Origin of the sequence: Hydrogenophaga laconesensis (assembly GCF_031457235.1) — a bacterium.
Taxonomy (GTDB): domain Bacteria; phylum Pseudomonadota; class Gammaproteobacteria; order Burkholderiales; family Burkholderiaceae_C; genus Hydrogenophaga; species Hydrogenophaga laconesensis.
The window spans coordinates 113,226-166,647 of record NZ_JAVDWE010000008.1; the positions used below are offsets into that span (position 1 = coordinate 113,226).

At 65.9% G+C, this 53,422-nt stretch carries 55 protein-coding genes (2 of these 55 only partly in view); 39 read left to right on the top strand and 16 right to left on the bottom strand.

The window, feature by feature from the left end; all coding sequences use genetic code 11:
• On the top strand, positions 1–217 hold the end of the coding sequence (locus tag J2X09_RS15060; protein WP_204734209.1) for a DUF1631 family protein. The gene continues 2,123 nt to the left of window position 1, outside the view; only the last 217 of its 2,340 coding nucleotides appear in the window; the start codon falls outside the window, past its left edge; the stop codon is at positions 215–217.
• 36 nt (positions 218–253) lie between these two features.
• Here the strand turns inward: J2X09_RS15060 and dprA are convergent, their stop codons facing one another.
• Both dprA and J2X09_RS15070 read right to left on the bottom strand, forming a co-directional pair.
• Positions 254–1,351 (bottom strand): DNA-processing protein DprA, encoded by a 1,098-nt coding sequence (gene dprA, locus J2X09_RS15065; protein ID WP_204734210.1) that lies wholly within the window; start codon positions 1,349–1,351, stop codon positions 254–256.
• Positions 1,352–1,359: 8 nt separating this feature from the next.
• The gene (locus J2X09_RS15070; protein WP_204734211.1) at positions 1,360–2,601 is read right to left on the bottom strand and encodes a LysM peptidoglycan-binding domain-containing protein; all 1,242 of its coding nucleotides are present in this window, start codon (positions 2,599–2,601) and stop codon (positions 1,360–1,362) included.
• A gap of 265 nt (positions 2,602–2,866) precedes the next feature.
• Here J2X09_RS15070 and def point away from each other — a divergent pair, with 265 nt between their 5' ends.
• From def to J2X09_RS15130, 12 genes are all read left to right on the top strand, one after another.
• Positions 2,867–3,388, top strand: coding sequence for a peptide deformylase (gene def, locus J2X09_RS15075; protein WP_204734212.1), 522 nt, complete (start codon positions 2,867–2,869; stop codon positions 3,386–3,388).
• The gene (locus J2X09_RS15080; protein ID WP_204734213.1) at positions 3,385–3,888 is read left to right on the top strand and encodes a hypothetical protein; all 504 of its coding nucleotides are present in this window, start codon (positions 3,385–3,387) and stop codon (positions 3,886–3,888) included. The genes def and J2X09_RS15080 overlap by 4 nt, the downstream gene beginning before the upstream one ends.
• Positions 3,889–3,927: 39 nt before the next feature.
• Positions 3,928–4,908 (top strand): methionyl-tRNA formyltransferase, encoded by a 981-nt coding sequence (gene fmt / locus J2X09_RS15085; protein ID WP_204734214.1) that lies wholly within the window; start codon positions 3,928–3,930, stop codon positions 4,906–4,908.
• The gene (locus tag J2X09_RS15090) at positions 4,908–5,651 is read left to right on the top strand and encodes an AzlC family ABC transporter permease (RefSeq protein WP_204734215.1); all 744 of its coding nucleotides are present in this window, start codon (positions 4,908–4,910) and stop codon (positions 5,649–5,651) included. Before fmt ends, J2X09_RS15090 begins: the two co-directional genes overlap by 1 nt.
• Complete coding sequence (locus J2X09_RS15095) at positions 5,644–5,979, top strand: branched-chain amino acid transport AzlD family protein (protein WP_204734216.1); 336 nt, start codon at positions 5,644–5,646, stop codon at positions 5,977–5,979. Before J2X09_RS15090 ends, J2X09_RS15095 begins: the two co-directional genes overlap by 8 nt.
• Positions 5,980–6,347: 368 nt before the next feature.
• Positions 6,348–8,159 carry a ShlB/FhaC/HecB family hemolysin secretion/activation protein gene (locus J2X09_RS15100; RefSeq protein WP_204734217.1) on the top strand — a complete coding sequence of 604 codons (1,812 nt, stop codon included), beginning with the start codon at positions 6,348–6,350 and terminating at the stop codon, positions 8,157–8,159.
• Positions 8,160–8,177: 18 nt separating this feature from the next.
• Positions 8,178–9,023, top strand: a complete 846-nt coding sequence (locus J2X09_RS15105) for a peptidylprolyl isomerase (protein WP_204734218.1) — start codon at positions 8,178–8,180, stop codon at positions 9,021–9,023.
• Between the two features lie 156 nt (positions 9,024–9,179).
• On the top strand, positions 9,180–10,373 hold the full coding sequence (locus J2X09_RS15110) for a phosphoglycerate kinase (protein WP_204734219.1): 1,194 nt from the start codon (positions 9,180–9,182) through the stop codon (positions 10,371–10,373).
• 206 nt (positions 10,374–10,579) lie between these two features.
• Positions 10,580–11,911 (top strand): ABC transporter substrate-binding protein, encoded by a 1,332-nt coding sequence (locus tag J2X09_RS15115; RefSeq protein WP_204734220.1) that lies wholly within the window; start codon positions 10,580–10,582, stop codon positions 11,909–11,911.
• 71 nt (positions 11,912–11,982) lie between these two features.
• Positions 11,983–13,713 carry an ABC transporter permease gene (locus J2X09_RS15120; RefSeq protein ID WP_374726508.1) on the top strand — a complete coding sequence of 577 codons (1,731 nt, stop codon included), beginning with the start codon at positions 11,983–11,985 and terminating at the stop codon, positions 13,711–13,713.
• Positions 13,714–13,751: 38 nt separating this feature from the next.
• Positions 13,752–14,837: an ABC transporter ATP-binding protein gene (locus J2X09_RS15125; RefSeq protein WP_204734359.1), complete on the top strand. Its 1,086-nt coding sequence runs from the start codon at positions 13,752–13,754 to the stop codon at positions 14,835–14,837.
• A gap of 13 nt (positions 14,838–14,850) precedes the next feature.
• The gene (locus tag J2X09_RS15130) at positions 14,851–15,750 is read left to right on the top strand and encodes a LysR family transcriptional regulator (RefSeq protein WP_204734222.1); all 900 of its coding nucleotides are present in this window, start codon (positions 14,851–14,853) and stop codon (positions 15,748–15,750) included.
• Between the two features lie 23 nt (positions 15,751–15,773).
• Here the strand turns inward: J2X09_RS15130 and J2X09_RS15135 are convergent, their stop codons facing one another.
• From J2X09_RS15135 to J2X09_RS15150, 4 genes are read right to left on the bottom strand one after another with little or no spacing between them, the layout of a single operon-like run.
• Positions 15,774–16,166, bottom strand: coding sequence for a YbaN family protein (locus J2X09_RS15135; protein WP_204734223.1), 393 nt, complete (start codon positions 16,164–16,166; stop codon positions 15,774–15,776).
• 32 nt (positions 16,167–16,198) lie between these two features.
• Positions 16,199–16,900: a fumarylacetoacetate hydrolase family protein gene (locus J2X09_RS15140; RefSeq protein ID WP_204734224.1), complete on the bottom strand. Its 702-nt coding sequence runs from the start codon at positions 16,898–16,900 to the stop codon at positions 16,199–16,201.
• Between the two features lie 17 nt (positions 16,901–16,917).
• Positions 16,918–17,976, bottom strand: coding sequence for a cupin domain-containing protein (locus J2X09_RS15145; RefSeq protein WP_204734225.1), 1,059 nt, complete (start codon positions 17,974–17,976; stop codon positions 16,918–16,920).
• Between the two features lie 19 nt (positions 17,977–17,995).
• Positions 17,996–19,198: a 3-hydroxybenzoate 6-monooxygenase gene (locus tag J2X09_RS15150; protein ID WP_204734226.1), complete on the bottom strand. Its 1,203-nt coding sequence runs from the start codon at positions 19,196–19,198 to the stop codon at positions 17,996–17,998.
• Positions 19,199–19,316: 118 nt separating this feature from the next.
• Between J2X09_RS15150 and J2X09_RS15155 the strand changes: the two genes are divergently transcribed.
• The 3 genes from J2X09_RS15155 (at position 19,317) to J2X09_RS15165 (ending at position 21,583) form a co-directional block, all read left to right on the top strand.
• Positions 19,317–19,793 (top strand): MarR family winged helix-turn-helix transcriptional regulator, encoded by a 477-nt coding sequence (locus J2X09_RS15155; RefSeq protein WP_204734227.1) that lies wholly within the window; start codon positions 19,317–19,319, stop codon positions 19,791–19,793.
• Between the two features lie 279 nt (positions 19,794–20,072).
• Complete coding sequence (locus J2X09_RS15160) at positions 20,073–20,300, top strand: hypothetical protein (protein ID WP_204734228.1); 228 nt, start codon at positions 20,073–20,075, stop codon at positions 20,298–20,300.
• An 884-nt stretch (positions 20,301–21,184) separates the two neighbouring features.
• Complete coding sequence (locus J2X09_RS15165) at positions 21,185–21,583, top strand: hypothetical protein (protein WP_204734229.1); 399 nt, start codon at positions 21,185–21,187, stop codon at positions 21,581–21,583.
• A gap of 10 nt (positions 21,584–21,593) precedes the next feature.
• On the opposite strand, the gene J2X09_RS15170 is transcribed toward J2X09_RS15165, so the two are convergent.
• The 3 genes from J2X09_RS15170 to arfB all read right to left on the bottom strand — a co-directional run bounded on the left by J2X09_RS15170 (position 21,594) and on the right by arfB (position 23,602).
• Entirely contained in the window at positions 21,594–22,481 is an 888-nt protein-coding gene (locus tag J2X09_RS15170; RefSeq protein WP_204734230.1) for an alpha/beta fold hydrolase, read from the bottom strand.
• Positions 22,482–22,546: 65 nt separating this feature from the next.
• Positions 22,547–23,149, bottom strand: a complete 603-nt coding sequence (locus tag J2X09_RS15175) for a TetR/AcrR family transcriptional regulator (protein ID WP_204734231.1) — start codon at positions 23,147–23,149, stop codon at positions 22,547–22,549.
• 48 nt (positions 23,150–23,197) lie between these two features.
• The gene (arfB, locus tag J2X09_RS15180; RefSeq protein WP_204734232.1) at positions 23,198–23,602 is read right to left on the bottom strand and encodes an alternative ribosome rescue aminoacyl-tRNA hydrolase ArfB; all 405 of its coding nucleotides are present in this window, start codon (positions 23,600–23,602) and stop codon (positions 23,198–23,200) included.
• A gap of 75 nt (positions 23,603–23,677) precedes the next feature.
• Between arfB and mnmA the strand changes: the two genes are divergently transcribed.
• On the top strand, positions 23,678–24,829 hold the full coding sequence (gene mnmA / locus J2X09_RS15185; RefSeq protein ID WP_204734233.1) for a tRNA 2-thiouridine(34) synthase MnmA: 1,152 nt from the start codon (positions 23,678–23,680) through the stop codon (positions 24,827–24,829).
• Here the strand turns inward: mnmA and J2X09_RS15190 are convergent.
• Together J2X09_RS15190 and J2X09_RS15195 are read right to left on the bottom strand one after the other, a co-directional pair.
• Positions 24,826–26,181: a DUF3422 family protein gene (locus tag J2X09_RS15190; protein WP_204734234.1), complete on the bottom strand. Its 1,356-nt coding sequence runs from the start codon at positions 26,179–26,181 to the stop codon at positions 24,826–24,828. The two genes, mnmA and J2X09_RS15190, sit on opposite strands and share 4 nt — an antisense overlap.
• Before the next feature lie 78 nt (positions 26,182–26,259).
• Positions 26,260–26,757 carry an NUDIX hydrolase gene (locus J2X09_RS15195; protein ID WP_204734235.1) on the bottom strand — a complete coding sequence of 166 codons (498 nt, stop codon included), beginning with the start codon at positions 26,755–26,757 and terminating at the stop codon, positions 26,260–26,262.
• Between the two features lie 100 nt (positions 26,758–26,857).
• Between J2X09_RS15195 and J2X09_RS15200 the strand changes: the two genes are divergently transcribed.
• The 6 genes from J2X09_RS15200 to J2X09_RS15225 all read left to right on the top strand — a co-directional run bounded on the left by J2X09_RS15200 (position 26,858) and on the right by J2X09_RS15225 (position 32,940).
• Positions 26,858–28,003: a Re/Si-specific NAD(P)(+) transhydrogenase subunit alpha gene (locus J2X09_RS15200; RefSeq protein ID WP_204734236.1), complete on the top strand. Its 1,146-nt coding sequence runs from the start codon at positions 26,858–26,860 to the stop codon at positions 28,001–28,003.
• On the top strand, positions 28,000–28,362 hold the full coding sequence (panD, locus tag J2X09_RS15205) for an aspartate 1-decarboxylase (RefSeq protein ID WP_204734237.1): 363 nt from the start codon (positions 28,000–28,002) through the stop codon (positions 28,360–28,362). Before J2X09_RS15200 ends, panD begins: the two co-directional genes overlap by 4 nt.
• A 15-nt stretch (positions 28,363–28,377) precedes the next feature.
• The gene (locus tag J2X09_RS15210; RefSeq protein WP_204734238.1) at positions 28,378–28,704 is read left to right on the top strand and encodes an NAD(P) transhydrogenase subunit alpha part 2; all 327 of its coding nucleotides are present in this window, start codon (positions 28,378–28,380) and stop codon (positions 28,702–28,704) included.
• Positions 28,701–30,125 carry an NAD(P)(+) transhydrogenase (Re/Si-specific) subunit beta gene (locus J2X09_RS15215; RefSeq protein WP_204734239.1) on the top strand — a complete coding sequence of 475 codons (1,425 nt, stop codon included), beginning with the start codon at positions 28,701–28,703 and terminating at the stop codon, positions 30,123–30,125. Before J2X09_RS15210 ends, J2X09_RS15215 begins: the two co-directional genes overlap by 4 nt.
• A gap of 202 nt (positions 30,126–30,327) precedes the next feature.
• Positions 30,328–32,016, top strand: coding sequence for a long-chain-fatty-acid--CoA ligase (locus J2X09_RS15220; protein ID WP_204734240.1), 1,689 nt, complete (start codon positions 30,328–30,330; stop codon positions 32,014–32,016).
• Positions 32,017–32,145: 129 nt separating this feature from the next.
• Positions 32,146–32,940 (top strand): 5'-methylthioadenosine/adenosylhomocysteine nucleosidase, encoded by a 795-nt coding sequence (locus J2X09_RS15225; protein ID WP_374726510.1) that lies wholly within the window; start codon positions 32,146–32,148, stop codon positions 32,938–32,940.
• Here J2X09_RS15225 and corA read toward each other — a convergent pair.
• Positions 32,933–33,919 (bottom strand): magnesium/cobalt transporter CorA, encoded by a 987-nt coding sequence (corA, locus tag J2X09_RS15230; protein ID WP_204734242.1) that lies wholly within the window; start codon positions 33,917–33,919, stop codon positions 32,933–32,935. The genes J2X09_RS15225 and corA overlap by 8 nt on opposite strands.
• Positions 33,920–34,128: 209 nt before the next feature.
• Positions 34,129–35,403: a patatin-like phospholipase family protein gene (locus J2X09_RS15235; RefSeq protein WP_310308688.1), complete on the bottom strand. Its 1,275-nt coding sequence runs from the start codon at positions 35,401–35,403 to the stop codon at positions 34,129–34,131.
• Between the two features lie 215 nt (positions 35,404–35,618).
• Here J2X09_RS15235 and hpf point away from each other — a divergent pair, with 215 nt between their 5' ends.
• From hpf to hprK, 3 genes are all read left to right on the top strand, one after another.
• On the top strand, positions 35,619–35,948 hold the full coding sequence (gene hpf / locus J2X09_RS15240) for a ribosome hibernation-promoting factor, HPF/YfiA family (protein WP_204734243.1): 330 nt from the start codon (positions 35,619–35,621) through the stop codon (positions 35,946–35,948).
• Between the two features lie 144 nt (positions 35,949–36,092).
• Positions 36,093–36,563: a PTS sugar transporter subunit IIA gene (locus J2X09_RS15245; RefSeq protein ID WP_204734244.1), complete on the top strand. Its 471-nt coding sequence runs from the start codon at positions 36,093–36,095 to the stop codon at positions 36,561–36,563.
• On the top strand, positions 36,560–37,510 hold the full coding sequence (gene hprK, locus J2X09_RS15250) for an HPr(Ser) kinase/phosphatase (RefSeq protein ID WP_204734245.1): 951 nt from the start codon (positions 36,560–36,562) through the stop codon (positions 37,508–37,510). The genes J2X09_RS15245 and hprK overlap by 4 nt, the downstream gene beginning before the upstream one ends.
• Before the next feature lie 4 nt (positions 37,511–37,514).
• On the opposite strand, the gene fur is transcribed toward hprK, so the two are convergent.
• Complete coding sequence (gene fur, locus J2X09_RS15255; protein WP_204734246.1) at positions 37,515–37,958, bottom strand: ferric iron uptake transcriptional regulator; 444 nt, start codon at positions 37,956–37,958, stop codon at positions 37,515–37,517.
• Between the two features lie 187 nt (positions 37,959–38,145).
• On the opposite strand from fur, the gene J2X09_RS15260 reads away from it, so the two are divergent.
• The 7 genes from J2X09_RS15260 (at position 38,146) to holA (ending at position 45,084) form a co-directional block, all read left to right on the top strand.
• Positions 38,146–38,715, top strand: a complete 570-nt coding sequence (locus tag J2X09_RS15260) for an outer membrane protein assembly factor BamE (RefSeq protein ID WP_204734247.1) — start codon at positions 38,146–38,148, stop codon at positions 38,713–38,715.
• Positions 38,712–39,530: a 4-hydroxy-tetrahydrodipicolinate reductase gene (dapB, locus tag J2X09_RS15265; RefSeq protein WP_310308693.1), complete on the top strand. Its 819-nt coding sequence runs from the start codon at positions 38,712–38,714 to the stop codon at positions 39,528–39,530. Before J2X09_RS15260 ends, dapB begins: the two co-directional genes overlap by 4 nt.
• 14 nt (positions 39,531–39,544) lie before the next feature.
• Positions 39,545–40,228, top strand: a complete 684-nt coding sequence (locus J2X09_RS15270; RefSeq protein WP_204734248.1) for a MotA/TolQ/ExbB proton channel family protein — start codon at positions 39,545–39,547, stop codon at positions 40,226–40,228.
• Positions 40,225–40,662 (top strand): ExbD/TolR family protein, encoded by a 438-nt coding sequence (locus tag J2X09_RS15275; protein ID WP_204734249.1) that lies wholly within the window; start codon positions 40,225–40,227, stop codon positions 40,660–40,662. The genes J2X09_RS15270 and J2X09_RS15275 overlap by 4 nt, the downstream gene beginning before the upstream one ends.
• A 111-nt stretch (positions 40,663–40,773) precedes the next feature.
• On the top strand, positions 40,774–43,479 hold the full coding sequence (gene leuS, locus J2X09_RS15280; RefSeq protein WP_204734250.1) for a leucine--tRNA ligase: 2,706 nt from the start codon (positions 40,774–40,776) through the stop codon (positions 43,477–43,479).
• 8 nt (positions 43,480–43,487) lie between these two features.
• Positions 43,488–44,015, top strand: a complete 528-nt coding sequence (locus J2X09_RS15285) for an LPS-assembly lipoprotein LptE (protein WP_204734251.1) — start codon at positions 43,488–43,490, stop codon at positions 44,013–44,015.
• A 16-nt stretch (positions 44,016–44,031) separates the two neighbouring features.
• Positions 44,032–45,084 (top strand): DNA polymerase III subunit delta, encoded by a 1,053-nt coding sequence (gene holA, locus J2X09_RS15290; RefSeq protein WP_204734252.1) that lies wholly within the window; start codon positions 44,032–44,034, stop codon positions 45,082–45,084.
• A 134-nt stretch (positions 45,085–45,218) separates the two neighbouring features.
• Here holA and J2X09_RS15295 read toward each other — a convergent pair whose 3' ends face one another.
• Positions 45,219–46,199 carry an AraC-like ligand-binding domain-containing protein gene (locus J2X09_RS15295; RefSeq protein WP_310308695.1) on the bottom strand — a complete coding sequence of 327 codons (981 nt, stop codon included), beginning with the start codon at positions 46,197–46,199 and terminating at the stop codon, positions 45,219–45,221.
• A gap of 168 nt (positions 46,200–46,367) precedes the next feature.
• Here J2X09_RS15295 and J2X09_RS15300 point away from each other — a divergent pair, with 168 nt between their 5' ends.
• From J2X09_RS15300 to J2X09_RS15325, 6 genes are all read left to right on the top strand, one after another.
• Complete coding sequence (locus J2X09_RS15300) at positions 46,368–47,564, top strand: amino acid ABC transporter substrate-binding protein (protein ID WP_204734253.1); 1,197 nt, start codon at positions 46,368–46,370, stop codon at positions 47,562–47,564.
• 97 nt (positions 47,565–47,661) lie between these two features.
• A complete protein-coding gene (locus J2X09_RS15305) occupies positions 47,662–48,564 on the top strand; it encodes a branched-chain amino acid ABC transporter permease (protein ID WP_204734254.1) in 903 nt (300 codons plus the stop codon).
• A gap of 1 nt (position 48,565) precedes the next feature.
• Complete coding sequence (locus J2X09_RS15310) at positions 48,566–49,594, top strand: branched-chain amino acid ABC transporter permease (RefSeq protein ID WP_204734255.1); 1,029 nt, start codon at positions 48,566–48,568, stop codon at positions 49,592–49,594.
• Entirely contained in the window at positions 49,584–50,396 is an 813-nt protein-coding gene (locus J2X09_RS15315) for an ABC transporter ATP-binding protein (RefSeq protein WP_204734256.1), read from the top strand. The genes J2X09_RS15310 and J2X09_RS15315 overlap by 11 nt, the downstream gene beginning before the upstream one ends.
• On the top strand, positions 50,393–51,208 hold the full coding sequence (locus tag J2X09_RS15320) for an ABC transporter ATP-binding protein (RefSeq protein ID WP_204734257.1): 816 nt from the start codon (positions 50,393–50,395) through the stop codon (positions 51,206–51,208). The genes J2X09_RS15315 and J2X09_RS15320 overlap by 4 nt, the downstream gene beginning before the upstream one ends.
• Before the next feature lie 30 nt (positions 51,209–51,238).
• Positions 51,239–52,693 carry an aldehyde dehydrogenase gene (locus tag J2X09_RS15325; protein WP_204734258.1) on the top strand — a complete coding sequence of 485 codons (1,455 nt, stop codon included), beginning with the start codon at positions 51,239–51,241 and terminating at the stop codon, positions 52,691–52,693.
• 76 nt (positions 52,694–52,769) lie between these two features.
• Here the strand turns inward: J2X09_RS15325 and J2X09_RS15330 are convergent, their stop codons facing one another.
• Positions 52,770–53,422, bottom strand: the 3' portion of a protein-coding gene (locus J2X09_RS15330) for an extensin-like domain-containing protein (protein ID WP_204734259.1). Its footprint extends 46 nt past the window's final position; the window shows 653 of its 699 coding nt (coding positions 47–699); the start codon falls outside the window, past its right edge; its stop codon occupies positions 52,770–52,772.

Here is a 53,422-nt window from a genome sequence, read left to right on the forward strand (position 1 = left end):
GCTCAACAGTGTGCAACTCGCCTGGCGCAGCGAACGCGGCCAGCTTTACCTGTTCGTGACCAACGGCGGGCGCTGCTTCCTGGTCCAGTCTACCCGGGTGGCCTCCTACCTGCAGGCCGGTCTGCTGGTGCCAAGCGAGGAAGAAGCGCTCACCGTGCGCGCCACGCGCGACGCCATGGCCAAGCTCGAGGCCAACCCGGAACGCCTGTTGAACTGAGCCGGTGCAGGCCGGCCACAGGCCGTGTGCAGGATCTCAGCCCTGCGCCTGGCGTTGCAACAGCCCGCCCGGCAACCGAGCCACCTCCCCTGACAACTCCAGTTCGAGCAGTCGCGCCTGCAGATGGGCCGTATCCAGGCCCGTACGGGCTTGCAAGGCGTCCAGACTCACCGGGTCATGACCCATGGCCTGCAGGAGACCGTCTTCCTGATCGGCGGCCGGCGCAGGACTCTCGTGCCGCGTTGCGGGTTCTGACAGGCGAAGGTCTTCCAGGATGTCCTGTGCCGATTCCACCAGCTTGGCGCCCTGGCGGATGAGCGCATGGCAGCCGCGCGACTGTGGCGCGTGGATGGAGCCCGGGATGGCAAACACTTCACGGCCTTGCTCGGCGGCGAGCCGCGCGGTGATCAGCGAACCCGACTGCACCGCAGCTTCGACGACCAGGGTGCCTTGCGACAGGCCGGCAATGATGCGGTTGCGCTGCGGAAAATTCTCGCGCAGCGGTGGTGTGCCCAAAGGGTACTCACTGACGATGGCGCCTTGCGCCGCGATGCGGTGAGCCAGTTCGAGATGGCGCTTGGGGTAGACCCGATCCAGACCCGTGCCGACCACGGCGATCGTGGGGGCGCCGCCCAGCAGCGCGCCGTCATGTGCCGCACCGTCGACGCCCAGCGCCAGGCCCGAGACCACACAGACATCGGCCTGCCCGAGCGCCTGCGCGAACTGGCGCGCGTTCGTCTCGCCCTGCGGTGTGGGATTGCGGCTGCCGACGATCGCCAGGCGGCGCGGGTGGCGCAGGACCTGTGCGTCACCCAGCACGTAAAGCATCACCGGCGGATCGGCCATCTGCAGCAGTTCGGGTGGGTAGAGCGGATCGCCGAGCGTGAGCACGTGGCGGTCCGTGCCGCCCTCGAGCCAGGCCAGAAGGCGATCCAGCGCGGCGTTCAGGTCCTCGGGTGGTGTTTCAAGCGCATGGGCTGCGCGGGCGCCGACGACGGCCTGCCATGCCGTGGCAGGCTGAGCGAAAACGGCCTCGGGCAGGCCGAAGGCCGCGAGCAGTTTTCGAACAGATTCCAGGCCCACGCCAGGCGTGAGCAACAGCCGCAACCAGGCGGCAAGCTCGGAACGGGGCATCGATCCGGTCAGGGATTGACGAAGCGGTCGCCGACCTTCACGCCATCGGTGATTTGCAGCACCAGCGCGTAGGACACCTTGTCGAAGGTGCGGAACACCATCATCAGGCCATTGCGCTCGCCCGGCAGGCGCAGTTGCGGACGGGTCTGGTCGGTGGTGTCGGTGACGAGGCTGCTCTCGCGCTGCAGCGCCAGCACGTGGCCGCGCTCGAGGCCATGTGCACGGCCCCGGTTGATGGCAACCACCTGGTTCTGCGCGGCGTAGCGCACGGCATTGCCGTACACCGAGACGACCTGGCCGCTCTGCGCCGTTTCGGGCGCGCGCGGAATGAAGTTGGTGAGTTCGCGCTCCGGTTCCGGCAACAGGCGGTCGCCCACACGCATCTCTTCCTTGGCCGACACGATGTCGATCGCGGCGGGCACGATCTCGCTGACCGTCTTGCCATTGGCGTCCGCGGCAGGCCGTTGGGTCTCACCGCTCACCAGCTGGGCTTTGCCCACGTACTGGGCTTCGTAGCCCAGGATCTCTGCGGTGGTGGGATCGCGCAGGGGCGTGGCGTTGCGGAAGACGCGGTAGTCGATCGACTTGCCGTCGGTGACCTGCAGCGGCTCGCTTTGCGGGCCATCGCCGTACAGCGCACGGGCGTAGGCCCGGTCGCCACGCGTGAGCAGCACGCGGTTCTCCTGCGTGGCCACGATGCGAGGTGCGCGCGAGAACGTTGCCTCGTCCACGATCATGGGTTCGGTCAGGAAAGACTCGATGGCCTGCAGCGACACGGGCGGAATCGCCGAATCGCCCAGGCTTTCGTAGCGGGTGCGTGGCGAAACGCGCACCGTGGATGTGTCGCCATTGCCGGCCGGACGGGTGCTGAGGATGGCGCGGTCACCTGACTTGACGAGGTACAGAACCTGGCCTGGGTAGATGCGGTGGGGGTTCTGGATGTCCTGCCGGTTCATGCCCCAGAGTTCAGGCCAGCGCCATGGCGTCTTGAGGAACACGCCAGAGATGGCCCACAGCGTGTCGCCGCGCTTGATCGTGTAGCTGTCCGGGGCGTTCGGTGCCAGTTCAGACAACGGCACACCGGCCTGGGCCACCTGGTCGGCGGTGGCACGCTGGCCGGGGGTGATGGGGAAGTTCTGGGCCAATGCGCCGCTGGCGATGAAGGTCGCGATCACCGCGGTGGCGCAGGCCAGCGGACGCAGCTTGCGAAAGGACGTGAATTCAGCGGTCTGGCGGAGTTGCAATGGCATGGAAGTGGCCCCTGGGCGGCGATCATCGGCATTCAGACCGCGTTGCGCAGCCGGTCGCCGACGGCGCTCGTGTCTTGACAAGTCGCTTTTGATTTTGCGCCCAAGCCTTTGATTGGACAATGTTTATGGTGGATGATTTTCGCGCGTCGTGGCAAAAGTGGCGAAAATAGCGACATCGTCTTCCGCCTGTCACCGGCATGCTGCCAGCTGTCGCCCCGGTACAGTTGGAGCTTCGCGTGGCCCCACTCCAATATCAACGATTTTCATGAACCCGCCGTCGCTTTTGACCATCCTGCGCTACCCCGATCCGCGCCTGCACACCGTGGCCAAACCGGTTCAGGTGGTGGACGACCGCACCCGCGAGTTGATCGAGCGCATGTTCGACACGATGTACGACGCCAATGGCATCGGGCTGGCCGCCACGCAGGTCGACGTGCACGAACGCCTGATCGTGATCGACGTGAGCGAGACGCGAGATGAACGCCTCGTGCTGATCAACCCGGTGATCGAATGGGCCAGCCCTGAGAAGCGCAAGGGCGAAGAGGGGTGCCTCTCGGTGCCCGGTATCTACGATGGGGTGGAACGTTCGACTGCTGTGCGCGTGCGTGCGCTGGATGGGCAGGGCGTTGAACGCACCATCGAGGCCGAAGGCATGCTGGCAGTGTGCATCCAGCACGAGATGGACCACCTGATGGGCAAGGTGTTTGTCGAGTACCTGTCGCCGCTCAAGCGGGACCGCATCAAGTCCAAACTGGTCAAGGCGCAACGCGAGGCCGTGCGCGCATGAACGTGGTCCTGCGTTGCTGGCTTCTGGCCACCGCTGTGGCGCTGGCCGGTTGCTCGTTGATGCCCGAACGCGTGGCGCCCGGCACCTCGCGCGCCGACATTGAAGCGCTGCTGGGCCGCCCGACGCTGGTCCACCGGTTGCCCGATGGCACACGCCTGCAGTACTCCGGCCAACCATCGGGCCCCTGGGTGCACAACCTCGACCTCGGCACGGATGGCCGCCTGGTTCGGTATGAGCAGGTGATGGAGGCGGGCTGGCTGCTTCAGCATGTTCAGATTGGCCGCTGGACGCGAGACGATGTGTTGCGCGGCATGGGGCGCCCTGCCATGGTGGAGCGCGTGGCACGCTTTGAGGGTGAGGTCTGGTCCTACCGCTACCTGGAGGCGACCCGCCCACGCCAGGCGCATGTGCATCTGGACGCCTCGGGCGTGGTGCGGCAACTGATGTTCTCCGATGACCAGTTGCTGGGTGATCCCGTCGACGCTGTTTCCCACCCCTGATGGTGCGTGGCGTCGCGCCATCAGATCCCTATCCCTTTCATGAACATCATCTTTGCCGGCACGCCGGAATTTGCGCGTGTGGCGCTGGAACGCATGCTGGCGGCGGGCTTCCGCGCGCCCCTCGTGCTGACGCAACCCGACCGCCCCGCGGGGCGGGGTATGAAGCTGCAGGCCTCGCCGGTGAAGCAGCTCGCGCTCGAGCAGAACATCCCGGTGGTACAGCCGCGCGGCCTGCGTCTCGATGGCAAGTACCCGGACGACGCTGCCGCCGCGCGCGAAGCCATCGAAGCAGCGCAGGCCGACGCCATGGTCGTCGCGGCCTATGGCCTGATCCTTCCGCAGTGGGTGCTCGACACACCGCGTCTCGGCTGCTTCAACATCCACGCCTCGCTGTTGCCGCGCTGGCGTGGCGCGGCGCCCATCCATCGCGCCATCGAGGCGGGCGATGTGCAAACGGGCGTCACCATCATGCAGATGGACGCGGGCCTGGACACTGGCGACATGCTGTTGTCGGAAAGCGCTCCGATCCGCGATGAAGACACCACGGGCAGCCTGCACGACCGCCTGGCCACGCTGGGCGGCCGCCTGATCGTCGAAGCGCTGGAGCTCGCCGCTTGCGGCGGTCTCCGGGCCCGGCCACAGCCCGACGAGGGCGTCACCTATGCCCACAAGATCGAGAAGGCCGAAGCCGCGATCGACTGGACCCTTCCAGCGGAGGTGCTTGCACGGCGCATTCGTGCGTTCAATCCATTTCCCGGCGCAGCCACCTCGTGGACGGGCGATGCGATCAAGGTATGGGCTGCTCATGCCATGGAGGGGGCTGTCGGAGGCTCGCCTGGCGAGGTGCTGGCGGCCGGCGCCGAAGGCATCCGTGTGGCCACCGGCGCGGGGGCGTTGGCGCTGACCGAGTTGCAGCGCGCGGGTGGCAAGCGTCTCGCGGCGGCGGATTTCCTGCGCGGCTTTGCGCTTGCGCCCGGGCAGGTGCTGGACGCCGTCGTGCCGACGAAAGAGGGGGGCTGATGTTCCATCGCCGCGAATACCGCGAGCGTCCTGAGTACTGGGACGGCGTGCGCGACCAGGTGTCGGTGGCCATGGGCATCGCTGCGTGGGGGTTGATGACGGGTGTGGCGATGGTGCAGTCGGGCCTGTCTGCGCTGGAGGCCGTGCTCATGACGCTGATCGTGTACGCCGGCAGCGCCCAGCTGGCCGCCGTGCCCATGATCGCTTCCGGCGCGCCGCTGTGGGTGATCCTGGCGGCGGCCTTCTGCGTGAACCTGCGGTTCGTGGTTTTCTCGGCGCACCTGAGGCCCTACCTCATGCACCTGCCGCGCTGGGAGCGCCTGCTCAAGGGTTATGTCACCGGAGACCTGAGCTATGTGTTCTTCGCGCGCCGCTTTCCCCATCCGGGCACCAATGCGGAAGAGCTCGCGCAACAGCAGGCCTATCTGATGGGCAACTGCGCGGTGAACTACGTGGCCTGGATGGGCGCCAGCCTGATCGGCATCGCTTTGGCCAATGCGATTCCCGTCACCTGGGGCCTGGGCTTCGCCGGCATCCTGGCGTTGCTGGGCGTGCTGTGTTCGCTGGCGTCATCCCGGTTGCGAATCGTCTCGGCGGGTGTGGCCGGCGCGGCTGCGGTGGCCGCGTGGGCCTTGCCTCTCAAGCTGAACATCCTGGTGGCCATTGCCAGTGCTGTGGCGATCTGCCTCGTGCTTGAAAAATTCCGTCCGGAAGGACCGGGGCCTGGAGCGCACCATGCTTGACCTCGATCCCTGGACGTTGCTCACCATCGTGCTGCTGGGTTGCATCACGGTGATCACGCGCGGCTTCTTCTTCATCTCCAGCAAGCCCTGGAGCCTGCCTCACTGGGCGCAGCGCGGCCTGCAATACGCCCCCATTGCGGCGCTGGCTGCGGTGATCGTTCCCGAAATCGTGATGAACCAGGGCGCGCTCATTGCCACCTGGAAGGACCCTCGGCTCTTTGCCGCAGCGGCCGGCATGGCCTGGTTCTTCTGGAAGCGTGGCGTGCTCGGCACCATCGTCTGCGGCATGGCGGTGTACCTCCCCTTGCGCCTGGGTCTGGGCTGGTGACGGACCGGCACCGCGAGCGCAGCGGTGCCGCATCTCTTTGCCATGCGCATCGCGTCCGCAAAGGGGTCGTGCGTTCTTCGCGCGAGCATCAGATTGGCTGACGTCTGACTCAATCCGTTCTGCATCCAACCCGTTTCAATCGCCTCTTGCAGGGGTCGGTGGTGGCGAGGGCGGAAGCGGAGCCGTCTGAAATCCGCCGCATCTCCCCACGTTGGGGCAGGCTTTGTGCGGCTCTTGTCGAGATTTGCTCCATGTCGCGGCGAAACCATTTCGAGTCGGTCAGTCTCGCCTTCGTTACTTGATGGCGGGTGTTCCCCTCCCTGCGTTAAGAATTTCCACCGGGTCGCTCGTTACATGGACCAACCAAGTTGCCGCAGGGCAGCTATGACCCTGCAGCTAAAGCCGCGGGGTTTTTTTGTTTTACGCATCCTGAGTGGATAGAAAAGAGTCGCGAATTGAAGTTGCATGCGGGGTATGTATCGAGCAGTTCGATGGCCCGGGTGGTGTGCGTCCTGATTTCCTGTGCCGGTTGGCTGGAGGCTGGCGCGATTGCCTCAGAGATGCAGGCTGTGTTGGTGGCACAAGGCCCGTCAATTGAAGCGGAGCAGCGACGCCAGCTCAACGAGGACATGCAGCTGCGCCTGAACAGGCGACCGCCGCCACCGGGCATCGACGGCCTTCCTACGCAGAACCCCAGCGAAGCGGTACCGGCGGGGCCGTGCGAAGCGTACGAAGGCCTGAACATCGCCAACCCGATGCGCTTGAGCCGCCAGGTGCTTCAACGCGTCGAAGAGAGGCTCGACAAGACCTGCCTGAATGACAGGGATGTCGAGGAGATCATTGCCCTGCTCAACGAACACTACATCGGCCTGGGCCTGATCACCACACGCGCCGTGCGCCTGCAGTCCCAGGATCGCAAACTCAACCTGCTCGTGGTGGCCGGATTCATCGAGGAAATCCGGAAAGCCAACACCGACGACACCTCCCTGGACATGGTGTTTCCCGGCCATGAAGGCCGCCTGCTGGACATGTGGGAGTTGGAAGAGGGTCTGGAAAAGATCAATGCGCTCGGTTCCAACAACGCCCGGGTCAGCATCCAGCCAGGCACGAAGCTGGGCGGGTCGATCGTGGTCTACCAGAACGTGCTGTCCAGGCAGCAGCGCTTCAACCTGGGGGTGGACAACCTGGGGGGGAAGAACACGGGCGTCTGGCAATGGACGCTGGGTGGCTCCTTCGACAACGTCCTGGGTATCCAGGACAGCCTGTATGTCTCCGTCAAGGGCAGCCAGCGCACGACGGTGCGTGACGCCTACTCGGCCTCCTACTCGCTGCAGTACCAGTTTCCCTATGGGTTGAACCAGTACTCCCTGAGCTGGCAGGGCGGGCAATACGAATACCCCGTGCCGCTGGCGTCCGGCCTGGTGCCGCGCTACACCGGCCGATGGGACACGCTTGCGCTGGGGTGGGAGCGTCTGCTGATGCGCAACAGCCAGTCTCGAACGGCTTTTGAGGCCCGGCTGAAGACCAGCAAATCCAGGAACCGGTTTGCAGACCAGATCCTGGAGTTGCAGAGCCCGCGTCTGTCGTCCCTGGAGCTCGAGCTCAAGACTCGCGTCCACCTTCCCGCGGGCGGCACGTTGCAGGGATCCCTGACCTGGCTCAAAGGCATTGGGGCGTTTGGCGGCGTGTGGGACATCTCCCGGATCGATCCTCAGTACCCGAGTTCGAGGTTTTCTGCCTACCGGTTGACGGCAGGCCTCGACAGTTCGTTCGGACCGGTGAATCTCAGTTCCCAACTTGAAATTCAGTCATCCGGCGATGCGTTGTATTCGGCATCGCAGTTCGCCATCGGGAGCCCCTCGTCCGTCAGAGGGTTCTCCAAGCATTCGGCCACCGGCAGCTCGGGGGTGCTCTTCAGAAACACCCTTTCATGGCCTGTGGTGGTCGGCTGGCCCGTTGGGCAGTTCCTGTGGACCCCGTATCTGGGCTGGGATATCGGGCACGTGAGCGCACGGAATTCCCTGTCAGGCCACCCCGTCAACCTGGAAGGAGTGTCATATGGAATGAAGTTCGCAGGCCGTTCATTTTCTCTTGATGTTGTCTACAGCCGGCCCGTCCGCAGAAATGCGATTCCCCAGGAAAAGGGGCAGGTTTTCGTCCGAGGCTCCATGCCTTTCTGAATACAAAAATTCCCAATCATGAAAAAACTCAAAACAACCCACCTGCTGTCCTCTATCGCCTTTGCTGCGCTTCTGGGTGGCGCTGCCGCCTCGGCACAGGCGCAAGCCGCCACCGAGGTGGTCCAACCCCTTGAAGGCGTGCAGGTGACCGCGGCCGAGATCAGCGAGGTGCTGGGCATGCGGGGCATGGCCGATTCCCAGGAAATCAGGAGCAAGGTGGCCATGGAGCTCGCGGTGCGCAAGCTTGTCAGGGACGCGGCACAGGCCGAGGGTTACGCGAACCGTCCGGACGTGCAGCAAAAAACCCGTGAGGCGGCCACGGAAATTCTGGTGGACACGTATCTCTCCGAGAAGTCCCGGCCCGCCGAGGTCTCCGACGCCCAGGCGCGTCAGGAGTACGACGCCATCGTCCAGGCGATGGCGCCGCAGGACACGCTGCTCCGACTGATCGCCGTGAGATCGTCGGAAAAGAACGACGCGGTGGCCGCCATGTTCAAGCGTGGTGCCAAGTTCGAAGACGTGGCGGCCCAGCACAGCGACCTGAGCACCAAGGCGAACGGTGGTCTGATGCCCTGGCTCAACCTGAAAGATCCGGTGACCGAGGCGGGGGCCTACGGCATTCCCGGCGAAGTCGTCAAAGTGGCTTTGGCCTTGCCCAAGGGGCAGCAGTCGAAATCGGCCACGGTGGTCGATGGGGTGAGCTACTACGTGAAAGTGGAAGACAAGCGCAAGGCCAACGTGGCGCCCTTCGAGAAGATCAAGGACGACCTGAAGCAACGGATGGAAGAGCAGTCTCAGCAGCAGAAGGTTCGCGAGGTGGTGGCCAAGCTGATCCAGCAGAAGAAGGCGGCTCCACAGAAGTGAACGGACCGCGTCGCGCACCTGGCACGTGCCGGGTGCGCCACTGAGCCCGCCCGTGACGCGCGTCACCGAACGCCTGCGCACGGGCTGACCGGCCCCCTGCGAGGGGCCGGGCTTTTCCTACAATGCGGGCTTCTTTTGACGACCAGAACGCCCAACATGTCCTTCATCCGCTTTTCCGATCTGTGTTCCAGTGGCCAGGCCAAAGGCCAACGTGTCTTCATCCGCGCGGACCTCAACGTGCCGCAGGACGAGACGGGCCGCATCACGGAAGACACCCGCATCCGTGCGAGCATCCCCGCGATCCGCATGGCGCTGGAGGCCGGCGCGGCGGTCATGGTCACCAGCCACCTGGGCCGGCCCACCGAAGGCGCCTTCAAGCCCGAAGACTCCCTGGCCCCCGTGGCCGCGCGCCTGGGCGAACTCATGGACCGGCCCGTGCGCCTGGTGAGCAACTGGGTCGACGGCGACTTCTCCGTGGCCCCCGGCGAGGTCGTGCTGCTGGAGAACTGCCGCCTGAACGTGGGCGAGAAGAAGAACAGCCCCGAACTGGCGAAGAAGCTCGGGGCCCTGTGCGACATCTTCGTGCACGACGCCTTCGGCACCGCGCACCGCGCCGAAGGCACCACCTACGGCATCGCCGAGACCGCCCCCATCGCCTCGGCCGGCCCGTTGCTGGCCGCCGAGATGGACGCGATTGCCAAAGCCCTGGCCGCCCCGAAGCGCCCGCTCGTGGCCATCGTTGCGGGCTCCAAGGTCAGCACCAAGCTGACCATCCTGCAGAGCCTGGCGAAGAACGTGGACCACCTGATCGTCGGTGGTGGCATCGCCAACACCTTCATGCTGGCCGCGGGCCTGAAGATCGGCAAGAGCCTGGCCGAGCCGGACCTGGTGGACCAGGCCAAAGCGGTGATCGAGGCGATGAAGGCGCGGGGGGCGGAGGTGCCGATCCCCACCGACGTGGTGACGGCCAAGGCGTTCGCGGCGGACGCGCCGGCCACCACGAAGCTGGCCACCGAGGTGGCCGATGACGACCTGATCCTGGACATCGGGCCGCAGACGGCGGCGAAGCTGGCCGAACAACTCATGAAGGCGGGCACGATCGTGTGGAACGGGCCGGTGGGGGTGTTCGAGTTCGCGGCGTTCGAGGGTGGCACGAAGGCCATCGCGCAGGCGATTGCGAAGAGCAGCGCGTTCAGCATCGCGGGGGGCGGGGACACGCTGGCGGCCATTGCGAAGTACGGCATCGAGCAGGAGGTGGGCTACATCTCCACCGGCGGTGGCGCCTTCCTCGAGGTGCTCGAAGGCAAGACGCTGCCGGCCTTTGAAGTGCTGGAACGCAGGGCCACATGAACCCCCACGCTCCGCCGCTGCGCGGGTCGCTGCCCCCCGAGGGGGCCGAGCCGGCCTTGGGAGCGGCCCGGCGGCCGGCTCGCTGCTGACGCTCGGGGTTTACCCGACTCATGCCGCGATTTATGCGGCTCATCAGAAACCATGATTGGTGAGCCGCGCTTTCTGTTGCTAAATTGTTTCCGTCACAAACAACGATGGAGACAGGCATGGCACGACAGACAGCGCTGAAGGTCGCGGTTCTTTCCCTGGTGGTCGCGTGTTCCGCCGCGCACGCCGGCACGGTCTCCGTGCTCACATCGTTCCCCAAGGAACTGACAGAGGCCTACAAGAAAGCCTTTGAAGCCGCCCACCCCGGCATCAAGATCGAGATCCTCAACAAGAACACCACGGCCAGCATTGCCTACATCAAGGAGCTGGCGGTGGGCCAGCGCCCCGACGTGATGTGGGCTTCGGCGCCGGATGCCTTCGAGGTGCTGGCACGGGACAAGCTGTTGCAGCCTGCCCCTGAAGTGAAGAATACCCAGGTGCCCGCCAAGGTGGGCAACTACCCCATCAACGACCCGGACGGTATGTATTACGGCCAGGCGCTGGCGGGCTACGGCCTGATGTGGAACACGCGCTACCTGCAGGCCAACAAGGTGCCCGCGCCGCGCGAGTGGGCCGACCTCACCAAGCCTGTCTACTTCGGCCACGTGTCCATTTCCTCGCCCTCGCGTTCCGGCACGACCCACCTCACCGTCGAGACCATCCTGCAGGGCGAAGGCTGGGAGAAGGGCTGGACGCAGATGCTGCAGATCGCGGGCAACTGCGCCGCCGTGACCGACCGCAGCTTCGCGGTGCCCGATGGCGTGAACAATGGCCAGTACGGCATTGGCATGGTGATCGACTTTTTCGGGCTGGCCGGCAAGTACTCGGGCTATCCGGTGGAGTTCCACTACCCGTCGGTGACGGCGGTGGTGCCGGCCAACATCGCGCTCATCAGCGGCGGCAAGAACGCCGACGAGGCGAAGAAGTTCATCGCCTACACGCTCTCGCGGGAAGGCCAGGAGCTGCTATTCGATCCGAAGATCAGCCGCCTGCCGGTGCTGCCCAATGCCTCGTTCGGCGGCAAGGCGCCAGCCAACTACCCCGATGCGCAGGAGATCGCCAAGCGCGCCAAGGTGCAGTTCAACACCGATCTCTCCAGCAACCGCTACCAGGTGGTGGTGAGTCTGTTCGACCAGATGGTGACCTTCCGCCTCAAGGAGCTGCAGGCCGCCACACGAGCCATTCACGAGGCAGACCGCCGGCTGCAGGCCAAGCCCAATGCCCATGGCAGCGAGTTGCTGCGCCAGGCCAAGAGCTTTGCCTATTCATCGCTGGTGCCCGAGACCATGGTGAAGGACGAGAAATTCCTCAACCTCTTCCGCCAGAACAAGCGCGACGTCGAGGTGGCCAAGCAGCTCACCGGGCTCGAGGAGCTGTGGAGCTCGAAAGCCAAAGCCAATTACGAGCGCGCGCGCGATCTGGCCAACCAGGCCGCCGCGCTCGCCAAGTGAAGGCCTGAACGCCCAGTGATGCCCCCACGGCGGCCTGCCGTGCGGGACCCTTCTTCTCCGGAAAGATGCCCATGTCCGCTGTCCTGACAGGTTCCGCCGCGCCCGCGCCGCGCAGGCTGCGCCCCCCCATCGTGTGGGGCCACTGGCTGCTGGCCGGCCTGGTGTTCGCCTTCCTCTTCCTGTTCCTGCTGCTGCCGATCGGCGAGGTGATCTATACCGCCTTCGTCACGGAGACCGGCTCGCCCACGCTGGGGCATTTCAGCAACTTCTTCGGCCAGAGCCTGTTGCGCGAGTCGCTGATCAACAGCCTGCTGGTGGCGCTGGCTTCGGTGTTCTTCGCGTCGGTGATCGCGATTCCGCTCGCGTACCTCACGGTGCGTTTCGAGTTTCGCGGCGCCCTGCTGATCCAGACGCTGGGGGTGCTGCCGCTGATCATGCCGCCTTTCGTCGGCGCGGTGGCGCTGCAACTCATCTTCGGCCGCAGCGGTTCGGTCAACCTGCTGCTCAACGACTGGTTCGGATTCACCATCCCCATCATGGACGGCCTGGTGGGCGTGACCTTCGTCGAAAGCATTCACTACTTCCCGTTCATCCTGCTCAACCTCGTGGCCGCCATGCGCAACATCGACGGTGCGATGGAGGAGTCGGCGCAGAACCTGGGCGCCAGGGGCTGGCGCCTGTTCTGGCGCATCATCTTTCCGCTGTCGTTGCCGGGCTACCTGGCCGGTGCGGCACTGGTGTTCGTGAAGGTGTTCGACGACCTCGGCACGCCGCTCGTGATGGGCGTGACCAACATGCTCGCGCCCCAGGCCTACCTGCGCATCACGTCGGTGGGCATCGAGGACCCGCTGGGTTACGTTATCAGCGTGATCATGATCGTGCTGTCCATCCTGGCGTTGTGGATGGCGGCGCGCGTCATGAAGGGCAAGGACTACTCGACGCTGCAGAAGGGCGGCAACTCGCTGCAACGCCGCCCGCTGCGCGGTCTGGCCTCGGTGTTCGCCTATGCGTGGGTGGTCTTCGTCCTGGTGGTCACGCTGGCACCGCACCTGGGCATTCTGCTGATGTCGTTCTCCAAGGTCTGGAGCTTCTCGGTGCTGCCAGACAGCTACACGCTGGAACACTACGCCACCATCTTCACCGACTCCAAGCTGATGGTGGCCAACACGCTGAAGTATTGCCTGATGGCGGCTGGCCTGGACGTGGTGCTGGGCACGCTCATCGCCTACCTGATCTTCCGCACGAACTTGCCAGCGCGCCGCTGGCTCGACTACACCGCCTCGATCGCGCTAGCCATTCCGGGCCTGGTGCTCGCCATTGGCTACCTGCGGATGTTCAAGGGCGTCAACATTCCGTTCACGGACACACCCGTGATCAGCACCTGGGTGCTGATCATGATCGCCTACGCCGTGCGCCGCCTGCCCTATGCGCTGCGTTCGTGCATGGCTGCGCTGCAGCAGGTGCACATCTCGCTCGAAGAAGCGGGGCAGAGCCTGGGAGCCGGCAAGGTGAGCACGGTGCGGCGCATCATGGTGCCGCTCATGATGGGGGGCATTCTCGCCGGCTTCGTCACCAGCTTCATCACCGCGGCGGTGGAGCTCTCTGCCACCATCCTGCTCACCTCGGCGCAGAGCCAGGCCCCCATGAGCTACGGCATCTACCTTTACATGCAGAGCATTGCCGGGCGCGGGCCGGGCGCGGCACTCGGCGTGGTCGCCGTGGTCGTGGTGGCCATCGGCACCTACCTCTCGCACCGGGTGGTGGAGAAGTCGCGAGCGCCCGATCGCGCCGCGCAGCCCTGAACCCGCCACGACAGACAACTCGAAAGACAGCCATGCATCTGAACAAGGTCTCCCTCGAAGCGCGCCACATCAGCCTGAGCTACGGCAGCACCGAAGTGCTCAAGGACGTCAACATCCGCATCGAGCCGGGCGAGTTCTTCGCGCTGCTCGGTCCGTCGGGCTCGGGCAAGTCCACGCTGCTGCGGCTCATCGCCGGCTTCAACCAGCACCAGCGGGGCGAACTGCTGATCGATGGCAAGGACATCACCGGCACGCCGCCGCACCTGCGCAACGTGGGCATGGTGTTCCAGAACTACGCGCTGTGGCCGCACATGACGGTGTGGGACAACGTGGCCTTCGGTCTGGTGGAACGCAAGGAGCCCAAGGAGTCGCTGCGCCGCAAGGTGGCTGCCGCGCTCGAACTGGTGGGCCTGCAGGACTACGCGCAGCGCCGGCCGAGCCAGCTGTCGGGTGGGCAGCAGCAGCGCGTGGCGCTGGCGCGCACGGTGGTGATCGAGCCCAAGCTGCTGCTGCTCGACGAGCCGCTGTCCAACCTCGACAAGAACCTGCGCGTGCAGATGCGCGAGGAGCTCAAGAACCTGCAGCGCACGCTGGGCCTGACCACCATCTTCGTGACGCACGACCAAGAAGAGGCGATGACGACCGCCGACCGCATGGCCGTGCTGGACAAGGGTGTGCTGCAACAGGTGGGCACGGCCGCCGCGCTGTTCGACTTCCCGGCCAACCGTTTCGTGGCGAGCTTCGTGGGCACGGCCAACCTGGTGCAAGGCCGGGTGACGCGCGTGAATGGCGAGACCCTGCATTTCCAGGCCGATGGGCTGGGCGAGATGGTGCTGCCGCGCAACCAGGAAAGCCCGGGCGCGGGCCCGGCGTCCCTGTCGTTCCGACCACACACCGTGCACATCCGCGTGCGCGACGAGCATGGCGACGCCTCCCGCATCTGGCTGGACGGGCGGGTCGAAAGCTCGGAGTTCCTGGGCGAAACCTCGCGCTATCGGGTGCGCGTGGGCGAAGCGCTGATCGTCGCCAACCAGGCGCACTACTCCGGGCTCTCGCTGTTTCCGCCGGGGGCCGAGGTGCGGCTGGGCATCGAGCCCACGCAGGCGCGCTTCCTCACGCACTGAGCGCCGCGCCGGCATGGAGATCTACCAGCTCCGCGCGTTCGTCACCGTTGCGCGGATCGGCCAGCTCACGCGAGCGGCCGAAGCCCTGCACGTCACGCAGCCGGCGGTCACCGGGCAGATCAAGGCGCTGGAGGAAGAGCTGGGCGTGTCGCTGTTCGACCGGCGACCCGGGCGCATCGCGCTCACGCGAGCGGGGGAGCGACTGTTGCCAGAGGCCGAGAAGGTGCTCGAAGCGGCGGGCGCGCTGATGGGGCGTGCGCGCGAAATGCAGGGCGAGGTGTCGGGCTCGCTGGTCATCGGCACGCTGGGCGATTCCGATGCCCTGCGGCTGGGTTCGCTGCTCGGTGGCTTGGTGGCGGCCTTGCCCTTGCTCGACATCAAGACCCGTTCGGGCGACGCAGAGACGCTGCGTGAGGCGGTGGCCACGTCCACGCTGCAGGCGGCGTTCTACATCGGGCCGCACATCCCGCGCGACGTGCTCGGCCTCCCGCTGCAGACCATCAGCTACCGGGTGGTGGCGCCGGTGTCGTACCGCGACCGTTTGTTGCATGCCGGCTGGCGCGAGATCGCCGACATGCCGTGGGTCGGCACGCCCCATGCCAGCCACGCGCAGACGCTGCTGCGCGACATGTTCTCGCGTCAGGGCCTGCTGCCCAACCAGGTGGTCGAGTCCGACGACGCGTCCGCGCCGTTCAGCCTGGTGCGGGCGGGCCTCGGTCTGGCGTTGCTGCGAGAAGACATGGCGGTGCCTGCGGCCGAGCGCGAGGAACTGGTGATCTGGCCGCACACACGCGTGGCGGCCCTGCTGAGTTTCATCTACCCGAGGACCGCGGAGCACGACCCGGCCATCGTGGCCGCCCTGTCGGTGCTGCGCCAGGTGTGGGGCCTGCCGCCGTCGCGGCCGCCGGCCTGACGGCGGTCAGGAAGTGGGCGCTGTCACGCCTTGCGCGTGGGAATGCGCAGCACCACCCAGGCGCCTACCAGGCCCGCCACCAGCAGCCCGCCCAATGCCCAGGGTTGGTGGCGGAACCCCCAGGCCGACAGGCTCACCATCACCAGCATGGAGCCGACGGCGATGGTCTTGGTGCGCCTGGTCAGGCTGCGGTGTGTTTCCCAGTCCCGCACCATGGGGCCCAGGAATCGGTGGTTGGTCAGCCAGGAGTGCAGTCGCGGCGAGGCCTTGGCATAGCAGGCCGCCGCGAGCAGCACGAAGGGCGTGGTGGGCAGCCCCGGCACCACCACGCCGATGAGGCCCAGCGCCAGCGACACGGTGCCGGCCAGCCAGAGCAGCCAGCGCACCGTGCGCGAGGAGGAGGGCGTGGTGGTCATGACGCTGGCATCATAGCCAGCGCCTGTTGTCCTCAGGGCCTGGGGCCCACCGTGAGGGCCACCGTGCCCACACCTTCCACACTGCCGGTGATGCGGTCGCCCGGCAGCACCGCGCCCACGCCTTCCGGCGTGCCGGTGTAGATCAGGTCGCCTGGTTGCAGGTGATAGAAGAGCGAGAGGTCGGCAATGATCTCGCGGATGTTCCAGATCAGCTTGTCCACGTCGGACTTCTGCTTCGTCTCGCCATTGACGGCGAGTTCGATGGCACCTCGCTCGATCACCACGCCGGGCATGGGCACGATCTCGCTGCACACGGACGAATGCTCCACGTCCTTGCCCAGGTCCCAGGGGCGGCCCTTGTCGCGCGCCACCAGTTGCAGGTCGCGCCGGGTCATGTCCAGACCGCAGGCATAGCCGTAGATGATGTCTTGTGCATCCTCCGGCTTCACGCGGAAACCGGCCTTGCCGACGGCCAGCACCAGTTCCATTTCGAAGTGGTAGTTGTTCGTCTCGCTCGGGTAAGGCGTGGTCGCGCCCGACAGCGCCAGGGTCTGAGGTGCCTTGGTGAAGTAGAAGGGGCGCTCGGCCGTCTTGTCCACGGGCTTGCCCATTTCCACCGCATGCGCGTGGTAGTTGCGGCCGACGAAGAACAGTCGGTTGACGGGGAAGTGCCCGGTCTTGCCGCGCACGGGAACGGAGGCGACGGCGGGCGGGGGGAACAGGTAGGTGGTCATCGGGAATCAGGGCCGTGTCAGGGCATCGAGGGTTGGTTGTCGGGGCGCACTTCGTAGACGCCGAGCTTGCGGTGCAGCGGCGACTCGTCGGCGACGAACAGGAAGGCCGGTTCGGTGGCCGAGGCGTTGGTGAGCGTGGTGGCGGTATAGCCGGGGATGCAGCAGGTGTCGGCGCCCACGAGGTCGAAACCCTGGGCGTCGGTGGCCACGCGCGCCGCGCCTTCGATCACGTGATAGACCACGGCCGGCGAACGCGCCGGCAGTTGCAGCGTCTGGCCCGGGCGCAGCATCAGCGCATGAAAGCCCAGCACGTTCTCGGCGTCTTCGCCCGATTCGGGGTTGGTGTAGGTCACCTGCACATGAGCGAGGTCGGGCTGGTCGTCTGCGAGGCCGAGCAGCGCGGCGCGCGCGTCGACCCAGGGGTAGCGCATCATGGGATAGCGCTTGCCGCTGCGTCCGAACACCGGTGTGGGCACGAGGCCTGGCCGTGCATAGGCACGATCGCCACGGCCGGGCAGGATGTCCTGGCGTCCGCCGTTGAGGTGGTAGCTTACTTCCAGGTAGTACATCAGCGGCAGATCGAGCACGTCGAGCCAGATGACGGGCTGATCACCGTCGTGGCCGTGTTCGTGCCAGCGGCCCGTCGGCGTGAGGATCAGGTCGCCGCGCGACATCGGGCATTTCTCGCCGTCCACCGTGGTCCAGGCCCCTTCACCTTCGACCACCATGCGCACCGCGTTGGGCGTGTGGCGGTGGCTGGGTGCCCATTCGCCCGGCAGCAGCAACTGCATGCCCAGGTACATGGCCGCGCTGGCCTGCATCTTCTCCAGCGTGTGGCCCGGGTTGGCCAGCACCAGCACGCGGCGCTCGGCCTTTTCGATCGGTGTGAGCTCGCCGGCCTTGAGCAGCAGGGGCTTGATGGATTGGTAGGCCCAGTGCGTGGCCTGCGTCTGGCGCGTGGGCATCTTCGGTGGCAGCACCCCGCGCAGGCTGGGCCACAGCGGCACCAGGTTGTGCGAGCGCAGCTCGGCCACGTAGTCGGCGGGCAGGTCTTCGAGTCGTCCGAGGTCGTTCATGGTGTCTCCTGGGCATTCTTCAGTGGGCGGCCAGACAGTTCTCAACGTTCCAGCCGTACAGCCATTCCATCGCATCGTAGAAGCGCTCGGGGCTGCGGCCGCGCCAGAGGTCATTGCGCACCAGGCGCTCCACGCCCTTGGCATGGTAGATGCGCCCCATCTCGCGCGAGCTCAGCACGATGCGCGCGGTGCGCGCGATGCGCGAGCGCTGGTACAGGTCGAAGGCCTTTTCGAAGTCGTTGCCATTCACGCGCAAGGCCTCGCCCAGCGTCACCGCGTCCTCGATGGCCATGCAGGCGCCCTGCGCCATGTACTGCGTGGTCGGGTGGGCGGCATCGCCCAGCAGTGTGACGCGGCCGAAGCTCCATTGGCCGATGGGCTCGCGGTCGGCGGTGGCCCAGCGTTTCCAGCTCCTGGGCAGATCGATCAACTGACGCGCCTTCGGGCAGATGCCCTGGAAGTAGCTCTGCACCTCTTCCTTGCTGCCTTCGGTCACGCCCCACTCCTCCGTGCCACGGCTGTGGAAGGTGACGACCACGTTGTACTGCTCGCCGCCGCGCAGCGGGTAGTGCACCAGGTGGCAGTTCGGACCGACCCAGATGCTCGCCGCGTTCCAGCGCAGGTCTTCCGGAAAATCGGCCTTGTCCACCACCGCGCGGTAGACCACGTGGCCCGTGACGCGCGCCTCGTCGCCGACGAACTGCTGGCGCACGACGGACTTCACACCATCGGCACCGATCAACGCCAGACCGCGGTGGGCGGTGCCTCGCTGGTCGTGCACGGTCACGCCATCGGCGTTCTGCTCGATGCGTTCGACGCGCGTGGAGGTGAGGAACTCGATCTGCCCCGCGGCCTGCACCCCCTCCAGCAACGAGCCGTGCGCATCGGCGCGATGGATCACCGCGTACGGGTTGCCGAAACGCTGCCGGAAAGCCTCACCGGTGGGGATGTGGCCCACCTGGTATTCGTCCAGCGCGTCGTGCATCACCATGAAGTCGGTGTAGACCGCGCGGCTGCGCGCCTGTTCGCCGACACCGAGCGCATCGAACGCGTGGAAGGCGTTGGGGCCGAGCTGCATGCCGGCGCCGATCTCACCAATCTCGGGCGCCTGCTCCAGCACCTTCACACGGAATCCCTGGCGCACCAGCGCCAGCGCGGCCGCCAGTCCACCAATGCCACCGCCAGCCACGAGCACGGGAAGTTCCTGGGGGGACGAGGTCATGTGTGTCTCCTGAGCATGTGATGCATGCTTACGATAAGTATACTTATTGTATGGGCGATGCTAGGATTCCGGCAACCCCCGTCCGTCATCCGGACCTCCCGGACTTCTTGCAGACCTCATGAAGCGCAGCCTGCCTTCGGCCATCGACATCGACGACCAGCCCGGTCACAACATCCGGCGCCTGCACCAGATTTCGGTGGGCATCTTCCTGCAGGAGTTGGGGGAACTGGGCATCACGCCGGTGCAGTACGCGGCGCTGCAGACGGTCTCAAACCATCCCGGCATCGACCAGCGCACGCTCGCGCGCACCATCGCACTCGATGCCTCCACCACGGGTGGCGTGGTCGACCGCATGGAGTCGCGGGGCTGGCTGGAGCGGCGCACCTCGCCGGAGGACAGGCGCTCTCGCCAACTGGTGCTCACCGACACCGGCATGGCTTTGCTGGCCGAAGCAGTGCCCGCCATGCTGCAGGCACAGGAACACATCCTGGCGCCGCTGTCCGAGCGTCAGCGCGGTGAGTTCATGAAGCTGCTTCGCCTGCTGGTCAACACCAACAACGAGCACAGCCGCGCGCCCAGCGAGGCGATGCGCTGAACTGGCGGGGTCAGCCCCGCACGTGGGCCGTCGGTCGTTGCATCTGTCTCATTCCCAATTCAGTACTTTTCAATCGCCCCTGTAGTGAGTTGGTCGAGATGTAGAGACGCGCTGTGATCGAGTCCCTAAGCTGCGCGGTTTTTCGGAACCGAGCGGAGCGAGGGGATCGCGGTGGGCAACAGGACAGGCGTTGTGATGGGTTTGGGGGATGGGCGTGATGGAGGTCGGAATACCGGAACGCCTGGTCTGAGGGGCTACCGGCGGGTGGTGGCGTGGGTGGTGTTGTTGACGCAGGTGGTGGTGCAGCCGGTGGTGTCGCTGGCGCAGGCGCAGGTGTTGACGCAGGGTCAGGCGTCCACGCAGGTGGTGCCTGTGGATGTGGGGCGGACGCAGGTGTACACGAACCCCAACGGGGTACCGATCGTGAACATCACGGGGGCCAACGCTCAGGGGGTGTCGCACAACCGGTACCTGCTCAAGAAGGTGTTCGGCATCGTGCCCAGATGAACCTCTCGGCGAGCTCAACGACGTCAGCTGCCGCAGCGGCCAGTGCGCCGGCAAGATCAAAGAACAACTCACGTCGCCGCAGGGCCACGCCATCGAAGTCAAGGGCCACGAGGGCGACATCAAGGTCGATTCCAACGGGCAGATCGTCGCTGCTGCCAAAGGCGATTCCATGGCTTTGGGTGGAGTCATATCGCAGTTAACAAGCGGCAGAGAACGCCCTCCTCATCCCCCGCGCGGGACTTATGAGAACAGGCTTCCTTGGCTTGAAGCCTCATATGTGAATTCAGGCCATTTTCGTCGTATGCTCGACCCAACTTACCGTACCCCGCACGGCGTCGGACGGTTGCCGTTCGGAGTCGAGTTACCCCCAGTGGGTGGCCATCAAGAGAGTCGATTCGACGACGCGCTGGGAATTAATAGAACAAACTGGATTGCCTTGGAACACCAAATTTCGGAGGGCATTCATACCGCTCCGGGATATGTAGGCCAAGACGGACGCTACTATGCCCCCATTCCCGTTGTCGGTTCAGAAGGTCGAGCACTCGTGCTCGAGACAATTTGGATAATCGGTGAAGACCCTTGGGGAAATGGCATCATTGATCTGACTTATATTCGGCCTCCACTCACTCGATCTGAGGGGGGGTAGTGCATAAAATGCAGCGTGTGATTACGGACCCCATCCGGTAGGGGTGAGCGACGGTGCCCGGCAATTGTTTCCAGTATGAGTTAAATCCATGCCGAGCACCTCCTTCTCTACCACGGGTTTTGAAAAGTCTCTTTCAAATGGATGTCGCCCTGCGATGCATTTTCGCAGGGCTATTCATTTGCGCTGATATTTGTATTTTGATATGAAGGAGTTGGAGAGCTGAATTCGTTTCTCCTTTATGAGCTCGGCTGTTCCAAGGGTTTGCTTGGCATCCATCGGTTGCAGAAAAGCCGCCGCAGAAATACCCGTCCTGCCAGCCGCTCAAGGCCCTTCCATCGAAGCGGAACAGCGGCGCCAGCTCAGCGACGACATGCAGCTGCATCTGAACCGGCGGCCGGCATCGCCCTCTGGCATTGAAAGCCTGCCTGCAGAGAAGAAGGGCAACGCCGAGCCGGCGGGGCCGTGCGAAGCGTATGAAGGCCTGAGCATCACCAACCCGATGCGCTTGAGCCGCCAGGTGCTTCAACGCGTCGAAGAGAGGCTCGACAAGGCCTGCCTGAATGACAGGGATGTCGAGGAGATCATTGCCTTGCTCAAGGAGCACAGACGCGCACCCAGCGAAGCGGTGCTGCGTTGAGCGGGAGGGGTCAACCCCGCACGTGCGCCACGACCGCTTTCACCACCGCGTCGTCGGCCAGCAATCGTGTGTGACCCAGGCCGTTGGTTTCCATCAGCAGGGCCCCGCTGATCGCATCGCGGTAGGCCTCGGCGTCGGCAAAACGGTTGATGCGGTCTCCCCGGTCGTGCACGATCAGCGTCGGAACCGTCACACGCGGACCGACGGCGCGGGGTTCGAACTGCGGCATGAGGATGCCCTCGCGCGCTTCCACCCGTTGCTGCAATCCCGCGCGCGTGCGCTCGCTCAGACCAAACACGCTGGCGAAGAGCCTCGTGTATTCGTAGGGCGAGGCGGGCGGTGCCAGCAGCACCAGCCGGTCGACGGCCAGCCCGCGCGCGGCGGCATAGGCCAGCGCATTGGCTGCCAGCGAGTGCGCCACCACGGCAGTCATCTCGCGGCCCTGTTGTTGAAGACGAGCGGTCGCGTACTCGATGGCGCGCGCGAATTGCGCCAGATTGCTCGTCCGACCCCGGCTGCGGCCGTGCGCGGGCAACTCCATCAGCACCGGCTGCAGGCCCTGGTCTGCCAAGGCCCTGGCCATTGGCAGCATCTGCGCGGCGTGCCCACCCCATCCATGCAACAGCAGAACCGTTCGCCCCTGCGCTTGGCCAGACTGCCGGTAGAGCGTGACGCTGGCCTGCTCGAAAGGCCATGGCTGCGCTTCCCAAAGGGCCAGCGCGGGTTGCCGGCGGTGCATCCACTTGGGTGGCAGCGGAGTACCGAACAGGCGGCTGGCGCCGCGTACCGCCAGCGAAGGCCAGAGGCGTTCGGAGATGCCCAGCGCCCACCTCAAGCCACGGGCGACGGGGTTGGCCTGGTAGTAGTGCGATGCGGTTTGCAATGGCGTGGTGCTCATGGGGATGTCCTGCAGTGGTTTGAATAAAAATCGCACAATCGTGCGAAAAATGGTCAAAAAAAGAGTCAGCTCTGGTAGGTCCTGACCAGCCGTTCCCATGTGGCCTGCGTGCGGTCCGCAGCGCGGGGGTCGCGCAGAAAACGCACATCGTGCACAAGGCCGATCGCCAGGCTGTAGATTTCGCCCACAAGCTGCTCCGGGTCGGTGTCGGCCTTCAGGTGGCCGGCCTCGATGGCTTGCAGCGCGGTACGGCGCACGGCGGCGCGCCAGCGCGTGACTTCGCCCAGGAGGACATCGCGAAGTTCACCCTCCTGGTCGTCGAGTTCGAAGGCGGCCGATGTGTAGAGGCAGCCCTTGTGCATGTCCTGATCGCGCAGGCGCAGGAACCAGCGCCGCACGATGTCGCTTAACCGCGGCAAGCCCTTGGGCACCTGCATGGCGGGCACGAACACCTCGGCGACGAAGCGGCGACCGAACTCCTCGATCACGGCCTTCTGCAAGGCCTCACGCGAGCCGACGCGCGAGAACACCCCGCTCTTGGACACGCCGATCCGGTCGGCCACGGCCTGCAGGGTGATGGCCTGCAGGCTGTCGGAGGCGGCGAGGTCCAGCGCGGCGCCGACGATGGCGGCGCGTGTCATTTCGCTTTTCTGGGTTCTGGCGTCCATGGTCCGCATTTTTGCACAATCGTGCGAAAAAATGCAAGCTGCGGAAAGTCAGTCCGCCGAACGCACGCGGCCGCGCAGTTGCTTCACGGTGGACCGTGTCGCCTTGCCTTCCAGGCGCCGCTGCTTCGAAGCGAACGTCGGTTTCGTGGGTCTGCGCGATTTGGGCACGGTGGCGACGCTGTCCACGAGCGCCTGCAGACGTTCCAGCGCCTCGGCCTTGTTCTGCTCCAGGCTGCGGCTGGTCTGCGCCTTGATCACCACCACGCCTTCGGTGGTGATGCGCTGGTCGCTCAGTGCCAGCAGGCGCTCTTTCACCACGTCGGGCAGCGAAGAGGCGTGCACCGCGAAGCGCAGGTGCACCGCGTTGGAGACCTTGTTCACGTTCTGCCCGCCCGCGCCCTGGGCGCGGATGGCGGTGAACTCGACCTCGGCCGGATCGATGGTGAGGGGCATCGGCGCAGTGTGCCACGGGCCCCGTCCAGTCACCCCATGGTGCGCGGGGGATGGCCGCGCTGGGATAATCGCCCGATGGCAAGCAAACAGCGCGTGGTGGTCGGGTTGAGCGGGGGGGTGGACTCCGCGGTGAGCGCGTACCTGCTCAAGCAGCAGGGCCACGAAGTCATCGGCATCTTCATGAAGAACTGGGAAGACGACGACGACAGCGAATACTGTTCGACGCGGCAGGATTTCCTGGACGCCGCCAGTGTGGCCGATGTGCTGGGCATCGACATCGAGCACGTGAACTTCGCGGCCGAATACAAGGACCGCGTGTTCGCCGAATTCCTGCGCGAGTACCAGGCCGGCCGCACACCGAACCCCGACATCCTTTGCAACGCCGAGATCAAGTTCAAGGCCTTCCTGGACCACGCCATGCGGCTGGGTGCGGAGAAGATCGCCACCGGCCACTACGCCCGCGTGCGGGAGCGCAACGGCGTGTTTGAGCTGCTCAAGGGCTGCGACCCGTTGAAGGACCAGAGCTACTTCCTGCACCGCCTGAACCAGGCGCAGCTCTCGAAAACGCTGTTTCCGGTGGGCGAGCTGCCCAAGACCGAGGTGCGCCGCATCGCGGCAGAGATTGCCCTGCCCAATGCGAAGAAGAAGGACAGCACCGGCATCTGCTTCATCGGCGAACGGCCGTTTCGCGACTTCCTCAACCGGTACATCGCCAGGGAGCCCGGCCCCATCAAGGACCACAAAGGCCGTGTACTCGGCCAGCACGTGGGCCTGAGCTTCTACACCCTGGGGCAGCGCCAGGGCCTGGGCATTGGTGGCGTGCGTGAAAAGGGCGCGCAGAAGGGCGGCAATGAGCACGCGCCCTGGTTTGTGGCACGCAAGGACGTCGAGAAGAACACGCTGTGGGTGGTGCAGGGCCACGACCACCCCTGGCTGCTCACGCCGCGCCTGCGCGCCCAGGATGCCAGCTGGGTGTCTGGCCAAGCGCCCGCTGCTGCGCTGCTGGCGGCGAAGACGCGCTACCGGCAAGCCGACGCGGCTTGCCGCTTCACGTCGGAAGGTGAGGCTGGTTTCGCTCTGGACTTCACCGATCCGCAGTGGGCCGTGACCCCCGGCCAGAGCGCGGTGCTGTACGACGGCGACGTGTGCCTGGGTGGCGGCGTGATCACGACCGACGCAGCGTCAGTCGGTGCGCAGCCCTCTGTCGCGCAGCCTGTGTCCGCCTAAGGCTTGACGGTGGCGCCAAGCCTGGCGTGGATGCGCCGGGTGGTGCGCCACACGGCCCACAGCACCAGCGGGATCAGTGCACCCGCCGCGATCTCCGGATGGATCGGCAGGCCAGCCGCCTTGGCGCCCTTGGCCAGGTACAGCAACAGGCTGATGACGTAGTACGAAATGGCCGCGATCGACAGGCCTTCCACCGTGGTCTGCAGGTGCAGCTGCAGTTCCTGGCCGCGTGTGAGTTTCTCCAGCAGTTGCTGGTTCTGCGCTTCCGTCACGATGTCCACCCGTGTGCGCAGCAACGCGCTGGTGCGGGCCACACGCTCGGAGAGGGACGTGAGGCGCTGCGCGCTCGCCGCAACCGTGGCCATGGCCGGCGACAGGCGCCGCTGCATGAACTCGCCGATGGTCTGCGTGCCCGGAATCGGGCGCTCGCGCAACTCGGTGATCCGTTGTGCGACAAGTGCATCGTAGGCGCGCGTGGCCGCAAAGCGGTAACTGTGTTCGGCCGTGGCGCGTTCCACACGCGCGGCCAGCGAAACCAGCTGGTCCAGCAGGTCTTGTTCCGATGTCGACTTGTTCTCCAGTTGCGCGGTGATATGCGCGAGTTGGGTCTCCGCCTGGCCGAGCGTGGGGCCAAGCGCTTTCGCCACAGGCAGCCCCCGCAGTGCCATCAGTCGATAGGTTTCCAGTTCCAGCAGACGCTGCGAGATGCGTCCGGCACGCGTTTCGCTGGTGCCGGGCGGTGCGATCACCAGCACGCGCTCGAAGCCGGAAGGCTGCAAATGGAAGTCGGTCAGCGCCCATGAATGTCCGCCACCCAGTTGCGAGGCCACCACGGTGCGGCCCCCGAACCAGCGCTGCGCCGGTGCCATCAGCGCGGCTTGTGCCTGGGGTGTCTGCTCGGGCAGTTCGGCATGCAGCATCACGAGTTGCAGGGCCGCGATGGTGCGGCCCGGTATATCCCCCAGCCAGTCGGGCGGCGTCGCCAGTGCGTCGAGCAGATCGGGCTCGACGGCGCCCAGCCCCGCGTGTTCGGGCAGGGGTTGCACGATGGAGTAGCGCGTGAACTCGGTGTGGCGCTCCCACTTCAGGGTGTACGCCTCGAAGCGCAGGCGAAGAAAGTTGCCGCGCAGTTGCTCCAGCGGGAGTGCCTCTTGCCCGGGCAGCCGCCGCAGGTGCTCGCATTCCTGTTCGCGGCTCACCCCATCGTTGAGCACGGCGACAAACACCACCAGCGCGGGCAGGCGGATGCGCGCCGAAGGGCGGGCATGTACCTCGTTGTGCAGTTCGGCGCGGAGGGCGTCGTTGGCAGGCAGCACGCTGCGCGCGGTGCCGGTGTCTGGAGATGGCGTCATGGATGCAAGGCCCTGGCGATGGGCATCCACTGTATGCGAAGCCGTACGCGAGAGCTGTACCGCCGGGGGTGACAGGCGTCAGTGGGTGCCGTTGCCGACCGATGGGTCGGTGAATACCAGTGACAGCGGATGCCGCTGGCCGGCCAGGTGGTCTTCCATGCAGCGCAACACCAGCGGGCTGCGAAGGCGGGAGGCGCTGGCCCGGATCTCGTCAGGTGTCATCCACAACGTTCGAACGATGCCCGTGTCCAGTGTCCGGCCGGGCACCACTTCGCCGAGCTCACCGGTGTAGGCGAACCGCAGGTAGGTGATGTCGTTGTCGGGCTGGCCATCGCGACGCGGACGCTGGAAGCGGGAGAGATAGACGCCCACCAAGGCGGTGGGCCGGAACCTGTGGGTGGTTTCCTCCAGCGTTTCGCGCACCACGGCCTCATGCGGGCCTTCGCCGGGGTCGAGATGGCCCGCCGGGTTGTTCAGGCGCAATCCTTCCGCGGTGTGTTCTTCCACCAGCAGGAAGCGCCCCTCGCGCTCGATGACGGCGGCCACGGTGACGCTGGGTTTCCATCGGTTGTCCATGGGTCGCATTATCGGCCGGTGGGCCGCGCCCCATGGGCTGCGCAGCGTCTTTCAGGTAAGCTCGCCGAGGTTCATTCAACCTGGGAATGAGGAGACATTCATGCTGATAGGCGTACCCGCTGAGACCGCAGTGGGCGAAACCCGAGTGGCCGTGACGCCGGAGACGGCGAAGAAATACGTGGCGCAAGGCCACACGGTGCGCGTGCAGTCGGGCGCCGGTATGGCTGCCAGTGCACCCGATGCGGCCTACACCGCGGTGGGCGCCGAGATCACCGACGCGGCGGGTGCGCTGGGCGCAGACCTGGTGCTCAAGGTGCGTTCGCCGTTCGACAACGAACTCGCGCTGATGAAACCGGGTGCGACGCTGGTGGGCATGCTCAACCCCTTCGACGCGGCCGGCCTGCAACGTCTGGCGGCTGCGGGCCTCACGGCATTTGCGCTGGAGGCCGCCCCACGCACCACGCGTGCGCAGAGCATGGACGTCTTGTCCTCGCAGGCCAACATCGCCGGCTACAAGGCCGTGATGGTGGCCGCCCACCACTACCAGCGTTTCTTCCCCATGCTCATGACGGCAGCGGGCACCGTGAAGGCCGCGCGCGTCGTCATCCTCGGCGTGGGCGTGGCCGGGCTGCAGGCCATCGCCACGGCCAAGCGCCTGGGCGCGGTGATCGAGGCCTCCGATGTGCGGCCGAGCGTGAAGGAGCAGGTGGAGTCGCTGGGCGGCAAGTTCATCGACGTGCCTTACGAAACCGCCGAAGAGAAGGAAGCGGCCGAAGGCGTGGGCGGCTACGCCCGTCCGATGCCGCCGTCCTGGCTCGAACGCCAGAAGGCCGAGGTGGCCAAGCGCGTGGCGCAGGCCGATGTGGTCATCTCCACCGCACTCATTCCGGGCCGCGCCGCGCCGGTGCTCATCACGGAAGACATGGTCAAGTCCATGAAGCCCGGCAGTGTGATCGTGGACATCGCCGCCGGCAAGGGAGCTCCCAACCCCGATGGCAGCATCGGCGGCAACTGCCCGCTGACGGAGGCGGACAAGACGGTGGTCAAGCACGGTGTGACGCTGGTCGGCGAGACCAACCTCGCTGCGCTGGTGGGTGCTGACGCCTCGGCGCTGTACGCGCGCAACGTGCTCGACTTCCTCAAGCTCGTGCTGCCCAAGGACGCCACTGCGGTGCAGGTGCCGATGGACGACGACATCGTCGCCGCATGCCTCATGGCGCAAGGCGGTGAGGTCAAGCGCAAATGAGCCGTGTGATGCTGCGCGCGAAACTGCACCGCGCGACCGTGACGGAAGCCGACCTGCACTACGAAGGATCCTGCGGCATCGACGAGGACCTGCTCGATGCGGCCGACATGCGCGAGTACGAAAAGATCGAGCTCTACAACGTCAACAACGGCGAGCGTTTTTCCACCTACATCATCAAGGCCGCGCGCGGCTCGGGTGCGATTTCGCTCAATGGCGCCGCCGCCCGCAAGGCGCACGTGGGTGACCTGCTGATCATCTGCACATACTCCCCGGTGGACGACGCGGTCGTGCCGCAGTGGAAGCCGCGTGTCGTGTTGCTCGGTGAGGGCAACCGCATCAACGAGATCAAGAAAACCTGAAGCGAGGAGACCCTCATGGAAGCCGTATCCCCAACCATCCTCAACCTCATCATCTTCGTGCTGGCCATCTATGTGGGCTACCACGTGGTGTGGAACGTCACGCCTGCGCTGCACACGCCGCTGATGGCCGTGACCAACGCGATCTCGGCCATCGTGATCGTGGGCGCGATGCTCGCGGCCGCGCTGACCGAGACCAACCTGGGCAAAGTCATGGGCGTGATTGCCGTGGCCCTGGCCGCGGTCAACGTCTTCGGTGGCTTCCTGGTCACCCGGCGCATGCTGGAGATGTTCAAGAAGAAGGAGCGCAAGGCACCCGTTGCCACCGAGGGAGCGCACAAATGAGCATGAATGTCGTCACGCTGCTGTACCTGGTCGCCAGCGTCTGCTTCATCCAGGCCCTGAAGGGCCTGAGCCATCCCACCACTTCCATCCGGGGCAACATCTTCGGCATGACCGGCATGGCCATCGCCGTGCTGACCACGGCCGCGCTGATCGTCGAACTCTCCGGTGGCAAGGCGCAGGGCATGGTCTGGGTGCTGGGCGGCCTGGTGGTCGGTGGCGCCATCGGCGCCCTCATGGCCAACCGGGTCGAGATGACCAAGATGCCCGAGCTGGTCGCCTTCATGCATAGCATGATCGGCCTGGCCGCGGTCTGCATCGCGGTGGCCGTGGTGGCCGAACCCTGGGCCTTCGCCATCACCGCCAAGGGCGACCCGATCCCGGGTGGCAACCGCATCGAGCTGGCACTCGGCGCCTTCATCGGCGCGGTCACCTTCTCGGGCTCGGTCATCGCCTTCGGCAAGCTCTCGGGCAAGTACAAGTTCCGCCTGTTCCAGGGCGCGCCGGTCACGTTCCCGGGCCAGCACAAGCTCAACCTGGCGCTGGGCCTGGCCACGGCCTTCTTCATCTTCGGCTTCTGGCACTCGCAGAGCTGGATCGACATCGTGCTGGTGATCGCGCTGGGCTTCATCCTGGGCGTGCTGATCATCATCCCCATCGGCGGTGCCGACATGCCGGTGGTGGTGTCCATGCTCAACAGCTACTCGGGCTGGGCGGCGGCGGGCATCGGCTTCAGCCTGAACAACTCGATGCTGATCATCGCGGGCTCGCTGGTGGGTTCCTCGGGTGCGATCCTGAGCTACATCATGTGCAAGGCGATGAACCGCTCGTTCTTCAACGTGATCCTGGGCGGCTTCGGTGGCGACGCCGCCGCAGCTGCTGCGGGAGGCGGTGTGCAGCGCACCGCCAAGAGTGGCAGCGCCGACGACGCGGCCTTCATCCTGGGCAACGCGGAAACCGTGGTGATCGTGCCCGGCTACGGCCTGGCGGTGGCGCGCGCGCAGCACGCGGTGAAAGAGCTGGCCCACAAGCTGACCGAAAAGGGGATCAACGTGAAGTACGCGATCCACCCGGTGGCCGGCCGCATGCCCGGCCATATGAACGTGCTGCTGGCCGAGGCCGAGGTGCCGTACGACCAGGTGTTCGAGATGGAGGACATCAACGGCGAATTCGGCCAGGCGGACGTGGCCATCATCCTGGGGGCCAACGACGTGGTGAACCCGGCCGCGCTGCAGAAGGGCAGTGCGATCTATGGCATGCCGATCCTGGAGGCCTACAAAGCCAAGACCATCATCGTGAACAAGCGCTCCATGGCCGCTGGCTACGCGGGCCTGGACAACGAACTCTTCTACATGGACAAGACCATGATGGTCTTTGGCGACGCGAAGAAGGTCGTCGAGGACATGACCAAGGCCATCGAGTAACCCAAAAGCGTCTATTTTTCGATGGCGCATGCAGAGGGCCGGTGGTGACACCGGCCCTCTGGTTTTTGTAGCAGACTCGTGGCTCGCGGCGGGTTTTCAAGTAGCCTGTCAGAACTGCGTAAGGGAAAAACACGAGGCCCCGGTCCTGGCTTCCCACACACAATGCGCGGTTGTAGTTTTCCCAAGAACGAGGAGATCCCGAATGACCGAACCGACGGCCAACCGCCCCTGGCTGGGTGCCTACCCTGCCGGTGTGCCCGCGGATATCGACGTGGCGCAGTACCCCTCCCTGGTGCACCTGATGGAGGAAAGCTTCAAGAAGCATGCTGGTCGTACCGCCTACAGCTTCATGGGCAAGGACGTCAGCTTCGCGCAGACCGACAGCCTCTCGCAGGCCTTCGCGGCCTACCTGCAGGGGTTGGGTCTCGTCAAGGGTGACCGGGTGGCGATCATGATGCCGAATGTGCCCCAGTACCCGGTGGCCGTGGCAGGCATCCTGCGCGCGGGTTTCGTGGTGGTCAACGTGAATCCCTTGTACACGCCGCGCGAACTCGAGCATCAGTTGAAAGACTCGGGTGCCAAGGCCATCGTGATCATCGAGAACTTTGCGCACACGCTGCAGCAGTGCATCGCCAACACGCCCACGAAACATGTGGTGCTTGCCGCCATGGGCGATCTGCTCGGCCTGCTCAAGGGTGCGCTGGTCAACTACGTGGTGCGCAACGTCAAGAAGATGGTGCCCGCCTACAGCCTGCCGCAGGCCGTGCGTTTCAACGACGCGATCGCCAAGGGCACGCGCGGTACGCTCAAGCGGCCCGAGATCAAGCCCGACGACATGGCGGTGCTGCAGTACACCGGCGGCACCACCGGTGTGAGCAAGGGTGCGGTGCTGCAGCACCGCAATGTGATCGCCAATGTGCTGCAGTCCGAGGCCTGGAACGACCCGGTCATGAAGAAGGTGCCTGCGGGCGAGCAGCCCACCAGCGTGTGCGCGCTGCCGCTGTACCACATCTTCGCGTTCACCGTGAACATGATGCTGGCCATGCGCACGGGCGGCAAGACCATCCTCATCCCCAACCCGCGCGACCTGCCGGCTGTGCTCAAGGAGCTGAGCAAGCACACCTTCCACAGCTTCCCGGCGGTGAACACGCTTTTCAACGGCCTGGCGAACCACCCCGACTTCAACACCGTCGACTGGAGCAATCTCAAGGTCTCGGTGGGGGGCGGCATGGCGGTGCAAAGCGCCGTGGCCAAGCTCTGGCTCGAGAAGACCGGCTGCCCCATCTGCGAGGGTTATGGCCTGAGCGAGACCAGCCCGTCGGCCAGCTGCAATCCGACCACCAGCACCGAATACAGCGGCACGATCGGTGTTCCACTGCCCAACACTTGGATGAAGTGCCTGGATGACGACGGCAACGAAGTGCCCGTGGGACAGCCCGGCGAGATCGCGATCAAGGGTCCGCAGGTCATGGCCGGCTACTGGCAGCGCCCCGACGAAACCGCCAAGGTCATGACCCCCGATGGTTTCTTCAAGAGTGGCGACGTGGGCATCATGGACGAGCGCGGTTACTTCAAGATCGTCGACCGCAAGAAGGACATGGTGCTGGTCAGCGGCTTCAACGTGTATCCGAACGAAGTCGAAGATGTCGTGGCCCTGCTGCCCGGTGTGATGGAGTGCGCGGTGGTTGGTGTGCCGGACGAAAAGTCGGGCGAGGCCGTCAAGCTCGTGATCGTCAAGAAGGATGAGAGCCTCAGCGAGGCGCAGGTGCGCGAGTACTGCAAGACCAACCTCACCGGCTACAAGCAACCCAAGGTGGTGGAGTTCCGCACCGAACTGCCGAAGACGCCGGTGGGCAAGATTCTGCGGCGAGAGCTGCGCGACAAGAAGTAGCGCGCACTGCGCCACAATGCAAGGCGGCTTCGGCCGCCTTTTCTTTTGCCTGTCCCGGGGAGCCGCTTCTTGACCACCACCGCCATCGTCAGCGCCCTGCACGAAGAACTTGCTGCCGTGCTCGACCTCATGCCCGACGAACAACAGCAGCTCGTGGGCGGACGCAGCTTGTGGTGCGGACACCTGCACGGGCACGACGTGGTTGCGGTGCTCTCGGGCATTGGCAAGGTGGCTGCTGCCACCACCGCAACCGCCCTGATCGAGCGCTTCGGTGTGCGGCGCATCGTCTTCACCGGCGTGGCCGGTGGCCTCGCACCCGGTGTGCGCGTGGGCGATGTGGTGGTCGCCGGGCGTTTCCTGCAGCACGACATGGATGCCTCGCCCATCTTTCCGCGCCATGAGGTGCCGGGCTACGGTCGGTCAACCTTTGAAGCCGATGCCGATCTGACCGCGCGGCTCGGGCGAGCGAGCGAGCAGGTCGTGCAGATGCTCCCCGCGCAACTGGGCGCGGGCGTGTTGCAGGCCTTCGGCATGGACAAGCCGCGATGCCACCAGGGTCTGCTGATCAGCGGTGACCGTTTCGTCTCCACCACGGCCGAAAGCCAGGCCCTGCGCCAGGCGCTACCCGACGCGCTCGCGGTGGAGATGGAAGGCGCGGCCTTTGCCCAGGTCTGTCACGACTACGGCGTGCCCCTGGCCGTGGTGCGCACCATCTCCGACCGCGCCGACGACGACGCCCACGTCGACTTCCCGCGCTTCCTGCGCGAAGTAGCGAGCCGTTACAGTGCCGCGATCATCGAAACCCTGCTGCGAGAGAAGGGATCCGGGGCAGAATGCCGCGGATCCGGCTCCGCCGGTCTGCAGGCATTGCCCTCTTTAGGGGTTGATGGCCCGAGCATCGGGCCGGCGCGGGGGGCTATCTGAGCCAGCCGCGTTTGCGGAAGTACAGCATGGGCACGACGGCCGACAGCACCATCAGCGCGATCGCAAACGGGTAGCCGAAGTGCCAGTTCAGTTCGGGCATGAACTGGAAGTTCATCCCGTAGCTGCTGGCCACCAGCGTCGGAGGCAGCAGAGAGACGCTGGCCACCGAGAAGATCTTGATGATCTTGTTCTGGTTGATGTTGATGAAGCCGACCGTGGCGTCCATCAGGAAGTTGATCTTGTCGAACAGGAACGCGGTGTGGCCATCGAGCGAGTCCAGGTCGCGCAGGATCTGGCGCGCGTCCTCGAACTGCTCGGCGCTGAGCAGACGGCTTCGCATCATGAAACTCACCGCGCGGCGGGTGTCCATGAGGTTGCGGCGAATGCGGCCCGACATGTCCTCATGGCGGGCGATCGCTGACAGCGCTTCGCTCAGCAGATCGTCCGAGGCATTGCTGTTGAGCACCTTCTTGCTGACTTCCTCGATCTCGTCATAGATGTCCTCCAGCGTGTCGGCGCAGTACTCGGCGTCGGCGTCGAACAGCATCAGCAGCACGTCCTTGGCATCCTCGATCAGGCCTGGCATGCGCCGCGCACGCATGCGCAGCAGCCGGAACACTGGCACGTCCTCGTCGTGGATGGAGAACAGCACGCCCTGGCTCTTGAGCGTGTCGTTGTGCTCGTTGAGGATGAAGGCCACACGCACCGCGCGCGGGTCTTCATCGTCATCGATCAGGAAGTCCGAACGCACATGCAGTTCGCCGTTGTCCTCCTCGAAGAACCGAGCCGATTCCTCGATGTCCTCGTCCATCGCGTCTTCGGGAATCGAGAGACCGAAATGCTGCTTGACCCAGCGGCGTTCTTCGGGGGTCGGGTCCTCCAGGTCGACCCAGATCGGCTTGAACCGCGCCAGCTCTTCGAGCGACTCGATTTCTTCCTGGAACAGGCGGCCATTGGCCAGGGTGAATACGTTGAGCATGACGGCGCTCCCGGCGATTTTGTGCTGTCTGGCAAAGGGGCGAGGCCGCGTGACGGGCCTCGGGGGCGGTTCGGGGTGCTGCTTTCAGCCGGCCGTCCGCCTGACCCAAAGCCACCAGGGGGCGGCACTCAGACGGTTGCGGGGATGGCTGAAAGCACACAACTGGGGGGTGTGCTTTCCATGTGTCTCTCCGTGTGTGAATGGAGGAATTATGGCACCGCAGCACCGGGCTCGACCGTGCTGGATGCGGCAAAAAAGCGCGTCAGTTCCGCCTTTCGCCGCCAGGCATCGTGTTCACCCAGCTCGATGAGTGCGTTCACGAACCCGGGCTCGAACAGCAGGTAGCTGGCCAGGGCGGCGGCACTGCCTGCCGCACCGCGGCGGGTGTCGAGTGCGCCCAGGCCGGCCAGCGTGTTGCGCGTGGGTGCCGGCAACTCGCGGATGTGCTTGCTCGCGAGCTCGTCCAGCGAAAAGCTGGGCTGGATCGCCAGGACCTGTACCGGCCGGTACGGCAGCGCGGCTGCAAGCCCCGGGGGGAGCCGCGCCAGCGTCTGGCTGACCCGCTGGGTCTGCTCCACATCGGCCTGGAGCGTGTCGTGGAAAACGCTCGCCATGGCGTGGCCTGCGATCGTGCCCGCCGTGGGCTCTTCCCCGACACGCGTTGCCATGCCCGCGCGCTGGGGCTGTCCGACCCCGATCACCAGTATGCGCCGCGCGCCGAACTGGATGGCGGGAGACAGCGGCGAGAGCTGGCGCATTGAGCCGTCGCCAAAATGCTCCTTGTGCCCATCCACCCACAGTGGCACAGCAGGGAAGAGGAAGGGAATGGCGCTGGAGGCCATCAGGTGCTCGATGGTGATGGGCTGGAACTCCGAGCGACGCCCCGGGCGGTGCCAGGGCTGTATCGGGTGGTCCTGGCGGGTCTGGCAGAACGTCCAGTGTTCGCCGCTGGAATAGCTGGAGGCCGTGACGCCCAGCACGTGGATCAACCGCTGGTTGAGCGCCTTTTCCAGGCTCTGCAGATCGATTGCACGGTGCAACGTGTCCACCAGCGGCAGCGTGTCGAGCAGTGCACGGTGGCGACGCACCTGGCGTGCCAGCGTGAGGCCGGCCACGACGCGGTTCGCCCGCACCCAGCCGGGCGCTTCCAGCCGGTACACGCGCTCCGAGCGCAGGCCGCTCCAGAAGGTGGCGAGTTGGGAGAGCGCGGGCAGGCCTTGCGTGGCAATGCTGCCCAGGTAGCTGGCGTTGAGCGCGCCCGCCGAGGTGCCGAAGAGCCATTGGAACGGAAACGCCGGCACGCCTGACCCTGGCCGGGCGGCCTCGGCAAGGATGGCGCCCACCGCCTTCAGGACGCCCACCTGATAGGCGGTCCGTGCGCCTCCGCCCATGAGCACCAGCGCGCAGTCGGTGTCGGCGTATTCGGGTGGTTTGGGCAGCAGCGTGTTGTGCGTGATCAGCGTGTCGAGCGACAAGGTGGACATCCCTTCGGGCTTCGCAAAATCATGACACAAGCCCTTGCGCTTTTTTGCATTCGTGCTTTCTGCGGGGCCGTTGGTACCTTTTCCCTGATTTCCTGCGCGGGCGGGCTTGCGCGGGGTGGGATTCATGGGCATAGTGGCCTCAAGACATCCCCGTGGCCGTCGGGGGTCTTGCCACCGGCGGCTTGTGTCAACCCGGAGCAAATGGAGGCTCATCTATGAACCTGACGATCAGCGGTCACCACCTCGAGGTCACCCCCGCACTGCGCGGTTACGTCACCACCAAACTGGAACGCATCTCCCGGCATTTCGACCAGGTGGTCGACATCAAGGTGCTGCTCACGGTGGACAACCTCAAAGAGAAAGACCTGCGACAAAAGGCCGAATGCAACGTCCACGTCAAGGGGCGTGATCTGTTTGCCGAAAGTGCGCATGCAGACCTCTACGCCGCCGTGGACGAACTGGCCGACAAGCTCGACCGTCAGGTGCTTCGCTACAAGGACAAGACACAAGACCATCATCACGGTACGGTCAAACGATTGATGTGATCGATCTCACGATCCCCCGGCCGCCCGGGGCGTGAAGAATGTTGCATTGCAGCAAGCCGCTTGTTCTGTCAAGCGGCTTTTTTGTTTTCTCGCTCTAGCCAAGGGACACCAACTCGGCATAATTTGCGGTCCGAAAGGGCCCACATGAACCGACTTTCCGCCATATTGCCCGCCGTCCAGGTGCTGGTTGGCGTTGACGCCACCAGCAAGAAACGCGCATTCGAAGAGGCAGGCCTGCTGTTCGAGACCGAGCACGGACTCAACCGTGCGCTGATCACCGACAGCCTCTTTGCCCGTGAACGCCTGGGATCCACCGGGCTGGGCCACGGTGTGGCGATTCCCCATGGTCGTATCAAGGGTCTCAAGCAGCCGCTCGCTGCGGTGTTCCAGCTCGGCAGCCCCATCGGCTTTGACGCACCCGACGAACAACCCGTGCAGTTCATGATCTTCCTGCTCGTGCCTGAAGTGGCCACGCAGAAGCATCTGGAGATCCTGTCCGAGATCGCCGAAATGCTGAGTGACAGCGCCCTGCGCGAGCAGATGAAGACCTCCAGCAGCGCTGCCGATCTGCACAAGCTCATCACGTCCTGGCAGTCGGCGCACGCCGCTGCATGAAACCCACCGTCGTCAGCGCTGACGTCCTCTTCGAGGACCATCGTGACGCCCTGAAATGGCAGTGGATCGCCGGCCTGGGCGCTTCCGAACGCCGTTTTGACGAAGTGGCCATCCGCGCCGCCCGATCTGGCGCCGATCTGGTCGGGTACCTCAACTACATCCATCCCTACCGCGTGCAGGTGTTCGGCGAGCGCGAGGTCGCTTACCTCACCAGCCCCAGCGAAGAGGACAATCGGCGCCGGGTGGCACGCATCGTCACCCTTGAGCCGCCGGTTCTGGTGGTGGCCGATGGCCAGACGGCGCCCGACGCACTCACCGCCATGTGCGAGCGGGCGCAGATTCCGATGTTCTCCACCCAGGAGTCGGCGGCCTTCGTCATCGATGTGCTGCGCGCCTACCTCTCGCGCCATTTCGCCGATCGCTCGTCCATGCATGGCGTGTTCATGGACATCCTGGGCATGGGCGTGCTGATCACCGGGGAGTCCGGCCTCGGCAAGAGCGAGCTCGGCCTGGAGCTCATTTCACGCGGCCATGGCCTCGTGGCCGATGACGCGGTGGATCTCTACCGCATCAACCAGACCAGCATCGAAGGCCGCTGTCCTGAACTGTTGCAGAACCTGCTGGAAGTGCGAGGTATCGGCCTGCTCGACATCAAGGCCATCTTTGGCGAGACCGCTGTGCGCCGCAAGATGCGGCTGTCGCTCATCGTGCACCTGGTGCGCCGTGAAACGATGGAGCGCGATTACGAGCGCATGCCGCATGAGCCCCTTTTCCAGGACGTGCTGGGCGTGCCTGTTCGCAAGGCGGTGATCCAGGTGGTGGCGGGGCGCAACATCGCCGTGCTGGTGGAGGCGGCTGTGCGCAACACCATCCTGCAATTGCGCGGGATCGATACCTACCAGGAGTTCGTTTCACGCCACCGCGCGGCGATGTCGCGCGGGGAGTAGCGGATCAGGTCGAGCGGTGCACGTTGCCCCGGTGCGGGCATTCGGACTTGCTGCAGTTCGCGTAGAGCGACAGCGCGTGTTCCTGGAGCACGAATCCGCGCGTTTTGGCGACCATCTGCTGGCGCTTTTCGATCTCGGCGTCGAAGAACTCCTCGACGCGGCCGCAGTCCAGGCACACCAGGTGGTCATGATGCTGGCCTTCATTCAGCTCAAACACCGACTTGCCCGATTCGAAGTTGCTGCGCGTGAGCAGGCCAGCCTGTTCGAACTGCATCAGCACACGGTACACCGTGGCCAGGCCAATGTCGGAGCGCTCCTCGAGCAGCACACGGAAGACGTCTTCGGCCGTCATGTGCCGCTGCTTGGCGTTCTGGAACACCTCCAGGATCTTCAGTCGGGGCAGGGTCGCCTTGAGCCCCGTGCTCTTGAGTTCTTCAATGTTGGTCATGGCTGGCTGGTGCAAGGGGTTGAAACAGGCGCTGGCTCGCGCGACCATCATGGTCAGCCTCGGGGGCGGCCGTACCTTCGGCAGGGGACCCCGGGGCTACAATGACCGGATCATATCGCCAGCGTCCGCCGTCTGCAGCATTTCCCCCGGTATTGCACGCAGCGTTCCGTCCCCAGGGTCAGCCCACATGCATTTCCTCTCCGTCCATCGCGCCCGTCCCTCGCAGCCGTTCCGGCCTCCCGTGTACCTGCTCTGTGCCTTGCTGGCGCTGGCCGCGCTGTCGGCGTGCTCCAGCATCAGCAACCGCGTGCCGACGATCATCACGCCCTACAAGATCGACATCGTGCAGGGCAACGTGGTCACGCGTGAGCAGGTGCAGGCGCTCAAGACAGGCATGTCCAAGGGCGAGGTGCGCGACATCCTCGGCTCGCCGCTGCTGGCCAGCGTGTTCCATGCGGACCGCTGGGACTACGTGTTCACTTTCCGTCGCCAGGGCCAGGAGCCGCAGCAGCGCAAGCTGGCTGTGTTCTTCAAGGGCGACGAGCTCGCGCGCTTCGAAGGCGATGAACTGCCCAGCGAGCAGGAGTTCGTGGCTTCGCTCGATGTGCGGCGCAAGTTCGGCAAGGTGCCGCCGCTGGAGGCGACCGATGCCCAGCTGAAAGCGTTCCAGGAGAAGAACACCCCGCTGGCACCCGAGCCAACGCCACCCGCCCCGTCACCCGACACCTCCTACCCGCCGCTGGAGAGCACGCGTTGAGCGCCGCGCACGCACCCTTGCGCGTCTGTGTGGCCGGTGCCAGCGGTCGCATGGGCCAGATGCTGGTGGAGGCCGTGCGCGACAGCGGCGACTGTGTGCTGTCGGGTGCGCTCGACATCACCAGCAGCCCCGCCATCGGCCAGGACGCCGCAGGTTTCTCGGGTCAAGTCAGTGGCGTGAAGATCTCGGCCGATCTGGCCACGGGCCTGTCGGCCAGCCGGTTCCTGATCGACTTCACCCGGCCGGAAGGCACCATGGCGCACCTGCGCGAATGCGCGAAACATGGCGTGGCCGTGGTCATCGGTACCACAGGGTTCTCCGACGAGCAGAAAGTGGAAATCGCCGGTATCGCGAAGCAGATTCCCATCGTCATGGCGCCGAACATGAGTGTGGGTGTCAACGTCACGCTCAAGCTGCTGCAGATGGCGGCCAAGGCCATGGCGACCGGCTACGACATCGAGATCATCGAGGCACATCACCGCCACAAGGTGGACGCGCCCAGCGGTACCGCCCTGAAGATGGGCGAAGTGATCGCCGATGCGCTGGGCCGCGACCTCAAGGAGTGCGCGGTCTACGCGCGCGAAGGCGTGACCGGCGAGCGTGATCCGTCGTCTATCGGTTTCGCCACCATCCGCGGCGGCGATATCGTGGGTGACCACACGGTGCTGTTCGCGGGAACCGGCGAGCGCATCGAGATCACCCACAAGTCCAGCAGCCGTGCCACCTATGCCCAGGGTAGCCTGCGCGCGGTGCGCTTCCTGGCCGGCAAGCCGGCTGGCCTGTACGACATGTTCGACGTGCTCGGCCTGCGCTGAGCCTGAGCCTTCACATGGACACCGCGAGCGTATCGGTGGGCCTGTTCCAGACCCTGGCGCAGGCCGATGCGCTGGGCCGTGGTGTGGCCCTGCTGCTGCTGGCCATGTCGGTGTCCAGCTGGGTGGTGATTCTCTGGAAAATCTGGCTGTTGCGCCGTGCCGCTGCCGATCTGGGTCTGAGCACGACCGCCTTCTGGCAGGCCAGCGACCTCGACGATGCACAGGCCCGGCTGCAACGTTTCGACCCACGAGAGATCGTGCTGCCCCTTCTGCAGGCCGCGCGCAGCCTGGACGCTGCCGCACCCCACACCCTCGCTGCCGCTGGTGACCGCTCGCAGCAGCTCACCCGTGTGCTGCGCGATGCCTTGCACCGGGTGCTGCACCGCCTCCAGTTCGGCCAGGTGTTGCTGGCCACCGTCGGCTCCACCGCGCCTTTCGTGGGGCTGCTGGGCACGGTCTGGGGCATCTACCACGCGCTCACCGGCATCGGGCTGGACGGGCCATTCCGCATCGAGCAGGTCTCAGGCCCGGTGGGCGAGGCGCTGGTGATGACCGCCGCTGGCCTGGCCGTGGCCATCCCCGCCGTGCTGGCCTACAACGTGCTGGGCCGCCAGATCGCGCGCATCGAGGCCGACCTCGAAGGCTTCGCCCGCGACCTGCGCGAACTGCTCGGCCATCCGCAGGAACCGGCCCCGTGAGCTTCGGCCGGCTGGAACGACCCAAGGGCGACCGGCCCATGAGCGACATCAACGTCACGCCGCTGGTGGACGTGATGCTGGTGTTGCTGGTGATCTTCATCATCGCGGCACCGCTCATGGCCGGCCGGCTCGCGCTGGAGCTACCGCGCGCCGAACTGTCCACCGCACCGCAAGCGGCCGAGTCCTTTGTCACCGTTGCCCTGGATGCCCAGGGCCGCTTGCACTGGAACGACCAGCCGCTGACCGAGGAGGCGCTGCGCGAACGCCTGCGGGTGGCCGCACAACGCGATCCCGCCACCGAGTTGCAGCTGCGCGCCGATGCCGCCGTGCCGTATGGTCGCGTGGTACAGCTGATCGGCATGGCGCAGTCCGCGGGTCTCGCGCGCATCGGCTTCGTGGCCGATGCGGCCCCGCCGCCAGCTCCCGCACGCTGAATGTCAGGGCGCGGGGCTGCGGATCGGTCCAAGGCCTAAAATCCCGCAACCCCTGCGCCGCCGCGCGCCTTCCCCCTTTCTCACCGTCCCGGCTGGTCCGGACCCTGGTTCATGCAAGACAAATACGCCCACAAGGAAGTCGAGCGCGCCGCGCACGCCCACTGGAACGCCATTGACGCCTACCGTGTGACCGAGGTCGAGGGCAAGCAGAAGTTCTATGCCTGCTCGATGCTGCCCTATCCCAGCGGCAAGCTGCACATGGGCCATGTGCGCAACTACACCATCAACGACATGCTGGCGCGCCACCTGCGCATGAAGGGGCACAACGTGCTCATGCCCATGGGCTGGGATGCGTTCGGCCTGCCGGCCGAGAACGCGGCGCTCAAGAACGGCGTGCCGCCCGCGAAGTGGACCTACGAGAACATCGCGTACATGAAGCAGCAGATGCAGGCCATGGGCCTGGCCATCGACTGGTCGCGCGAAGTGGCCACCTGCGACCCGAGCTACTACAAGTGGAACCAGTGGCTGTTCCTGCGCATGCTGCAGAAAGGCATCGCCTACCGCAAGACGCAGGTCGTGAACTGGGACCCGGTGGACCAGACCGTGCTGGCCAACGAACAGGTGATCGACGGCAAGGGCTGGCGCACCGGCGCGGTGGTCGAGAAGCGCGAGATTCCGGGCTACTACCTCAACATCACCGCGTACGCCGACGAGCTGCTCGACCATGTGCAGATCGGCAACCCCAGGGCCACGCTCAATGGATGGCCTGACAAGGTGAGGCTGATGCAGGAGAACTGGATCGGCAAGAGTGAAGGGGTGCGCTTTGCATTCCCGCACACCATCCAGGACAGCGCAGGTGAACCCATCAGCGGCGGCCGCATGTACGTCTTCACCACGCGCGCCGACACCATCATGGGTGTGACCTTCTGCGCCGTGGCACCCGAACACCCCCTGGCCGCGCACGCCGCTGCCACGAACAAGGCGCTGGCCGCGTTCATCGAGGAGTGCAAGACCGGTGGCACCACCGAAGCCGAACTCGCCACCCAGGAAAAGAAGGGCATGGCCACCGGCCTGACCGTCACGCACCCCCTCACGGGCATGGAGGTGGACGTGTGGGTGGGCAACTACGTGTTGATGAGCTACGGCGATGGCGCGGTGATGGGCGTGCCCGCGCACGACGAGCGCGACTTCGCGTTCGCGAAGAAGTACGGCCTGAAGATCCAGCCTGTGATCGCTCCCAACCCGGCGCTGGTGTCGGCCGAGGAAGCCTGCCAGTTCAGCGACGAAGCCTGGCAGGACTGGTATGGCGACAAGCAACACGGTGTTTGCGTCAACTCCGGTGTGCTCGACGGGCTCACGTACAAGGAAGCCGTGGACAAGGTCGCCACGCTGCTGGCGGGCAAGGGCATGGGCGAGAAGAAGACCACCTTCCGCCTGCGCGACTGGGGCGTGAGCCGCCAGCGCTACTGGGGTACACCCATCCCCATCATCCATTGCGCCGAACACGGTGCCGTGCCGGTGCCCGAGCAGGACCTGCCGGTGGTGCTGCCCCAGGACTGCATTCCCGACGGGTCGGGCAATCCGCTGCACAAGCACGAAGGTTTCCACGCCGGCGTGGTGTGCCCGGTGTGCGGCAAACCGGCGCGCCGCGAGACCGACACCATGGACACCTTCGTGGACTCGTCCTGGTATTTCATGCGCTACTGCGATCCCACCAACAACGAACAGATGGTGGCTGGCGGAGCGGATTACTGGATGCCGATGGACCAGTACATCGGTGGCATCGAGCACGCGATCCTGCACCTGCTGTACGCGCGCTTCTGGACCAAGGTGATGCGCGACCTCGGCCTGATCAAGGTCGATGAGCCCTTCACGCATCTGCTCACACAGGGCATGGTGCTCAACCATATCTACAGCCGCCGCACCGCCAAGGGCGGCAAGGACTATTTCTGGCCGCACGATGTGGAGCACGTGCTCGACGACGCCGGCAAGATCGTCGGCGCGAAGCTGAAGAACCCGGCGCCAAGCGGCGATGGCCTGCTGCCCGTGGGCACGCCGATCGACTACGAAGGCGTGGGCACGATGTCCAAGTCGAAGAACAACGGCGTCGATCCGCAGGACCTGATCGAGAAATACGGTGCCGACACCGCGCGTCTGTACACCATGTTCACCGCGCCCCCCGAGGCCACGCTGGAGTGGAACGACGCGGCGGTGGAGGGCAGCTACCGCTTCCTGCGCCGCGTGTGGGCGTTCGGTGTGAAGCTGTCGGCACTGGGCGGGCTCGGTGCACTCTCGGCCAGCGTGTCCACACAGCCGTTGTCCAAGGCGGCCAGGGCGCTGCGGCTGGAGATCCACACCGTGCTCAAGCAGGTGGACTACGACTACCAGCGCATGCAATACAACACCGTGGTTTCCGGTGCGATGAAGATGCTCAACGCGCTCGAAGACTTCAAGGGCGACGGCTCTGCCGGCGACAACGCCGCGCTGGCCGAAGGTTTCGGCATTCTGTTGCGCGGGCTGTACCCGGCCACGCCGCATATTGCGCACACACTCTGGAGTGAGCTTGGCTACGCTGGCGAGCTGCTGGACGCCGCCTGGCCGGTTGCCGACGAGGCAGCGCTGCAGCGCGACGAGATCGAGCTCGTGCTGCAGATCAACGGCAAGCTGCGTGGCAGTGTCACCGTGCCAGCGGGGGCCGACAAGGCCGCCATAGAGGTGGCGGCTCTGGCCAGTGAGGCCTTCGTCAAACAGGCCGCGGGCGCGGCGCCCAAGAAGGTGGTGGTCGTGCCCGGCCGCCTGGTCAACGTCGTCATCTGAGGCCGCACATGCAAGCCAACGCTCCTCTGCCTTCTCTCGCGGCGCGGCGCCGTGCGTTGCAGCAACTGGCGGCCGGGGCCGCGGTGCTGGGGCTCTCCGGTTGCGGTTTCGCGCTGCGCAAGGCGCCCACGTTCGCGTTCAAGACCATTCGCCTGGTGGGCAGCACCGGCACACCGGTGGCATCTGAACTGCGCGCGACCCTGGCCGTCAACGGCTTGCAGGTGGTGAGCGGTGCCACGCCCGCCGACGTGGTGCTCACAGTGGCTACAGATCAGCGCGAACGCATTGCCGTTGGACAGACCGCAGCCGGTCAGGTGCGCGAGCTGCAGCTGCGCACGCGTTTCGTGTTCTTTTTGCGTACCTCGACCGACAAGGATCTGATCGAGAATGTCGAACTTCTGGTGGAGCGCGACCTGAGCTTCACTGAAACGGCGGTGCTGTCAAAGGCCGCAGAAGAAGAGCTGTTGTACCGCGACATGGTCTCCGACATCGTCCAGCAGGTATTGCGCCGTCTCGCGGCGGTGAAGTCCCTCTGACGCCGGCACGCCCCCGATGCAGATCGCCGCACCGCAACTTTCTGCCCAGCTGCAACGCGGCCTGAGGAGCCTGTACACCCTGCATGGCGACGAGCCGCTGCTGGTGCAGGAAGCCGCCGACGCCATCCGCGCGGCTGCGCGCGAGCAGGGGTATACCGAACGCACGGTGCACACCGTGGCCGGAGCCCACTTCGACTGGAGCGAGGTGCTGGCCAGCGGAGGGTCGATGAGCCTGTTCGCGGACAAGCAGCTGATCGAGATCCGCATTCCTTCCGGCAAGCCTGGCAAGGACGGTTCGCAGGTGTTGCAGCAGATCGCGGAGGCCGCGCAGGGCAACGACGGCACGCTCACGCTGGTGCTGCTGCCACGCCTGGATGCCGCCACGCAGAAGGGGGCCTGGTTCGCGGCGCTGGAGAGTTTCGGCGCCACGGTGAAGCTGGACCCGGTGGACCGCAAGGCCTTGCCGCAATGGATCGCGCAACGCCTGCAGCTGCAGGGTCAGCGCGTGGTGGCGGGTGAGGAGGGGCAGCGCACGTTGCAGTTCTTTGCGGATCGGGTGGAGGGCAACCTCTTGGCCGCGCACCAGGAGATCCAGAAACTGGCGTTGCTGCACCCGGCGGGCGAACTGTCTTTTGCGCAGGTGGAGGCGGCGGTGCTGAATGTGGCGCGCTACGACGCGTTCAAACTGGCCGAGGCGGTGCTGGGAGGTCAGGTACAGCGTGTGCAGCGCATGCTCGATGGCTTGCAGGCCGAGGGCGAGGCACCGGTGCTGGTGCACTGGGCGTTGTCGGAAGACATCCGCACCTTGCACCGCATTCGCACGGCCATGGACGCGGGTCGTCCATTGCCGATGGCCTTGCGCGAGAACCGGGTGTGGGGCGTGAAGGAGAAGCTCATGGAACGGGCGCTGCCCCTGCTCAACATGGCCACGCTGTCGCGCTGGCTGGAGGATGCGCACACGGTGGATGGCATCGTGAAGGGCCTGAAAGCGCCCAACTGGCCGGCCGATCCCTGGCAGGCATTGCAGCAGATGGCCATGAAGGTTTCTTTGGCCTGTTCTTTGCGTTGACTTGGGGCTCCTCGCCACGGGGTTTGGCGAGGTCGTGTGGTCCGGTCAATCCAGGCGCCCGCGATAAAGACCGGAGCAGGCGGGCACCGCCACTGGCCTGCCGCGGGGTCTTCACCCGAACCCGCAACGAAAAGCTAGGCAGCGGCCCCGGAAGAAGCCCGCAACGCCGATTCCCGGAAATCGCTCGGCGACTGTCCCGTGTGCTCACGGAACACGCGGCTGAAATGCGCACCGTTGTTGAAGCCCCAGGAAAACGCAATCTCCGTGATCGTGCGGTGCGCGCGTGCCGGGTGTGCCAGCTCCCGCATGCAGGCCTGGATGCGCTGGCGCTGGATGTAGTGCGCCAGCGTGTCGTCCTCTGCGCTGAACGCCTTGTGCAGGTGCCGCTTGCTGCAGTTGAGCGCCTGCGCGATGTGGTCCAGCGTGAGCGCCGGGTCGCGCAGGTGCTGGCCGATGTGTTCGCGGATACGGTCGCGAAAGGCCTCCAGCTGCGTGGTGCCGTTCTCGCGGCCCGCCAGCTCCTGCAATGACAGCCGCACCAGCTCCACGATGAGTTCGCCTGCACCGCGCGCCGCGTTTTCGCTCATGCCGGGCAGCTCCTGGTAGGTCGTGCGCATCGTCTCCAGCGCCACGCGCGCAATGCCACTGACCCCGCCCACGTGCCGCGCCATCAGCGGCTCCAGGCGCAGGCCACGCTCGGTCAATTGCTCCTTGGGCAGCATCACGATCAGGTGCTCCACCCGTTCCGGGTTCGCGATCTCGTAGCTGCCCGTGGTGTCGTAGATCGCCCAGCCGCCGGGTCGCACCCAGGCCTCGCGGTTGTGCTGCTGCACACCCGCGCTGCCGCGCCAGGGTGCCACGATCTTCAGGTATGCGCGCTCGCTGCCACGCGCCAGTTGCGTGCTGCGCAGCACCCGGTGGCGGTTGGCTTCCAGCTTGGTCAGCACCACATCGCCCGCGTGCGAGGCGTGCATGTGGCCGTCGAAGCCGGTGTCGCCGTAGAGGTCCGAGTCCAGGCCGCCAAAGTGCGTCCACACCCAGTCGCGCCAGATGGCCGCGCGCTCACCAGGTGCGACGGCATCGGTGGTCATGGTGGATGGCGAGGTGGAGCCCATGCCGGAAATTATCGGGTGCGACCCCGGCGCATGCATCGCCTGGGGTCAAGGGTTAACCCGCATGGGTGTGCACATTCCGACAAGCAGCAAGTGCACCGACAGCACAGCGCCGCGCCCGGGTTCTGCCTACGATGCGGGCTGGTCCACCACAACTCCAGGAGACACACCATGGCCCATCCCAATCGACGTCTGGTCATCCAAAGCGCCGCCGCCACGGTGGGCGCCATGTCCTTCGCGCCCCAGCTGCTCGCCCAGTCAGCGCCCGTGCGCATCGGCTACTCCATGTCGCGCACCGGCCCCTGGACGGGTGGTGCGCAGGTGAGCCAGGAGCCGAACTACCTGCTGTGGGCCGAACAGCAGAACGCCGCGGGTGGCCTCGACGTGAAGGGTGTGCGCCGCAAGATCGAACTCATCAGCAGCGACGACCGCAGCGACATGGAAACCGTGGTACGCACCTACGAAAAACTCATGGGCAGCGACAAGGTCGACCTGGTGCTGCCACCCTGGGGTAGCAACGCCAACTTCGCCGTGGCCCCGCTGGCCAACCGCATGGGCTACCCCTTCCTGGCGCCCACCGCACTCTCGCGCCGCCTGGCCGAGATGAAGCTGCCCTACTTCTTCCTGCTGCTGCAGCAACCCAAGCCCATGTGCGACGCGCTGGTGGAGATGTTCAAGGCCAACGGCGTGAAGACCGTGGCCGTCGTGTACGTGGACGACCTGTTCGGCCTGGAAAACTACGCCGCCTTCAAGGTAGCGCTGCAGGGCACCGGCATCACCATGGTGGAAGACAAGAGCTACCCCGGCGGCGTGAAAGACCTCTCGCCCGTGCTGCGCTCCATGAAGGACAGGAACCCCGATGCCTTCGTCGGTTTCACCTACCCGCCTGACACCATCCTCGCCAGCCGCCAGGCCAAGGAAATCGGCTTCAACCCCAAGTTCTTCTACGCCTCCGTCGGCACCGCCTTCCCGCTCTACAAGAACGTGATGACACCCGCCGGCGCCGAAGGTGTGCTGGGCATGGGCTCGTGGAACGGCAAGACCAGCCCGGGTGCCAAGGCCTACTTCGATGCCCACGTTGCCAGCCAGAAGAAGGAACCCGACCGCTGGGCCAGCGGCGCCTGCTGGGCCGGGCTGGAAATCCTCACCAACGCGGTGAAGGCCCAGGGCCTGGACCGCAAGGCCATCCGCGACTACGTGGCCAACAACACGCACAAGACCATCATCGGCGACATCAAGTTCAGCGGCAGCGAGAACGTGGGCACGCCGGGCACCGTGGGCCAGTGGCAGAACGGTGAGTTCGAAGTGGTGTGGCCGCAGAAGGTCGCCACCGCGAAGCTGAACCCCAGCAAGCCTGCGTGGAAGTAGAGCTCCTTCCGCGCCGCACTTGGGGCGCGTCACCACGTCCGCGGCCCGGCGAAGCCGGTGCCGCGACGTTCTGGATCCCGATACTTCTCTCCTTCGTATGTCCTTCTCCGCCTGGCTGGAACTCATCGCCTCTGGTCTCATCACCGGGGGCATCTATGCGCTGGTCGCGCTCGGGTTGAACCTGCAGTACGGGCTGATGCGCATCCTCAACATTGCGCACGGCGAGTTCCTGATGGTGGGGGCTTTCCTCACCTGGATGGTGCAGACCTCGTTCGGCCTGTCGCCGCTGCTGATGATCCCGGTGTCGTTCGGCCTGCTGTTCGCCATGGGCGTGGCGGTGCACTGGCTGTGCTTCCGCCGGCTCACCGCGACCTCGCCCAACCTGGACATCTTCGAGGCGCGTGGCCTCATGGTCGCCTTCGGTCTGATGTTCCTGGTGCAGAACTTCATCTCCTACGTGTGGGGCGGTGACCTGCGCGGCTACGACTACCTCACGCAACCGCTGTCGATCCCGCTGCCCGGTGGCAACGCACAGTTCGCGGTCAACAAGCTGGTGGTGTTCGCGCTCGCACTGCTGTTTTCGGGCGCGCTCATCCTGCTGTTGCGCACCACGCTGCTGGGCAAAGGTGTGCGTGCGCTCATGCAATCGCCCACGGGGGCGCAGCTCATGGGCATCAACACCAGGCGGCTGCACCCGCTCATGTTCGGCATCGGCCTGGGCCTCTCGGGCGTCGCGGGCTGCCTGCTTTCCATGGCATACACCATCAGCCCGTCCATGGGTGAGCCCTACACCGTCACCGCACTCATCGTCATCACGCTCGGCGGCTTCGGCAGCATGGGTGGTGCGCTGGCCGGTGGCCTGTTGCTGGGCGTGATCGAAGCCCTGGGCATGCACTTCACCAACCCCTCGCTGAAGGCACTGTTGAGCTACGTCGTGTTCATCGGCGTGCTGCTGTTGCGGCCCGAAGGCCTGTTCGCCAGAAAAACAAGAAAAGCCTGAAATGACGTCCCGCCAGTTTCTCATCCGCGACCTGCTGGTCCTCTTCGCGCTCACCGGCTGGGCCGTGGCCCTGCCCGGTTTTGCCAGCGAGTTCATCGTCTCCATGGCGCTGACCTGCCTGATGTACATCGCGCTCTCGTCGAGCTGGGCGATGTTCTGCGGCACCACGCGCTACCTCTCGCTCGCCACGTCGGCCTTCTTCGGCATCGGCGCCTACGCCAGCGCCATCCTGCTGGAGACGGTGTCCTGGGCGCAGGCCATCGGGCTGGGCGCACTCATCGCTGCGGGCGTGGCCATCGTCATGGGCGCGGCGGTGCTGCACCTGCGCGGCACCTACTTCGCGGTGCTCACCTTCGGCATGACGGAGCTCATCCGCCACGCCATCAGCTACTTCGAGAAAAGTGTCACCGGCACCGTGGGCCGGGTGCTCATGGTGGTGCCTGAGCGCGACACGGTGTACTTCACCGTGCTGCTGCTCGCGGTGGGCTCGGTGGCGCTGTCCATCGCCATCCGCCGCACGCGCTTCGGCCTGGCCATGCTCGGCATCGGTGCGGACGAACAGCGCGCGCAGACGCTGGGTGTGAACACCCGCTGGGTGAAGACCGCCGGCTTCGCGCTCACGGCGGCGGTGGCCGGCGCGGTGGGCGCTGCCATGTCCGTGCGCTGGACCTACATCGACCCGCACACCGTGTTCAACCCCTTCATCGGTTTCCAGACCGTGCTCATCGCGCTCATCGGCGGCGCGGCCACGCTGTGGGGCCCACTCATCGCCGCCATCGTGTTCAGCGTGCTCGCCGAGACCCTGCGCCTGCAGGTGCCGCAGGTCTACATGATGTCGCTCGGCCTGCTGCTCATCCTGTCGGTGCTGTACCTGCCGGGCGGCCTGGCCTCGGTGCGCACCGAGACCTTCCGCGGCTGGCGCGACAGCTCGAAGGCCTGGTGGACCGACATCAAGGACGACCTCAGTGGCGAGACGAAACGCCGCAAGCAGCGTGAAAAAGACCTGCGGGAGCGCCGCAATGACTTCTGATACCCGACAACCCCTGCTCGACGCGCGCGAAGTCACCGTGCGCTTCGGCGGCCTCACGGCGGTGGATGCCGTCAGCGCCCGCTTCATGCCTGGCGAACTGGTCGGCATCATCGGCCCCAACGGCGCGGGCAAGACGACCTTCTTCAACGCCATCTCCGGCGTCACGCGGCCCACCAGCGGCGCGCTTTCGGTGCAGGGCCGCGAGCTGGCCGGCAAGGGGCCTCACCGCTTCGCCGCACACGGCCTGGCCCGCACCTTCCAGACGCCGCGCACCTTCGGCGACATGCTGGTGCGCGACAACATCGCCTTCGGCCTGAAGTTCGCAGGCCGCCGCCGGCGCGAATACCTGTTCTGGGGCGACGAGGTGGGCGTGCCCTGGGTGCTGCGCACGCCAGACAGCATCCTGGGCCTGATCGGCCTGAGCGAGCAGGCCGATCTGCCCGCCGCTGCCATCACGCCATCGCAGCAGCGCCTGCTGGAGATCGGCATGGCGCTGGCCACGCGCCCCCGCATGCTGCTGCTGGACGAAGTGGCCGCCGGCCTGACGGAAAACGAGGTGGAGGAAATGGCCCGCCTCATCCGCCGCCTGCGCGACGAGCTCGACCTCACGGTGGTCTGGATCGAGCACGCCGTCACCACGCTGTTGCGGCACGTGGAGCGTGTGATCGTGCTGCACCAGGGCCGCAAGATCGCCGACGGCACGCCGGCCGAGGTGGTCAAGAACGCCGAGGTGATCGAGGCCTACCTGGGTGACGAGATGGGCGAGGCAGAAGAACACAGCGAAGAGGAGACCACCGCATGATGTGGTACCGCCCACAACCTTTTGAACTCGGCGGCGGCGAGAAAGCGCGGCTGAAGATCAGCGGCCTGTCCGCCGGCTACGGCGCCTTCCTCGTGCTGCGCGACCTCCGGCTCGACATCCAGCCCGGCCTCACCGTCGTGCTCGGTCCCAACGGCGCGGGCAAGACCACGCTGCTCAAGGCCCTCAACGGCCTCATTCCGCGCAGGGGCACCGTGCTGCTCGATGGCCAGGAGCTCGCCGAGAAAACGCACGAGATCGTGCAGGCCGGCGTGGCCCTGGTGCCCGAGGGCCGACAGCTGTTCCCGCAGATGACCGTCACGGAAAACCTGGAGCTTGGCGGCTGGCTCGTGCCCAAGGCAGAACGTGCGCGCCGGCTGGAGCAGGCCTTCGCCGACTTCCCCAAACTCAGGGAACGCGCCGCGCAGCTGGCCGGCACCATGAGCGGTGGCGAACAACAGATGGTGGCCGTGGCCCGCGCCATGATGTGCGCGCCCCGCCTGCTGATGCTCGACGAGCCTTCGCTCGGCCTGGCCCCACGCATGGTGGACGAACTGCTCGCCATCGCGCGGCGCATCGCCGACGCGGGCACCACCGTGCTCATGGTCGAACAGAACGTGAAGAAGGCGCTGGCCGTGGCGGACCGGGGCTATGTGCTCGAACGCGGCGTCATCGTTGCCAGCGGACCCGCGAAGCTGCTTGCCCGCTCCACCGTCATCCGCGAGGCCTACCTCGGCGCCGACAAGGACCCCGCCAGCGGCACCACCAGCGCGGCCGACGCCGTGCAGCGCCGCAAGGCCGTGGCCACCGCCTGAACCCACAACACACAACCAGGAGAAACCAACATGTCCGATCTGTCCATGCTCATCAACGGCCTGAAAGTCACCGCCGAAAAGGGCGCCACCTTCGAACGCCGCAACCCGCTGGATGGCAGCGTGGCCACCCGCGCGCCCGCCGCCAGCCCGGCCGACGCCGTGATGGCCGTGGAGGCCGCCGCCGAAGCCTTCAAGACCTGGAGCGAAACCGGTCCCAACGAACGCCGTGCCTTGCTGCTCAAGGCCGCCGACGCACTCGAAGCCAAGCTGCCGAAGTTCATCGAGGCCGTGGCCGCGGAAACCGGCGCCACCGGCATGTGGGCCGGCTTCAACACCATGCTGGCCGCCAGCATGATCCGCGAGGCCGCTGCACTCACCACGCAGATCTCGGGCGAAGTGATCCCGTCCGACGTGCCCGGCTCGCTCGCGATGGGCGTGCGCCAGCCCGCTGGCGTGGTGCTGGGCATCGCGCCGTGGAACGCGCCCATCATCCTCGGCGTGCGCGCCATCTGCGTGCCGCTGGCCTGCGGCAACACGGTGATCTTCAAGGGCAGTGAGAACTGCCCGCGCACGCACCAGCTCATCGTGGAAGCCTTCCAGGACGCGGGCTTTCCGCCCGGTGTGGTGAACTACATCACCAACGCCCCGGCCGACGCCGGTGCCGTGGTCGAGGCGATGGTGGCGCATCCGGCGGTGCGCCGCGTCAACTTCACCGGCTCCACCAAGGTCGGCAAGATCATCGCCATGACCTGCGCCAGGTACCTCAAGCCGGTGGTGCTCGAACTCGGAGGCAAGGCGCCCATGGTCATCCTGGACGACGCCAACGTGGAAGATGCCGTGAACGGTGCCGCCTTTGGCTGCTTCGCCAACAGCGGCCAGATCTGCATGAGCACCGAACGCCTCATCGTCGACCAGAAGATCGCCGACGAATTCGTGAAGAAGTTCAGCGACAAGGCCAAGGCCCTGCCGCTGGGCGACCCGCGCAAGCCCGAGCCCGTGGTGCTCGGTTCCGTCATCGGCCAGGGCACCGTGGACCACTGCAATGCCCTGATCGACGACGCGCTCGCCAAGGGCGCCAAGCTGGTGTGCGGCGAAAAGGCCACCAGCACGCTGATGCCCGCCACCGTGCTCGACCACGTGACCCCAGCCATGCGCATCTACCATGAGGAAACCTTCGGTCCCGTGAAGTGTGTGGTGCGCGTCAAGAGCGTGGAAGAGGCCATCGCCTGTGCCAACGACAACGAGTACGGGCTCTCGTCCGCCGTGTTCGGCGGCGACATCGCCCGTGCCTTCAATGTCGCCCGCAAGATCGACAGCGGCATCTGCCACGTGAATGGCCCCACCGTGCACGACGAGGCCCAGATGCCGTTCGGTGGCGTGAAGGGTTCGGGCATCGGCCGCTTTGGCGGCAAGGCCGGCATTCACGAGTTCACGGAACTGCGCTGGGTGACGCTGCAGACCACGCCACGGCACTATCCGTTCTGATGCATTGAGAGGGCCGGCCCTTTTCAGGGCCGGGGTTCGGCCGCTCAGCCCTGGGCGCGCACCAGCTCGGCGGCCTTCAACGGCACATGCGGAAACTGCCCCGGTCCAGGTGCAGGTGGTCGCGGTGGGCGGCGTTGTAGTCCGGGCTCAAGGTTGCGCTGAAGAACGGGCAGGCGCCGTTGCGGGCATCGCGCAGGAAGCGGGCTTCCCGTGTCCCTTCGCGCGGCCAGTGGTCGAGCACGCTGACGCGGCGGCCATCGGCGAGGCGGAAACCGATGACGTCGAACGCGTTGGCGGTGGCGTGCTGGCTGCGGCGCGAGCCTTCGCCACCGGTGTCGCCACGCACGTTGCGGCAGGCGTAGCTGCCCACATGTTCGACCTGGATGACGCGCCCGCCCAGGTGGGTGCTGGCGGCGGCCTGCAGGCCGTGGCGCTCCCACAGGGCGAGGGACACAGCGGCGGGGCAGGTGAGGGTGAAGGCGGGGTGGAAGCGCGCGTCGTCCACGCGCACGGCATCGCGCCAGCCGCAACCGTCGCGCAGGTCGTTGTCTGGCAGGGTGGTGTGCTTGAGTCCGGCTCGGTCCAGCACGGCCTGGCATTGCGGCGCGTCCTGTTCCAGGCGCAGCAGCTTGTGGCGGGTGAGCAGGTTGGGCGGGTGGTGCACGCTCAGGGGTGCCCAGGGGTTCCATTCGGGCGGAACGGCGAGACGGCCGCTGTGCAGCAGCCATG

What these genes read in the sequence shown, in the direction of transcription:
- dprA (WP_204734210.1), bottom strand. Translation starts at nt 1,351, where the DNA reads ATGCCCCGTTCCGAGCTTGCCGCCTGGTTGCGGCTGTTGCTCACGCCT.
- J2X09_RS15070 (WP_204734211.1), bottom strand. Translation starts at nt 2,601, where the DNA reads ATGCCATTGCAACTCCGCCAGACCGCTGAATTCACGTCCTTTCGCAAG.
- def (WP_204734212.1), top strand. Translation starts at nt 2,867, where the DNA reads ATGAACCCGCCGTCGCTTTTGACCATCCTGCGCTACCCCGATCCGCGC.
- J2X09_RS15080 (WP_204734213.1), top strand. Translation starts at nt 3,385, where the DNA reads ATGAACGTGGTCCTGCGTTGCTGGCTTCTGGCCACCGCTGTGGCGCTG.
- fmt (WP_204734214.1), top strand. Translation starts at nt 3,928, where the DNA reads ATGAACATCATCTTTGCCGGCACGCCGGAATTTGCGCGTGTGGCGCTG.
- J2X09_RS15090 (WP_204734215.1), top strand. Translation starts at nt 4,908, where the DNA reads ATGTTCCATCGCCGCGAATACCGCGAGCGTCCTGAGTACTGGGACGGC.
- J2X09_RS15095 (WP_204734216.1), top strand. Translation starts at nt 5,644, where the DNA reads ATGCTTGACCTCGATCCCTGGACGTTGCTCACCATCGTGCTGCTGGGT.
- J2X09_RS15105 (WP_204734218.1), top strand. Translation starts at nt 8,178, where the DNA reads ATGAAAAAACTCAAAACAACCCACCTGCTGTCCTCTATCGCCTTTGCT.
- J2X09_RS15110 (WP_204734219.1), top strand. Translation starts at nt 9,180, where the DNA reads ATGTCCTTCATCCGCTTTTCCGATCTGTGTTCCAGTGGCCAGGCCAAA.
- J2X09_RS15115 (WP_204734220.1), top strand. Translation starts at nt 10,580, where the DNA reads ATGGCACGACAGACAGCGCTGAAGGTCGCGGTTCTTTCCCTGGTGGTC.
- J2X09_RS15120 (WP_374726508.1), top strand. Translation starts at nt 11,983, where the DNA reads ATGTCCGCTGTCCTGACAGGTTCCGCCGCGCCCGCGCCGCGCAGGCTG.
- J2X09_RS15130 (WP_204734222.1), top strand. Translation starts at nt 14,851, where the DNA reads ATGGAGATCTACCAGCTCCGCGCGTTCGTCACCGTTGCGCGGATCGGC.
- J2X09_RS15135 (WP_204734223.1), bottom strand. Translation starts at nt 16,166, where the DNA reads ATGACCACCACGCCCTCCTCCTCGCGCACGGTGCGCTGGCTGCTCTGG.
- J2X09_RS15140 (WP_204734224.1), bottom strand. Translation starts at nt 16,900, where the DNA reads ATGACCACCTACCTGTTCCCCCCGCCCGCCGTCGCCTCCGTTCCCGTG.
- J2X09_RS15145 (WP_204734225.1), bottom strand. Translation starts at nt 17,976, where the DNA reads ATGAACGACCTCGGACGACTCGAAGACCTGCCCGCCGACTACGTGGCC.
- J2X09_RS15150 (WP_204734226.1), bottom strand. Translation starts at nt 19,198, where the DNA reads ATGACCTCGTCCCCCCAGGAACTTCCCGTGCTCGTGGCTGGCGGTGGC.
- J2X09_RS15155 (WP_204734227.1), top strand. Translation starts at nt 19,317, where the DNA reads ATGAAGCGCAGCCTGCCTTCGGCCATCGACATCGACGACCAGCCCGGT.
- J2X09_RS15165 (WP_204734229.1), top strand. Translation starts at nt 21,185, where the DNA reads ATGAGCTCGGCTGTTCCAAGGGTTTGCTTGGCATCCATCGGTTGCAGA.
- J2X09_RS15170 (WP_204734230.1), bottom strand. Translation starts at nt 22,481, where the DNA reads ATGAGCACCACGCCATTGCAAACCGCATCGCACTACTACCAGGCCAAC.
- J2X09_RS15175 (WP_204734231.1), bottom strand. Translation starts at nt 23,149, where the DNA reads ATGGACGCCAGAACCCAGAAAAGCGAAATGACACGCGCCGCCATCGTC.
- arfB (WP_204734232.1), bottom strand. Translation starts at nt 23,602, where the DNA reads ATGCCCCTCACCATCGATCCGGCCGAGGTCGAGTTCACCGCCATCCGC.
- mnmA (WP_204734233.1), top strand. Translation starts at nt 23,678, where the DNA reads ATGGCAAGCAAACAGCGCGTGGTGGTCGGGTTGAGCGGGGGGGTGGAC.
- J2X09_RS15190 (WP_204734234.1), bottom strand. Translation starts at nt 26,181, where the DNA reads ATGACGCCATCTCCAGACACCGGCACCGCGCGCAGCGTGCTGCCTGCC.
- J2X09_RS15195 (WP_204734235.1), bottom strand. Translation starts at nt 26,757, where the DNA reads ATGGACAACCGATGGAAACCCAGCGTCACCGTGGCCGCCGTCATCGAG.
- J2X09_RS15200 (WP_204734236.1), top strand. Translation starts at nt 26,858, where the DNA reads ATGCTGATAGGCGTACCCGCTGAGACCGCAGTGGGCGAAACCCGAGTG.
- panD (WP_204734237.1), top strand. Translation starts at nt 28,000, where the DNA reads ATGAGCCGTGTGATGCTGCGCGCGAAACTGCACCGCGCGACCGTGACG.
- J2X09_RS15210 (WP_204734238.1), top strand. Translation starts at nt 28,378, where the DNA reads ATGGAAGCCGTATCCCCAACCATCCTCAACCTCATCATCTTCGTGCTG.
- J2X09_RS15215 (WP_204734239.1), top strand. Translation starts at nt 28,701, where the DNA reads ATGAGCATGAATGTCGTCACGCTGCTGTACCTGGTCGCCAGCGTCTGC.
- J2X09_RS15220 (WP_204734240.1), top strand. Translation starts at nt 30,328, where the DNA reads ATGACCGAACCGACGGCCAACCGCCCCTGGCTGGGTGCCTACCCTGCC.
- J2X09_RS15225 (WP_374726510.1), top strand. Translation starts at nt 32,146, where the DNA reads ATGCCCGACGAACAACAGCAGCTCGTGGGCGGACGCAGCTTGTGGTGC.
- corA (WP_204734242.1), bottom strand. Translation starts at nt 33,919, where the DNA reads ATGCTCAACGTATTCACCCTGGCCAATGGCCGCCTGTTCCAGGAAGAA.
- J2X09_RS15235 (WP_310308688.1), bottom strand. Translation starts at nt 35,403, where the DNA reads ATGTCCACCTTGTCGCTCGACACGCTGATCACGCACAACACGCTGCTG.
- hpf (WP_204734243.1), top strand. Translation starts at nt 35,619, where the DNA reads ATGAACCTGACGATCAGCGGTCACCACCTCGAGGTCACCCCCGCACTG.
- J2X09_RS15245 (WP_204734244.1), top strand. Translation starts at nt 36,093, where the DNA reads ATGAACCGACTTTCCGCCATATTGCCCGCCGTCCAGGTGCTGGTTGGC.
- hprK (WP_204734245.1), top strand. Translation starts at nt 36,560, where the DNA reads ATGAAACCCACCGTCGTCAGCGCTGACGTCCTCTTCGAGGACCATCGT.
- fur (WP_204734246.1), bottom strand. Translation starts at nt 37,958, where the DNA reads ATGACCAACATTGAAGAACTCAAGAGCACGGGGCTCAAGGCGACCCTG.
- J2X09_RS15260 (WP_204734247.1), top strand. Translation starts at nt 38,146, where the DNA reads ATGCATTTCCTCTCCGTCCATCGCGCCCGTCCCTCGCAGCCGTTCCGG.
- J2X09_RS15270 (WP_204734248.1), top strand. Translation starts at nt 39,545, where the DNA reads ATGGACACCGCGAGCGTATCGGTGGGCCTGTTCCAGACCCTGGCGCAG.
- leuS (WP_204734250.1), top strand. Translation starts at nt 40,774, where the DNA reads ATGCAAGACAAATACGCCCACAAGGAAGTCGAGCGCGCCGCGCACGCC.
- J2X09_RS15285 (WP_204734251.1), top strand. Translation starts at nt 43,488, where the DNA reads ATGCAAGCCAACGCTCCTCTGCCTTCTCTCGCGGCGCGGCGCCGTGCG.
- holA (WP_204734252.1), top strand. Translation starts at nt 44,032, where the DNA reads ATGCAGATCGCCGCACCGCAACTTTCTGCCCAGCTGCAACGCGGCCTG.
- J2X09_RS15295 (WP_310308695.1), bottom strand. Translation starts at nt 46,199, where the DNA reads ATGGGCTCCACCTCGCCATCCACCATGACCACCGATGCCGTCGCACCT.
- J2X09_RS15300 (WP_204734253.1), top strand. Translation starts at nt 46,368, where the DNA reads ATGGCCCATCCCAATCGACGTCTGGTCATCCAAAGCGCCGCCGCCACG.
- J2X09_RS15305 (WP_204734254.1), top strand. Translation starts at nt 47,662, where the DNA reads ATGTCCTTCTCCGCCTGGCTGGAACTCATCGCCTCTGGTCTCATCACC.
- J2X09_RS15310 (WP_204734255.1), top strand. Translation starts at nt 48,566, where the DNA reads ATGACGTCCCGCCAGTTTCTCATCCGCGACCTGCTGGTCCTCTTCGCG.
- J2X09_RS15315 (WP_204734256.1), top strand. Translation starts at nt 49,584, where the DNA reads ATGACTTCTGATACCCGACAACCCCTGCTCGACGCGCGCGAAGTCACC.
- J2X09_RS15320 (WP_204734257.1), top strand. Translation starts at nt 50,393, where the DNA reads ATGATGTGGTACCGCCCACAACCTTTTGAACTCGGCGGCGGCGAGAAA.
- J2X09_RS15325 (WP_204734258.1), top strand. Translation starts at nt 51,239, where the DNA reads ATGTCCGATCTGTCCATGCTCATCAACGGCCTGAAAGTCACCGCCGAA.